Origin of the sequence: Mesorhizobium wenxiniae, assembly GCF_002284535.1 — a bacterium.
GTDB lineage: Bacteria > Pseudomonadota > Alphaproteobacteria > Rhizobiales > Rhizobiaceae > Mesorhizobium > Mesorhizobium wenxiniae.
In genome coordinates this window covers 227,754-283,562 of the sequence record NZ_NPKH01000011.1, presented here as the reverse complement: position 1 = coordinate 283,562, position 55,809 = coordinate 227,754, and the positions used below count along the sequence as shown (strand labels likewise).

The 55,809-nt window shown below is 62.2% G+C and carries 56 protein-coding genes and 1 pseudogene (2 of these 57 running past the window's edge); 24 read left to right on the top strand and 33 right to left on the bottom strand.

The window, feature by feature from the left end; genetic code table 11:
- The 3 genes from secDF to CIT31_RS03695 all read right to left on the bottom strand — a co-directional run.
- Positions 1–2,365: the 5' portion of a protein translocase subunit SecDF gene (secDF, locus tag CIT31_RS03710; RefSeq protein ID WP_095517480.1), read on the bottom strand. 188 nt of this gene lie to the left of the window's left edge; 2,365 of the gene's 2,553 nt are visible here — the first part of the coding sequence; the start codon lies at positions 2,363–2,365; its stop codon lies beyond the left edge, outside the window.
- Between the two features lie 142 nt (positions 2,366–2,507).
- On the bottom strand, positions 2,508–2,870 hold the full coding sequence (locus CIT31_RS03705; protein ID WP_036266914.1) for a hypothetical protein: 363 nt from the start codon (positions 2,868–2,870) through the stop codon (positions 2,508–2,510).
- Positions 2,871–3,923: 1,053 nt separating this feature from the next.
- The gene (locus CIT31_RS03695) at positions 3,924–4,880 is read right to left on the bottom strand and encodes an NAD(P)-dependent oxidoreductase (RefSeq protein ID WP_245316099.1); all 957 of its coding nucleotides are present in this window, start codon (positions 4,878–4,880) and stop codon (positions 3,924–3,926) included.
- Between CIT31_RS03695 and CIT31_RS35675 the strand changes: the two genes are divergently transcribed.
- Complete coding sequence (locus CIT31_RS35675) at positions 4,879–5,175, top strand: winged helix-turn-helix transcriptional regulator (protein WP_095517478.1); 297 nt, start codon at positions 4,879–4,881, stop codon at positions 5,173–5,175. The genes CIT31_RS03695 and CIT31_RS35675 overlap by 2 nt on opposite strands.
- 58 nt (positions 5,176–5,233) lie before the next feature.
- Here CIT31_RS35675 and CIT31_RS03685 read toward each other — a convergent pair whose 3' ends face one another.
- Both CIT31_RS03685 and CIT31_RS03680 read right to left on the bottom strand, forming a co-directional pair.
- On the bottom strand, positions 5,234–6,166 hold the full coding sequence (locus CIT31_RS03685; RefSeq protein WP_095517477.1) for a polysaccharide deacetylase family protein: 933 nt from the start codon (positions 6,164–6,166) through the stop codon (positions 5,234–5,236).
- Between the two features lie 281 nt (positions 6,167–6,447).
- Positions 6,448–7,587, bottom strand: coding sequence for a LacI family DNA-binding transcriptional regulator (locus CIT31_RS03680; RefSeq protein WP_165778337.1), 1,140 nt, complete (start codon positions 7,585–7,587; stop codon positions 6,448–6,450).
- A 604-nt stretch (positions 7,588–8,191) separates the two neighbouring features.
- On the opposite strand from CIT31_RS03680, the gene CIT31_RS03675 reads away from it, so the two are divergent.
- The 3 genes from CIT31_RS03675 to CIT31_RS03665 all read left to right on the top strand — a co-directional run bounded on the left by CIT31_RS03675 (position 8,192) and on the right by CIT31_RS03665 (position 11,901).
- A complete protein-coding gene (locus tag CIT31_RS03675; protein WP_029347363.1) occupies positions 8,192–9,154 on the top strand; it encodes a sugar-binding protein in 963 nt (320 codons plus the stop codon).
- Between the two features lie 122 nt (positions 9,155–9,276).
- Positions 9,277–10,821: a sugar ABC transporter ATP-binding protein gene (locus CIT31_RS03670; RefSeq protein WP_095517476.1), complete on the top strand. Its 1,545-nt coding sequence runs from the start codon at positions 9,277–9,279 to the stop codon at positions 10,819–10,821.
- Between the two features lie 84 nt (positions 10,822–10,905).
- A complete protein-coding gene (locus CIT31_RS03665) occupies positions 10,906–11,901 on the top strand; it encodes an ABC transporter permease (RefSeq protein WP_095517475.1) in 996 nt (331 codons plus the stop codon).
- Between the two features lie 50 nt (positions 11,902–11,951).
- Here CIT31_RS03665 and phnN read toward each other — a convergent pair whose 3' ends face one another.
- From phnN to CIT31_RS03620, 9 genes are all read right to left on the bottom strand, one after another.
- On the bottom strand, positions 11,952–12,581 hold the full coding sequence (gene phnN / locus CIT31_RS03660) for a phosphonate metabolism protein/1,5-bisphosphokinase (PRPP-forming) PhnN (RefSeq protein ID WP_206073322.1): 630 nt from the start codon (positions 12,579–12,581) through the stop codon (positions 11,952–11,954).
- The gene (locus CIT31_RS03655) at positions 12,578–13,717 is read right to left on the bottom strand and encodes an alpha-D-ribose 1-methylphosphonate 5-triphosphate diphosphatase (protein ID WP_095517473.1); all 1,140 of its coding nucleotides are present in this window, start codon (positions 13,715–13,717) and stop codon (positions 12,578–12,580) included. Before CIT31_RS03655 ends, phnN begins: the two co-directional genes overlap by 4 nt.
- Positions 13,718–13,798: 81 nt before the next feature.
- Entirely contained in the window at positions 13,799–14,506 is a 708-nt protein-coding gene (locus tag CIT31_RS03650; protein ID WP_095517472.1) for a DUF1045 domain-containing protein, read from the bottom strand.
- Between the two features lie 150 nt (positions 14,507–14,656).
- Positions 14,657–15,469, bottom strand: a complete 813-nt coding sequence (gene iolB / locus CIT31_RS03645) for a 5-deoxy-glucuronate isomerase (RefSeq protein WP_095517471.1) — start codon at positions 15,467–15,469, stop codon at positions 14,657–14,659.
- A gap of 6 nt (positions 15,470–15,475) precedes the next feature.
- The gene (locus CIT31_RS03640) at positions 15,476–15,694 is read right to left on the bottom strand and encodes a DUF3329 domain-containing protein (protein WP_029347375.1); all 219 of its coding nucleotides are present in this window, start codon (positions 15,692–15,694) and stop codon (positions 15,476–15,478) included.
- Positions 15,695–15,741: 47 nt separating this feature from the next.
- Positions 15,742–16,659: a myo-inosose-2 dehydratase gene (gene iolE, locus CIT31_RS03635; RefSeq protein ID WP_095517470.1), complete on the bottom strand. Its 918-nt coding sequence runs from the start codon at positions 16,657–16,659 to the stop codon at positions 15,742–15,744.
- Positions 16,660–16,809: 150 nt separating this feature from the next.
- Positions 16,810–18,660 carry a 3D-(3,5/4)-trihydroxycyclohexane-1,2-dione acylhydrolase (decyclizing) gene (iolD, locus tag CIT31_RS03630; protein ID WP_095517469.1) on the bottom strand — a complete coding sequence of 617 codons (1,851 nt, stop codon included), beginning with the start codon at positions 18,658–18,660 and terminating at the stop codon, positions 16,810–16,812.
- Positions 18,661–18,695: 35 nt separating this feature from the next.
- Positions 18,696–20,630 carry a bifunctional 5-dehydro-2-deoxygluconokinase/5-dehydro-2-deoxyphosphogluconate aldolase gene (locus tag CIT31_RS03625; RefSeq protein WP_095517468.1) on the bottom strand — a complete coding sequence of 645 codons (1,935 nt, stop codon included), beginning with the start codon at positions 20,628–20,630 and terminating at the stop codon, positions 18,696–18,698.
- Positions 20,631–20,760: 130 nt separating this feature from the next.
- A complete protein-coding gene (locus CIT31_RS03620; RefSeq protein WP_165778348.1) occupies positions 20,761–21,606 on the bottom strand; it encodes a MurR/RpiR family transcriptional regulator in 846 nt (281 codons plus the stop codon).
- Positions 21,607–21,760: 154 nt separating this feature from the next.
- On the opposite strand from CIT31_RS03620, the gene CIT31_RS03615 reads away from it, so the two are divergent.
- Positions 21,761–22,870 carry a Gfo/Idh/MocA family protein gene (locus tag CIT31_RS03615; RefSeq protein ID WP_095517467.1) on the top strand — a complete coding sequence of 370 codons (1,110 nt, stop codon included), beginning with the start codon at positions 21,761–21,763 and terminating at the stop codon, positions 22,868–22,870.
- Between the two features lie 24 nt (positions 22,871–22,894).
- Here the strand turns inward: CIT31_RS03615 and CIT31_RS03610 are convergent, their stop codons facing one another.
- Positions 22,895–23,596: a helix-turn-helix transcriptional regulator gene (locus CIT31_RS03610; RefSeq protein ID WP_095517714.1), complete on the bottom strand. Its 702-nt coding sequence runs from the start codon at positions 23,594–23,596 to the stop codon at positions 22,895–22,897.
- Positions 23,597–23,721: 125 nt separating this feature from the next.
- Between CIT31_RS03610 and CIT31_RS03605 the strand changes: the two genes are divergently transcribed.
- Complete coding sequence (locus CIT31_RS03605) at positions 23,722–24,357, top strand: LysE family translocator (protein ID WP_095517466.1); 636 nt, start codon at positions 23,722–23,724, stop codon at positions 24,355–24,357.
- Between the two features lie 56 nt (positions 24,358–24,413).
- Here the strand turns inward: CIT31_RS03605 and CIT31_RS03600 are convergent, their stop codons facing one another.
- The 7 genes from CIT31_RS03600 to CIT31_RS03570 form a co-directional block, all read right to left on the bottom strand.
- Positions 24,414–25,505, bottom strand: coding sequence for a 3-deoxy-7-phosphoheptulonate synthase (locus CIT31_RS03600; RefSeq protein ID WP_095517465.1), 1,092 nt, complete (start codon positions 25,503–25,505; stop codon positions 24,414–24,416).
- A gap of 210 nt (positions 25,506–25,715) precedes the next feature.
- Complete coding sequence (locus CIT31_RS03595) at positions 25,716–26,510, bottom strand: SDR family oxidoreductase (protein ID WP_095517464.1); 795 nt, start codon at positions 26,508–26,510, stop codon at positions 25,716–25,718.
- 27 nt (positions 26,511–26,537) lie between these two features.
- A complete protein-coding gene (gene iolG / locus CIT31_RS03590) occupies positions 26,538–27,539 on the bottom strand; it encodes an inositol 2-dehydrogenase (protein WP_095517463.1) in 1,002 nt (333 codons plus the stop codon).
- A gap of 129 nt (positions 27,540–27,668) precedes the next feature.
- Entirely contained in the window at positions 27,669–28,436 is a 768-nt protein-coding gene (locus CIT31_RS03585; protein WP_029347391.1) for an ATP-binding cassette domain-containing protein, read from the bottom strand.
- A 2-nt stretch (positions 28,437–28,438) separates the two neighbouring features.
- On the bottom strand, positions 28,439–29,515 hold the full coding sequence (locus CIT31_RS03580) for an ABC transporter permease (RefSeq protein WP_065011676.1): 1,077 nt from the start codon (positions 29,513–29,515) through the stop codon (positions 28,439–28,441).
- Positions 29,516–29,669: 154 nt separating this feature from the next.
- Positions 29,670–30,611, bottom strand: a complete 942-nt coding sequence (locus CIT31_RS03575; RefSeq protein WP_095517462.1) for a sugar ABC transporter substrate-binding protein — start codon at positions 30,609–30,611, stop codon at positions 29,670–29,672.
- Between the two features lie 381 nt (positions 30,612–30,992).
- A complete protein-coding gene (locus CIT31_RS03570) occupies positions 30,993–32,024 on the bottom strand; it encodes a LacI family DNA-binding transcriptional regulator (protein WP_095517461.1) in 1,032 nt (343 codons plus the stop codon).
- Positions 32,025–32,197: 173 nt separating this feature from the next.
- Here CIT31_RS03570 and CIT31_RS03565 point away from each other — a divergent pair, with 173 nt between their 5' ends.
- The 3 genes from CIT31_RS03565 to CIT31_RS03555 all read left to right on the top strand — a co-directional run bounded on the left by CIT31_RS03565 (position 32,198) and on the right by CIT31_RS03555 (position 34,951).
- Entirely contained in the window at positions 32,198–33,337 is a 1,140-nt protein-coding gene (locus CIT31_RS03565; protein ID WP_095517460.1) for a fatty acid desaturase family protein, read from the top strand.
- 64 nt (positions 33,338–33,401) lie between these two features.
- Positions 33,402–33,716, top strand: a complete 315-nt coding sequence (locus CIT31_RS03560; RefSeq protein WP_095517459.1) for a Rieske (2Fe-2S) protein — start codon at positions 33,402–33,404, stop codon at positions 33,714–33,716.
- A gap of 5 nt (positions 33,717–33,721) precedes the next feature.
- Entirely contained in the window at positions 33,722–34,951 is a 1,230-nt protein-coding gene (locus tag CIT31_RS03555; protein ID WP_095517713.1) for an NAD(P)/FAD-dependent oxidoreductase, read from the top strand.
- A 72-nt stretch (positions 34,952–35,023) separates the two neighbouring features.
- On the opposite strand, the gene CIT31_RS03550 is transcribed toward CIT31_RS03555, so the two are convergent.
- Together CIT31_RS03550 and CIT31_RS03545 are read right to left on the bottom strand one after the other, a co-directional pair.
- Complete coding sequence (locus CIT31_RS03550; protein ID WP_095517458.1) at positions 35,024–35,743, bottom strand: SDR family oxidoreductase; 720 nt, start codon at positions 35,741–35,743, stop codon at positions 35,024–35,026.
- 12 nt (positions 35,744–35,755) lie between these two features.
- Positions 35,756–36,190 (bottom strand): DUF4437 domain-containing protein, encoded by a 435-nt coding sequence (locus tag CIT31_RS03545; protein WP_425350556.1) that lies wholly within the window; start codon positions 36,188–36,190, stop codon positions 35,756–35,758.
- Between CIT31_RS03545 and CIT31_RS03540 the strand changes: the two genes are divergently transcribed.
- Complete coding sequence (locus CIT31_RS03540; protein WP_133116112.1) at positions 36,178–37,272, top strand: AraC family transcriptional regulator; 1,095 nt, start codon at positions 36,178–36,180, stop codon at positions 37,270–37,272. The two genes, CIT31_RS03545 and CIT31_RS03540, sit on opposite strands and share 13 nt — an antisense overlap.
- A gap of 155 nt (positions 37,273–37,427) precedes the next feature.
- Here the strand turns inward: CIT31_RS03540 and CIT31_RS03535 are convergent, their stop codons facing one another.
- The 5 genes from CIT31_RS03535 to hslV form a co-directional block, all read right to left on the bottom strand.
- Positions 37,428–38,387, bottom strand: a complete 960-nt coding sequence (locus CIT31_RS03535; protein WP_095517455.1) for a DUF1402 family protein — start codon at positions 38,385–38,387, stop codon at positions 37,428–37,430.
- Positions 38,388–38,641: 254 nt separating this feature from the next.
- Positions 38,642–39,955: an ATP-dependent protease ATPase subunit HslU gene (gene hslU, locus CIT31_RS03530; protein ID WP_095517454.1), complete on the bottom strand. Its 1,314-nt coding sequence runs from the start codon at positions 39,953–39,955 to the stop codon at positions 38,642–38,644.
- Between the two features lie 4 nt (positions 39,956–39,959).
- Positions 39,960–40,559, bottom strand: a complete 600-nt coding sequence (locus tag CIT31_RS03525; RefSeq protein WP_095517453.1) for a DUF2585 domain-containing protein — start codon at positions 40,557–40,559, stop codon at positions 39,960–39,962.
- Between the two features lie 38 nt (positions 40,560–40,597).
- The gene (locus CIT31_RS03520; RefSeq protein WP_095517712.1) at positions 40,598–41,113 is read right to left on the bottom strand and encodes a GNAT family N-acetyltransferase; all 516 of its coding nucleotides are present in this window, start codon (positions 41,111–41,113) and stop codon (positions 40,598–40,600) included.
- 73 nt (positions 41,114–41,186) lie between these two features.
- Complete coding sequence (gene hslV / locus CIT31_RS03515; protein ID WP_095517452.1) at positions 41,187–41,738, bottom strand: ATP-dependent protease subunit HslV; 552 nt, start codon at positions 41,736–41,738, stop codon at positions 41,187–41,189.
- A gap of 224 nt (positions 41,739–41,962) precedes the next feature.
- Here hslV and hisB point away from each other — a divergent pair, with 224 nt between their 5' ends.
- The 10 genes from hisB (at position 41,963) to CIT31_RS03465 (ending at position 48,338) form a co-directional block, all read left to right on the top strand.
- Positions 41,963–42,562 (top strand): imidazoleglycerol-phosphate dehydratase HisB, encoded by a 600-nt coding sequence (gene hisB, locus CIT31_RS03510; RefSeq protein ID WP_095517451.1) that lies wholly within the window; start codon positions 41,963–41,965, stop codon positions 42,560–42,562.
- Positions 42,563–42,565: 3 nt separating this feature from the next.
- Complete coding sequence (locus CIT31_RS03505; protein ID WP_095517450.1) at positions 42,566–43,039, top strand: DUF2628 domain-containing protein; 474 nt, start codon at positions 42,566–42,568, stop codon at positions 43,037–43,039.
- A gap of 1 nt (position 43,040) precedes the next feature.
- Positions 43,041–43,691: an imidazole glycerol phosphate synthase subunit HisH gene (gene hisH, locus CIT31_RS03500; protein WP_065011533.1), complete on the top strand. Its 651-nt coding sequence runs from the start codon at positions 43,041–43,043 to the stop codon at positions 43,689–43,691.
- A gap of 4 nt (positions 43,692–43,695) precedes the next feature.
- Positions 43,696–43,986 carry a DUF1330 domain-containing protein gene (locus CIT31_RS03495; RefSeq protein ID WP_095517449.1) on the top strand — a complete coding sequence of 97 codons (291 nt, stop codon included), beginning with the start codon at positions 43,696–43,698 and terminating at the stop codon, positions 43,984–43,986.
- A 2-nt stretch (positions 43,987–43,988) separates the two neighbouring features.
- Positions 43,989–44,738 (top strand): 1-(5-phosphoribosyl)-5-[(5-phosphoribosylamino)methylideneamino]imidazole-4-carboxamide isomerase, encoded by a 750-nt coding sequence (gene hisA, locus CIT31_RS03490; protein ID WP_095517448.1) that lies wholly within the window; start codon positions 43,989–43,991, stop codon positions 44,736–44,738.
- Positions 44,735–45,571, top strand: coding sequence for an arginase family protein (locus CIT31_RS03485; RefSeq protein WP_095517447.1), 837 nt, complete (start codon positions 44,735–44,737; stop codon positions 45,569–45,571). Before hisA ends, CIT31_RS03485 begins: the two co-directional genes overlap by 4 nt.
- Positions 45,571–46,362, top strand: a complete 792-nt coding sequence (gene hisF / locus CIT31_RS03480) for an imidazole glycerol phosphate synthase subunit HisF (RefSeq protein WP_065011530.1) — start codon at positions 45,571–45,573, stop codon at positions 46,360–46,362. The genes CIT31_RS03485 and hisF overlap by 1 nt, the downstream gene beginning before the upstream one ends.
- A gap of 91 nt (positions 46,363–46,453) precedes the next feature.
- Positions 46,454–46,780, top strand: coding sequence for a phosphoribosyl-ATP diphosphatase (locus CIT31_RS03475; protein WP_095517446.1), 327 nt, complete (start codon positions 46,454–46,456; stop codon positions 46,778–46,780).
- A gap of 24 nt (positions 46,781–46,804) precedes the next feature.
- Complete coding sequence (gene coaA, locus CIT31_RS03470; protein ID WP_029347431.1) at positions 46,805–47,764, top strand: type I pantothenate kinase; 960 nt, start codon at positions 46,805–46,807, stop codon at positions 47,762–47,764.
- Between the two features lie 85 nt (positions 47,765–47,849).
- Entirely contained in the window at positions 47,850–48,338 is a 489-nt protein-coding gene (locus tag CIT31_RS03465) for a GtrA family protein (RefSeq protein ID WP_051695669.1), read from the top strand.
- Positions 48,339–48,384: 46 nt separating this feature from the next.
- On the opposite strand, the gene CIT31_RS03460 is transcribed toward CIT31_RS03465, so the two are convergent.
- From CIT31_RS03460 to CIT31_RS03445, 4 genes and pseudogenes are all read right to left on the bottom strand, one after another.
- Entirely contained in the window at positions 48,385–49,002 is a 618-nt protein-coding gene (locus CIT31_RS03460; RefSeq protein WP_095517445.1) for an alpha-ketoglutarate-dependent dioxygenase AlkB family protein, read from the bottom strand.
- Between the two features lie 145 nt (positions 49,003–49,147).
- A pseudogene (gene lysM, locus CIT31_RS03455) lies at positions 49,148–49,623 on the bottom strand (peptidoglycan-binding protein LysM).
- A gap of 186 nt (positions 49,624–49,809) precedes the next feature.
- Positions 49,810–50,247, bottom strand: coding sequence for an alternative ribosome rescue aminoacyl-tRNA hydrolase ArfB (arfB, locus tag CIT31_RS03450; RefSeq protein WP_095517444.1), 438 nt, complete (start codon positions 50,245–50,247; stop codon positions 49,810–49,812).
- A 106-nt stretch (positions 50,248–50,353) separates the two neighbouring features.
- Positions 50,354–51,964: a phosphoenolpyruvate carboxykinase gene (locus tag CIT31_RS03445; RefSeq protein ID WP_095517443.1), complete on the bottom strand. Its 1,611-nt coding sequence runs from the start codon at positions 51,962–51,964 to the stop codon at positions 50,354–50,356.
- A gap of 344 nt (positions 51,965–52,308) precedes the next feature.
- On the opposite strand from CIT31_RS03445, the gene CIT31_RS03440 reads away from it, so the two are divergent.
- The 4 genes from CIT31_RS03440 to CIT31_RS03425 all read left to right on the top strand — a co-directional run.
- Positions 52,309–53,010, top strand: a complete 702-nt coding sequence (locus CIT31_RS03440) for a response regulator transcription factor (RefSeq protein WP_065011523.1) — start codon at positions 52,309–52,311, stop codon at positions 53,008–53,010.
- Positions 53,011–53,094: 84 nt separating this feature from the next.
- Positions 53,095–54,876 (top strand): sensor histidine kinase, encoded by a 1,782-nt coding sequence (locus tag CIT31_RS03435; protein WP_095517442.1) that lies wholly within the window; start codon positions 53,095–53,097, stop codon positions 54,874–54,876.
- A gap of 89 nt (positions 54,877–54,965) precedes the next feature.
- The gene (locus CIT31_RS03430; protein ID WP_095517711.1) at positions 54,966–55,427 is read left to right on the top strand and encodes an HPr kinase/phosphorylase; all 462 of its coding nucleotides are present in this window, start codon (positions 54,966–54,968) and stop codon (positions 55,425–55,427) included.
- A 164-nt stretch (positions 55,428–55,591) separates the two neighbouring features.
- Positions 55,592–55,809 carry the 5' portion of a PTS sugar transporter subunit IIA gene (locus tag CIT31_RS03425; protein WP_029347440.1) on the top strand. The gene runs 184 nt beyond the window's last position, so only the first 218 of its 402 coding nucleotides appear in the window; its start codon is at positions 55,592–55,594; the stop codon falls past the right edge of the window.

The following is a 55,809-nucleotide window of genomic DNA, read 5'->3' as shown; positions in this document are numbered from 1 at the left end:
CCGCCAGCGCAAACAGCGTGGTCACGCCGGTCAGGACCGTTCGCGCCAGCGTCTGGTTCATCGACAGGTCGAGCAGCTCGGCAATCGGCATCCTTTTATAGCGGCGCAGGTTCTCGCGGACCCGGTCATAGACAACAACCGTATCGTTGATGGAGTAGCCGACAATGGTCAGGATCGCGGCTATCGAGGTCAAATTGAACTCTATGCCGGCGACGACATAGAAGCCGATCATCAGGATCACGTCGTGGAACGTCGAAATGATGGCGCCGAGCCCGAACTGCCACTCGAACCTGATCCAGATGTAGACGAGCATCGCCAGCAGTGAGGCGAGCACGCCCATTGTGCCGTTGAACGCGAGTTCGGAGGACACCGTCGGACCGACAACCTCGATGCGGCGGAACTCGTACTCGGTTTCGAGCGCGCTTCTCACTTTCGCAACCGCGGACTGTTCGGCAATATCACCGCCTCCCTGGGTGCCGATGCGGATCAGCACGTCGCGGGTCGAGCCGAACTCCTGCACCTGCACCTCACCCATTTCGAGGCCCGTCAGCCGCTGACGGATGTCGCCGATGTCGGCCTGCTGGCCCTTCGCCTGCACCTCGATGCTCGAACCGCCGCGGAAGTCGATGCCGTAGTTCATGCCGACCGTGAAGAACAGCACGGCCGAAGCGATCGACAACAGCAAGGACAGCGTGAAGGCGTATTTTCGGAACGCCATGAACGGCACGCGCGTGTCGTCGGGCACCAGCCGCATGACACCGTTGGGCATCGTTTTCGGCCGCTGCCGGCGCAGCCAGAACGCGACCAGCCAGCGCGTCAGCGTGAAGGCCGTGAACACGGTGGTGACGATGCCGATGGCGAGGGTGACGGCGAACCCCTTGATCGGCCCCGAGCCAAGGAAGAACAGGATGACGGCCGCAATCAGTGTCGTCACATTGGCGTCGACGACGGTCGCCAGCGCCTGTCTGAACCCGGAATCCATCGACTGCACGATCGAGCGCCCTTGGCGGTTCTCTTCGCGGACGCGCTCGAAGATGATGACGTTGGAATCGACCGCCATGCCCATGGTCAGCACGATGCCGGCGATGCCAGGCAGCGTCAGCGTTGCCCCGAGCACGGACAGGACGGCGATGATCAGTGCGACGTTGGCCAGGAGCGCGATATTCGCGATCAGTCCCAGTCGCCCATAGGCGAACAGCATGAAGCCGACGACGAGGAACAAGGCGATGATCGACGCGAACTGGCCCGCCTCGATCGAATCGCTGCCAAGGCTCGGACCGACGGTGCGTTCCTCGACGATGGTGAGGTCGGCAGGCAGTGCGCCGGCGCGCAGCAGGACCGCAAGGTCGTTCGCGCTCTCCACCGTGAAACTGCCGGATATCTGCCCAGTGCCGCCCAGGATTGGTTCGCGGATCTGAGGCGCGGAGATCACCTCGTTGTCGAGGATGATGGCGAACAGGCGCCCGACATTGGCCTGAGTAGCCTGACCGAAGCGGGTGGCGCCGCGACTGTCGAAGCGAAACGAGACCACCGGCTCGTTGGTGCGCTGGTCGAAGGTTGCCTGCGCGTCGACGAGGTTTTCGCCGGAGACGATGATCCGGTTCTCGATCAGATGCGGAACCCGCGGCTCGTCCGTCGAATACAACACCGTCGAGCCCGCCGGCGGGCGGGCGGAGATCGCCTCCTCGACCGGAATCGACTGGTCCACCATCTGGAAGGTCAGCTTCGCCGTCTGTCCGAGGATATCCTTCAGCCGCTGCGGATCCTGCAGGCCCGGCACCTGGACCATGATGCGGTCCGATCCCTGGCGCTGGATGATCGGCTCGGTTGTGCCGAGCTCGTTGACGCGCCGACCCACCACCTCGATCGATTGTGTCAGCGCCGCGGCGATCCGGTAGTCGACCCCGGCTTCGGTCAGCGTAAAGCGCAGCAGGCCCGGTTCCGGCTCGGCCATCTCCATCTCGGTCACCGAGCCGCTCATGAAAAGGCCGGTCGAGATCGGCTGCGTCAATCTTTCGAGCGCGGCCTTCGCAGCTTCGATCTGGCCTTGGTCGCGAATGCGGACCTGGATGGAATTGGCGGTGCCGGTAAGCCCGGTATAGCCGATCTGGGCATCGCGCAGCGATGTGCGGACCTCGTCGCGTGCCGCTTCGAGGCGTTCGTTGGCGAGGTCCTGCCGATCGATCTGGAGCAGGATGTGCGAGCCGCCCTGCAGGTCGAGGCCCAGCGTCAGCTGCCGCTTTGGCAGCCAATTCGGCAGCGATGCCAGGGTGGAGGCGGGAACCAGGTTTGGAGCTGCGTACAGGATACCGGCCAGGACCGTCAGCCAGATGAGAATGGTCTTCCAGCGCGAAAAATGCAGCATGTTCTTGTCCGTTCAGCCCATATCGGGCGGAAACCGCCTCCGACAAGAGCTTTGGCGTTCCGATCGGCGAGCAACTCGACGAGAGCCCGGGAACGCGATGTGAAAGTTTTGGGAGTCGGCGGCCGCGGTCGCGCGGCCAGGATCATGCCGGGAGGAACGGAGGCGCGCGCGCATCAAAGGCGCGGATCGGCGACAGTTTCGCCCGGTCCTCAGACCCGATACCAATCGGTGCGGCTGACGCGGTTTCGAACGGCAGGCGCAAATCCGGGATAATGCAAAAGGGCTTGCCGTTTCCCGCAATGGCAGGCGTTCCCGTCTTGAAACGGGAAGTCTCAGCTGCAACACGGCGCGCAATGTCGCGGACAAGGATGGTCGCGACCGGTTTGGACGCAGCGAGCCTCATTTGCTCTTTAGCTACATCATGTCCGACCTGGTCGGCTGTTGCCGCAGGAATGGTCCAGACCAAAAAGAGCAACGACGCGAGCAGCCGCAGACCAGCGCTCACGCTGAGCAGAACGCCGGGCCTAGCCCGTCTTCGGCCGCTTCGTCTCATCTCATCGGTATGGCTCTCATACACTGCGATTGATACGCTTTCGCCTTCTTTGCCTCAGTAAGCGGCAGGCCGCACTCTTTGTCTAACTACAGCACTTGCATTGCGAATTGAAGCGCACCTTTCACGGACTCAAAGGTCAAGTGTTGGCCGATGCGCTTCCTTTTCGACGAGGAGCACAAAAGAGGCGGCCGCTCCAGAACACCACCTTTCTCGATGTAGCTTGATGCCTTGAACAGGGCTCATGTGCCTAGTTCCCTGGCTTTGTCGGGGAACGTTCAGGCTGCGCGCCGGGACGCGGCCTAACGTGCCCACCTCCGACAATCCAGCCAGACCATTTTGGAGACGCTCATGGCCGACACCTGGTGGCGCACGGGCTGGAACGCGCCGGTCGATCGGCTTGATGGCGAAGGCTTATGACACCGAGGATCTCACCAACGGCCCAAAAAAGCCGATGATACGTGTTATCCGCTTCTGACCAGCGTCGAGGAAGGCTATGTCCAAACCCTCAGGGAAGGACGATCCATCAGGCATCGCAAACTTCCACGCAAAGCGTGCGATCCCATGATGAACATCCACGTCACTTGTCCGTAAGATGCGGGCACCGGGATGCTTGGCCAGAACTGTTGCGATGTGCGCGAGCAGTTCTTCCGCGCCAGTCGCATGGACTGCAGGATCCGTGTATGTCGCGCCATCGCTCCAGATCGGTAACAGCAACGCCCGCCGTCGCTCGGCGCTCCCATCGGACCAAGCAGCACAATACGAATCGATGAGAAGCGTCAAAGGCATTCTATTCCCCATTGTAGATCACGGGTCTGACTCGGCTCACACTCGCCTTCTTCGTTGCCGCAACCAGCTCATCGTTAAAGGCCCGCGGGCTGACGACAAGGCGCCTAAGGCCGAAAACTGCATAATGAAAATCCGCTCAGCCAGTCACCCTTCCCGCAATCCAGGTCGGAGAGATCTCATCTGGATTTTCCCAGAAATTGCGATAACGCTGCAAAATCATCATGTAGGTGGCCAGCTGCAATCGCCCGTTGGAAGATCGCGTCGTAACCGTCCACCACAGAGCGGTCGATCCTGCGCGCCTCCATCAGCTCCAGGAGATGCTGGAATGCGCCGTAATGCGGAGATCGACGAGAGCGTCTCGTCGTCGCTCGCAAACCGGCCAGCATCCGTTCGCTTGATCAGGTCGGCGACAAGCCCGTCAATAACAGGCGCTATTGCGGTCCACTGCCGTCCCAACTCGCCGAGGTCGATCTCTTCGGCCTGACACACGGCGATCGCATGCAGCGTTCCAAACAGCGCGCCCCACATGAGCGCAAGCAGCGCGCTATCAAGTGCGTTCGCACGTCCCGGCTCTTCCCCGATATGCTGGACTTTGCCGCCCAAGGCACGAAACATCTCCTCGTTCGCGTCGAAAGCCTGCCTTGGCCCCGAGATCAGTATCGTCCCGGCATCTGTCCCGATGAAATCCGGCGTGGCCATGATCGCGCCATCGAGATAGCTGGCTCCGTGCGCAGCAAACCATTCAGCGGCTTCGCATGCGCCATGCGGCGTTCCCGAAGTGAGTTCCACGATCAACTTGCCGCGAATGGCTGAAGCTACAGCATCGTCGCGCAGAACTGCGCTTGCCTGGTAGTCGCTTACATTCACGATGATAATCTCAGCCGCATTGACGGCTTCCAGGACGGACCCCGCGACAGTGGCGCCGAGCGCGGCCAGCGGTTCGGCCTTTTGTTTTGTCCTGTTCCAGACCGTCGTTCGATATCCCAACCGGAGCAGGGCGCGGGCGAGCGCCGATCCCATACGACCCGTCCCCACAACGCTGATTGAAAGCTTCATTACAACACTCCATACCAATAGGTGCCAATTTTCGTCACGGGCAGAGGTATGTTGGAGTGAGTGGCGCGCACAATACGCACCTGGAGGTAAGTGGTTACCCACCGGTAAGGAGAATATCATGAATGAGCCGACGGGCAATTGCGGCTTCGCAACCGCGATCAAGGCGATCGAAGGGAAGTGGAAAGTGGATATTCTTTGTGAGCTTGGAACGGCGTCTCGCAGGTTCGGCCGATTGAGGCAGTCCATTCCGGCGATCAGCGAAAAGATGCTGACGCAGCAATTACGCGAACTGGAGGCTGACGGGCTTGTGAACCGAGAAGTCTATCCGGGATCGCCGACCAAGGTCGTCTATTCGCTGACAGAAAGCGGAGCGGCGCTCAATGCTGGGAGCAGAGGCGTTATGCCGTTGGGGTGAGCAATTCCTTCCCGTATCGATGCTTAAGGATGCCGTTCCATGCGAGTTGGACGTTGGCTCATGGCGCTTCGCCCTCGGCCGGAAACAGCGACAGCCAATAACGGGCGATGTCGTTGCGGCGCATGAAGGCGGCCTCCGGCCTGGACAGAACCGTCTCGATTATGCCTTCCAATGCCGCGGCCCGGTTGGGCTGGCCGGTCCATCGCGCATGGACGGCTATCGTCATCATGCGCCCGCCATCTTCCCTGGCTTCCCTGATCAGGAAGTCCAGATAGGCCTCGACGTTGTCGACGAAGTCCTTGGGCGTCACATAGCCGGGGCTTACCAGATAGCGGCTGTCGTTCAAGGTCTTGGAATAGGGAATGATCAGAAGGCGCCCGTTCTGTGCCGGCACGAAATAGGGCAGGTCGTCGTTGCACGGATCTGAATCATACAGGAAGCCGCCTTCCTCGATCAGGATGTCGCGCGTGTTGACGCTGGGAAAGGAACGGCTGTTCCAGCCGATCGGCCGCTCGCCGAGCAGCTCGATGAACAGCGCGACGGCACGCTGCAGATGGTCGCGCTCCTCGTCACGGCTCAGGGTCCATTGTTCGGTCCAGCGCAGGCCATGGCCGAGCAGATCGTGACCCGATTGGCGCAGCCATGCCGTCACCTCCGGGTTGCGCCGCAGCGCCTCGGCACAGCTCGAGATCGTGGCGTGGACGCCGTGTCGCTCGAGCAGTCTGGCGATGCGCCAGATACCGACGCGGCTGCCATACTCGAAATGCGTTTCGGTGCCGAGATCCCGGATGCCGGCCGGCGCCGACAACGGATATTCGCCCCAGCCATCGCTATGGTCGTCGCCCTCGAACAGCGAATATTCCGACCCTTCCTCGTAGCAGACCACGAGATTGACTGCGACCAGACGTCCGTCCGGCCAGATGATCTGCGGCGGCCGCCGGCCGTAACCGACGAAATCGCGCGGCGGGCCATGGCGATGCTGGAGCTTCATGGCAGTATAACTCCTGGCGGGTTGCCGATCCGGGTCAGCGAGGAAATCGGGCTCGAAGGCCGGCGCGGAACGGCGAACCAGATCAGATTTACCCTTGGATCCAGGATTTCGCCACAACCAGACTGCAGCAAACCTCATGTCAATCCGCAGAACTCGGGATACAAGAATCCCGATCCACCATGCCAGGCGACAATGTCGGGGCCATCGCCCTTTGCGGGGGCGCCTGTCTAGTTTGGAGCTGCATCAGTACGGCGTTTGCGTTGACGGAAGACTGGAGGTGCTCAGCTGGCTGTCAGTCCGTGTGTGCGCCCAGGCGCCACAGCACTGACCGATTCCCGCTCGACCAGCGGGCATTCAAGCTTGGTAATGGGGTAGCGGCCGCGGCCGGGCGGTGCAGGGACTTCCAATTGCTCGATCGCCCATTGCCCCATCGCCATATGCGGCAGGATCGACGTCGTCAAAGGCGGGAACAGATGCCGGGCGATTTCCTCGTCGTCATAGCCGATCACCGAAATATCCCCAGGGATGTGCAAGCCGGCTTCCTTCAACGCTTCGTAGCAGCCGATCGCGGTGCGGTCGTTCTGGCAGAAGATTGCGGTCGGCCGATCCTTGAGTGCCAGAAGCTTGACTGTCGCGGCGTAGCCGGCGCTCGCCGACCAGTCGCCCTCGACCACCAGCTTCATATCGAACGGGATGTCGGCCGTCGCCAGTGCCCGGCGGTAGCCCTTCAGCCGATCCTGCGCCGCCTGCATCCATGGCTCGCCGGTGATGGTTCCGATGCGGCGGTGGCCATGGCTGATCAAGTGGCGGGTGGAACTCTGCCCGCCGGCGATTTCGCTCGGCACCACGGCGGGAAAGGCGTAGTCGGCGGTATAGCAATTGAGCAGGATGACCGGGATATCGAGGCCGTAGAGATAGTCGGGCGCGGTGATCTCGCGCGTAAAGATGGTCATGTAGATCAGCGCCGAAATACCCCGCTTGGTCAGTGCCGCAATCGCGCGCGGCTCCATGACGGTATCACCCAAAGTCTGCGCGACCAGCACGACATTGCCGGCATTCCACGAGGCCTGGCGCGCTCCTTCGATGGCGACGACCGCTTCGGGACTGGTCGCCAGTTGATCGACCGCGAAGCCGATCACCCCGTCCAGCCCCTCGAACGAGGCGATAGGGCTGCGAAGAGCAGAGAAGGCTGGTGGCGCATAGCCGAGGCCCCGCGCGACCCCGATCACCCGTTCGCGGGTCTGTTGCGAGAGCCTTATGCCCGGCGTGTTGTTGAGGACGAACGAAACCGTTGCCTGCGAGCAGCCGGCGGCCCTGGCGATATCGGTCATGGTAACGCGACCCTTGGGGTTCTTGGCCGATGGCTTTCGGCGCCGGGCGGCTTCAAGGGGAGGATCGCGCAGATCCGTCGGTTCGCTCATGGCATTGTGTTCCAAATTCCCGGCTTGCCTAACCAGAGGTCGTCCTGGACTTCATAAAGACGGCAGGACGTCCGACGACGTTTCGCGTTTATAAACGAGCACTCGATTAATCATTATTATCATTCTGGTAGCCGAATGGCTAGCAGTGCGGGGGAGCAATACGCGGTTCTGAAAGATCGATTTCTCGGAATTGGGCCCATCCCAAGGCCTTTGGACGGCTTAACGGAGCCTCCCTTCTCACACGGCAGGCAGCCATTCGCCGGCGGCACCAGAGGTTTCCCAACCAGAGACTAATACTATTTACTAATAGGCGTGAGCATTCTAATGTCAATTTGTCATGCCCGGCTCGGGACCGAACGGGCCATGGCGGCAAGCAAGCGTGCTGCGCGGTATCGGTGGCACTCAGGCGCAGAGCAACGCCGCGCAATTACTGAAATGTCAGACAAATCCGACTATTTACGAACTGCCAATGAGTCTCTAGAGTTCAAATCGCGGCTGGAATGGTGCCGTTCTTTCGCTGCCATCACCCCTTGAGGAGGGGCGTCCAAGCCGCATTCGACAAGTTCAGATCAGCGAAAATGACTGAATCAATGGGAGGTTGAACATGAAATCTGCGATACGAAATGCGTCCATCGCCGCCGCGGCCTTGGCGCTCGGTCTGTCCATCACTGCAATTGCCCGTGCCCAGGATAAACCGACGCTGGCCTTCGTCGTCAACGGCGCCTCCGATTTCTGGAAGGCGGCCGAAGCCGGTGTCAAGAAGGCGCAGGCCGAACTGCCCGGCTACAATCTGGAGCTCAAATATCCGGAGCAGTCGTCGGTTGCCATTCAGCAGCGGCTGATGGACGATCTGGTGACGGCCGGCGTCAAGGCCATCATGGTATCGGCCGTCGATCCCAAGACCTCGACCGACGGGCTCAACAAGATCGCCTCGGAGACGGCGCTGTTCACCACCGACAGCGACGCGCCGCAGACCAAGCGTATCGCCTATATTGGCTCATCCAACATCGATGCCGGCAAACAGGCGGCCGAGATCGCCAAGAAGGCGATGCCCGACGGCGGCAAATGCCTCGGCTTCGTCGGCTTGCTCGGCGCCGATAATGCCAAGGAGCGCATCGAGGGCATGAAGGAAGGGCTCGCCGGCACCAAGATAGAGCTTATCGACGTGCGTGGCGACGACATCGACCAGGCCCGCGCCAAGAAGAACGTCGAGGACGCGCTGGTCGCCAGCCCCGACGTCACCTGCATGGTCGGCTTCTATTCCTACAACACGCCGCGCATCTATGAAGCGCTGCGCGACGCCGGCAAGCTCGGCCAGATCACGGTCGTCGGCTTCGACGATGATCCGATCACGCTGGGCGGCGTCAAGGAAGGCACCGTTGCCGCCACCGTGGTGCAGCAGCCCTTCGAATGGGCCTACCAGGGCATGAAGCTGATGGCCGCCTATCTCGAGGGCGACAAATCGGGCATTCCGGAGAACGGCCTGATCATCATCCCGACCAAGATCATCGGCAAGGACGACGTCGACGCCTATGCCGCCAATCTGAAGGCAATGTCCGGCAATTAGGACGAAAGCAGTTGCGCCGGCTCGAGGTTCGCTTCGGGTCGGCGGCTCGCATTGACGAACCCTGCGAGGGTCGTCAGTCTGCAGATGTGGCTAGAACGGCCCACCAGCTGCTGTCAGGCGTGATGAATTATTCCGACGCATCCATCGGCGTATCCACGACTGCCCCGTTCCTCAGTCTCGAGGGCGTGCGCAAGACCTATCCCGGCGTGGTCGCGCTGGATGGATTTTCGATGGAGGTCAGGCCTGGCGAGGTCATCGGCCTCGTCGGCGAAAACGGCGCCGGCAAGTCGACGCTGATGAAGATCCTCGGCGGCGTGACCACCCCCGACACCGGCACGATCACTGTCGACGGCGTCGCCCATGATAGGCTGACCGTCGAAGCCAGCATCGGTTCCGGCATTGCCTTCGTTCATCAGGAACTCAACCTGTTCGAAAACCTGGACGTTGCCGCCAACATCTTTTTCGGCCGCGAGCCGTTGCGCGCCGGTCCGCTCAGGCTGGTCGACCGCGCCAGGCTGCGCACGCTGGCGGCGCCGCTGCTCAAACGCGTGGGCGCCAATTTCTCGGCCGATACGCCGGTATCGACGCTGTCGCTTGCCCAGCAGCAGATGGTCGAAATCGCCAAGGCGCTGTCGATCGAGGCAAGGCTGGTGATCCTCGACGAACCGACATCGAGCCTGCCCCTTGCCGAAACCGACAAACTGCTCGATGTCATCAGAGCGCTGAAGGCTGAGGGGATCAGCGTCATCTTCATCTCGCACCGTCTTCACGAGGTCGAGCGGGTCGCCGATCGCGTCGTCGTGCTGAGGGACGGCAAGCTTGCCGGCACGCTGCCGAAGAGCGCCGTCAACCACGACCAGATGGTGAAGCTGATGATCGGCCGCATGCTGAAGCAGCGGGAGAAGGCCGCAGAATCGGCGCGCCCGCCCGGCACTGTCGCCCTGTCGGCCAAGGCCATTCGCACCAGCGCCTATCCAGACCGGCCGGTCGATCTCGGCGTCAGGCAAGGCGAAATCCTAGGGCTGGCGGGCTTAGTCGGCTCTGGCCGCACCGAGCTGGCGCGCGTGTTTTTCGGCATTGAGACGAGCCTTGGCGGCGCGCTCCAGCTTGATGGAAAAGACCTGGTTCTCGGTTCGGCCGCCGACGCTGTGGCCAACGGGATCTTCCTCGTCCCGGAAGACCGCAAGTTGACCGGCATCCTGCTCGATCTGTCGATTGCCCAGAATATTTCGCTTCCCAATCTGCCGGCGCATGCCCGGCGGTTCCTGGTTTCTGCCGGCGCCGAAGCCGTCACCGCCGAGAAGCAGAAACGCAATCTCGGCATCAAGGCACCGTCGGTGGCGACGCGCACCGGCACGCTCTCAGGCGGCAACCAGCAAAAGGTCGTGCTGGCCAAGTGGCTTGCGATGAACCCCAAGGTGATGATCCTCGACGAGCCGACCCGCGGCATCGACATCGGCGCCAAGGCCGAGATCTACGGGCTGATGCGCGCACTGGCCGATGCCGGTGTCGCCGTGCTGATGATCTCCAGCGACATGGAGGAGGTGATTGGCGTCTCTGACCGCATCGCTGTCATGCATGAGGGCCAGATCTCAGGCATTCTCGACAAGGAACAGTTCAGCCAGGAAAACGTGCTGCTGCTGGCCGTGGGCAAGCAGCCGAGATAGATTTTTGTTTTGGTGCAGGTTCTGGTCGCAAAACCGTAGAACACTTTTGCGGAGCCTGCCTAGGCAGGGATTGGGGAGAAGACGATGAGCAAGAAAGATCTCGGCCTGCTGATCCTGATCCTTGTGGTGGGAGCGGTGGTGGCGATCATCAATCCGCGCTTTCTGCTGCCGATCAACCTCGCCAACACGGCGAACCTGATCGGCCTGTTCGGCATCCTGGCTATCGGCCAGGCCTTCGTCATCATCACCGGCGGCATCGAATTGTCGGTCGGCTCCGTGGTTGCGCTGCTCGGCGTCCTGTTCGTCGATTTCATCGCCACGCGCGACATGGCATGGCCGGTCGCGCTGCCGCTGATCCTCGTGCTTGGCGGCATGATCGGGCTGGCACATGGCTGGCTGATCACGCGGCTCAAATTGCAGCCTTTCGTGGTGACGCTGTGCGGCCTCTTGATCTATCGCGGCGTCGCGCGGTTCTACACAGCCGACGGCACGGCGGGTTTTGCTTTCGGACAGAACTTTCCGGAGCTCGAGTTCCTGACCGCGGGGCGATCCTATGGCGTGCCGAACAGCTTCATAGCGCTGATCGTCATCGCCATCGTGATGTGGGTGGTGCTGCATCGTTCGGTGTTCGGCCGCTATCTCTACGCCATCGGCAAGAATGAGGAGGCGGCGAAATATTCCGGGATACGCACCGGCCGCGTTGTCATGGCGGCCTATGTCATCTGCGGTGTGCTGACGGCGCTGTCGGCGATCTACTTCGCCATGTACACGCGCTCGATCTCGCCGGCGAGCCACGGTCAGTTCTACGAACTCTATGCCATTGCCGCGGCAGTGCTCGGCGGCTTCTCGCTGCGCGGCGGCGAGGGCTCGCTGATCGGCGTCATCCTCGGCACGGTTCTGCTGCAGGAACTCCAAAACCTCGTCAACCTGCTCGGCATCCCATCCTCGCTAAACTTCGCGGTGATGGGCGGGGTGATCCTCATCGGCGTGCTGGTCGATCAGCAATGGGGCGTGTACCGGGAGCGGCGGCTGATGCTCGAAGCGACCCGCAAGGGCATGGCTGGTGCGTCCGCGGAATAGCGGCTCCGCCTCTCCCTTCTCCCCACAAGGGAAGAGGGGAAGACGCAGCCTTAAATTAAGCCCGACATGTCGGAGAATGCCATGGCCTTGCGCAGCACATCGGCAAAGCGCTCGCCGGCCGCCTCACGCGGGCCGCTATTGTCGATCGAGGTGACGCCCGGCCCGGACAACGCCACATTGGCGCTGCGCGCCAGGCGCGCCAGCACTTCGCCGCGCGACTCCCGGCCGCGCATCGCCAGTCGCTCGGCCAGGATTTCCGGCGATGCGGTGATCTCGACGACAGCCAGATTGGCATAGCGATCGCGCAGCGCCGGGATGATGGCGCGGGAGACATTGGCAATTGCGACGCGGCCATTGGCCACCGACCAGTCGACTTCAGCCGGGATGCCGTAACGCAGGCCATGCGCCTCCCAGGAGATGGCGAAGGCGCCGTCCGCTTCCGCCTCGACAAAGGCCGCGTCGGCGAGCGTGTCGTGATCCTCGCTCGTCGTGTCGCTCGGCCGGGTGATGACCCGGCGCACGAACTCCAGCCGGTTCTCGTCGGCAAACAGTGCCCGGGCATAGCCGATCACCGTATCCTTGCCGGCGCCGCTCGGCCCCACGACGGCGACGAAGACGCCGTCGCGGATCGGAAACGCAGCGGCGGACAATTCACGCTCGATCGACGCCGACACCATCACGCGACCCGCCGTCCCTGCCGCCAGACCGTGCGGACCACCGGGACATGGTCGTCGAGACGGACGCGAACCAGGTCGGCGCGCCGGCCCTGCTCGATGACGCCACGGTCGGCGAGGCCGACCGCCTCGGCCGGGTTCTTCGAAACCATGGCCACCGCCTGAGGCAGGGAAATGCCGCCGACTACGTCGCCGAGAAAAAAGGCCGACTGGATCAGGCTGAAGGGAATGTAGTCGGACGACAATATGTCGAGCAAGCCTTCGCCGGCGAGCGTGCGGGCCGAAACATTACCCGAATGCGAAGCACCGCGCATGACGTTCGGCGCGCCCATCAGCACCCCGAGCCCTGCCCTCTTCGAAGCTTTTGCGGCCTCCTTGGTGGTCGGGAACTCGGCGACGCGGACACCCTGTTCGATCGCCTCGTCGACATGGCCTGTCGTGGCGTCGTCATGGCTGGCCAGCACGATGCCGCGCTGATGGCAGGCGGCAGCGATGAAGGCGCGGTTCGGCCCCGAATTCGTCGCCGACTCCGCCATCCGCTTCTCGCAAAATTGCTGGAATTCGCGATCCGTCAGCTTCAGCTTGCGCTGGTAGTAGTAGGCATAGGTTTCCAAGTCGACGAACTGGCGCTGTCCCGGCGCATGGTCCATCAGCGACGCCAGCTTGATCCTGTCATCGCCATCGAAGTGGGCGAAGGCGGCGAGGCAATCCGGCGCCGAAACCTCGCAGCGCAGATGGATGAAATGGTCGGCCCGCAGCCGGTCCTGCTGGACGCTGTCCTCGATCGCATCGGCCAGCTTGCGCATGTCGGCCGAATTCATGTCGGCGTCGTCGTCCATGCCGACGCGCAAGGCGTCGAGCACGGTGGTGATGCCGGCGGTCGCCACCTGCGCGTCATGGGCGAGAACGGCGGCGATCGGGTTCCAGCGCACCTTCGGCCGGGGCGCGTAGTGGCCTTCGAGGTGGTCGGTATGAAGCTCGACCAGCCCGGGAATGATGAAATCGCCGTCCATGTCTTCGCCGGTCCGGCCGGCGCCGGCATCGATCCCGGTGATCAAGCCGTCGCGCAGCACGATCGAGCCTTCGACGATCTCGTCGGCAAGCACGATGCGGGCATTGTTGAGAACGGTCTCGGCGGTCATTTCAGGCAATCCCTGGAGCATTTTTGCAGCCAATTGAAACCGATTGGCGTCGCAAAAAGGCGGTTAAAACAAATAGTCATCTCAGGCAGTTCTTCTGGCCGGGCGGCGCCCGAGCGCGTGATGGGAAAGCATCATGAACGGGGCGCCAGGTTCAGTTTCGACAAACAGGGTCAGTGCGTCCACCGGCACCGGCCGTTGCAGGACCTGCGCAAACAGGCTGTCGATTGCTGCGCGAAGACGGGGGCTTTCCTGTAACGAGGCACGGCCGGATAGCGTCATATGGAACCGGAAGGTCTCGAAGACATAGGGGTAGCCCCACTGGCAGAGATTGCGGAATTCATCCGGCTTCAGCGAATCAGGGCTGCGCCGTTCGATCTCAGCCTCGGTCAGCGGCGCGCGAAAACGGTCGAAGTCGCGCACAACGTCGTCGGCGAAGCGGTTGAGCGCCGGCAGCGGTCCTTCCGGCACCAGCGCGAAGAAGCCGTCGATCTGGCTGACGACCAGCCGTGGGATGGTTACCACCGGCGTCGCCAAGGCAAAATCGTCGAGCGCCGCGCGAAGCGCGGCTTCCGTTTCGCTCGAAGCCAGCCGGAAGGGCGCCTTCAGCGTCGCATGAAAACCGTAGCGGCGCGCCGAAGCGGTGTGGAAGGCGACTTCCGCCGCTGACAGCTCGCCCACCGCCTCGACCGGCCTCGTGGCGGCGCCGAACGGGTCGCGGCCGAGCCAATTGGCGGCGATCCGCGCCAGCGGTTCGTCCTGCCGGGGAGTGAAATAGATGGCGTAGCGCATCGAAAGTCCTCGTCAACTCCCGCTGCCATAGGCGATTTGCATGACGAAATGACGAAGCTGATGATCGCCCTGATAACAAAGTTGTTCAGGCGGGTCATTAGCCGACGATTTTTTCGCCTTGGGCCAGTTGCCGACCGGAAGGGAGCGCGATCAGGCCTTCATCAGCCATTCGTGCTCGGGCGCGTTGTGAAATTTCCACGTCCGCTTCGGCCCCGCCATGACGTTGAGGTAGTAGAGGTCATAGCCATGGCAGGCGGCGCAAGGATGATAGCCCTTGGGCACCAGCACGACATCGCCGTCCTCGATCGCCATCGTCTCATCGAGCGATCGAGCGCCAGTCCAGTCGGCATCGGTGTAGACGCGCTGAAAGGCAAAGCCCTGCGGCGGGTTGAGGCGGTGGTAGTAGGTCTCCTCGAGATAGGACTCGGCCGGCAGATTGTCCTGGTCATGCTTGTGCGGCGGATAGCTCGATGTGTGGCCGCCCGGCGTGATGACCTCGACCACCAGCAATGAGTCGGCCGGCTTGCCCTCCGGCAGGATGTTGGTGACATAGCGCGTGTTGGTGCCCTTGCCGCGAACCTCCTGGCCGAGATCCTTCGGCGCAATGACGCGGACCGGCAGGCCGCCGCCAAGCCCCGGCGCCGAGCAGACCGCAAGTTCGAGATCGGTGTCTGATGTCACCGACCAGTCAGAGTCCTGCGGCACATAGACCGACCACGGCTTGCCTTCGAAGGGCGACATGCGTTCGCCGAGCAGGCCGAGATCCTTGCCGCCGGCCGTCGCCTTGCCCTTGCCGGTGACGAACACCAGGCAGACTTCACGGTTAGCGGTTTGCCCGGAGGCTGTTCCGCCTGGCCGCAATCGATGCAGATCGAAACCGACATAAGTCCAGCCGGCGTTTTGCGGCGTCACATGGGCGACGCGGCCATGGCCCTTATCGGCCTTAACCAGCAGTTTCGACATCGCGCTTCATTCCTTTGGTTCGGTATCGGCCGAAGCCTTGCCGCCGTCGGCCGGCTTATAGAGATAGAAGAACTGCCAGACGGCATAGCCGGCGAAGCCGAGCGCGATCATGCCCCAGAACGGCGCGCCGGTGGCAAACTCGACCACGGCCCAGCCCAGGCAGACCGCGACGATGGCAACGCGCCGCCACAAGGGCCGGAAGAACGGATGCTCGGAGTCCTTCATCGGATCAGCCCCCGCATCGGATCAGCCCTTCGCCGGGAATACTGCATTCAAGCATTGGGGAAGCCCTGTGTTTCAACGGTGTAACCGGCAGCCGTCATCACCCGCATCAATTCCTTGTAGCCGACTTGCGCCATCTTGAACGGCGGATTCGTCTTCGGGTCCTGCTCGGCCTCGACGACGAACCAGCCTTCATAGCCGTAGTTCGCCAGCCTTTCCACGATGACGCCAAAATCCAGCGAACCGTCTCCCGGCACCGTGAAGGCGCCGAGCGCCACGGCGTCTAGGAAGGATTGCTTCTGGCGGTCGAGTTTCTCGATCACCTCCATGCGTATGTCTTTCACATGCACATGGTTGATGCGCCGGTGATGCTTGTCGATGGCGCGCAGCACGTTACCGCCGGCAAAGGCCAGGTGACCGGCATCGAGCAGCAAGGGGATGCCTTCTCCCGAAAAGCGCATGAAGGCATCAAGCTCCGGCTCCGTCTCGACCACCGCTGCCATATGATGGTGGTAGGAGAGCGGCATGCCCTGCTCGGCGCACCATTCCCCGAACTGCGTGAGGCGCTTCGCATAGGCTTTCATCTCGTCGTCCGAAAGCCTGGGCTTGGTGGCGAGCGGCTTCGAGCGGTCGCCCTGGATGGAGCGGCCGACCTCGCCGTAGACGATGCAAGGCGCGTTCACCGCCTTGAACAGATCGATCATCGGCTGGATGCGATCCTTATTCCCCGCCATGTCTTCGTCGACCAGCGTACCGGAGAACCAGCCACCGCAAAGCGTGACGTCGGCCTCTTTCAGGATCGGCAGCATGATCTCCGGGTCACTGGGAAAACGGCGGCCCATTTCCATGCCGGTGAAACCTGCCGAACGCGACTGGCGCAAGCACTCCTCCAGCGAGACGTCATCGCTGAGTTCCGCAAGATCGTCGTTCCACCATGCAATGGGGGACATGCCCAGTTTGGCTTTCAAGTCGTCACTCCAATGTCAGTTCGTGTCCACCCTCGCCCTTGTGGGGAGGGTCGCTGCGAAGCAGCGGGTGGGGTGCGGCGCCCGACCCCCACCCGGACCTTCGGTCCGACCTCCCCACAAGGCGGAGATAGGGGCTTGGCAGCGCCGACATCAATCTCCAATCTTCTGCATCTGCCGCTTTTCATCATAGGCTCTGCGCGCCGCATTCACTTGCGGCCGTGTCGAGACTTCCGGCACGGCAACGTCCCACCAGCTTCCACCGGCTTCGGTCGAAACCAGCGGATCGGTGTCGATGACCAGCACTGTGGTCCTTGTATTCTTCTTCGCTTGCGCCAGCGCCGTTTCCAGCCCGGCGACCGAGGAAACCTTCTCAGCGATGGCGCCGAGGCTTACCGCATGCGCCGCGAAGTCGATGTCGGGCAATATCTCATGGCGTGCGTCCTTCAGCAGATTGTTGAAGTTGGCGCCGCCGGTCGCCATCTGCAGCCGGTTGATGCAGCCATAGCCTCTGTTATCGAGCAGCACGATGGTCAGCTTGAGGCCGAGCATGACCGAGGTCGCGATCTCGGAATTGAGCATCAGATAGGAGCCGTCGCCGATCATCACGACGACCTCCTCGTCGGGCTTCGCCATTTTGGCGCCGAGCCCGCCAGCGATCTCGTAGCCCATGGTCGAGAAGCCGTATTCGGCGTGGTAGGAGCCGGGCGCGCCCGCCTGCCAGAGCTTGTGTAACTCGCCGGGCAGGCCGCCGGCGGCATGAAGCAATATCACGCCGGAGCCCATGGCGCGCTGCACGGCGCCGATCACTTGCGCGTCGGACGGGTAGGCGGCATTGGTCGACGCCGTCACCTTGTCTGCATTGGCCTGCCAGTCCTTCTTGCCCCTGGCCGCATTGTCGGTCCAGGCAGCCGGCGCCTTCCAGCCGTTCAGCGCCGCGTCAAGCTCGGCGAGCCCTTCTGCCGCATCGGCGACCAGCGGCAGCGCCTGGTGTTTTCCCGCATCGAAAGGCTGGACGTTCAGCCCGATGATGGTCTTGCCGGAATTCTTGAACAGCGCCCACGAGCCGGTGGTGAAATCCTGCAGCCTGGTGCCGACGGCAAGCACGACGTCGGCTTCTTCAGCCAGCCGGTTGGCCGCCGAAGTGCCGGTGACGCCGACCGCCGCCATGTTGAGCGGATGATCGTCCGGCAGCGAGGATTTACCGCCCTGCGTCTCGCAGACCGGGATGCCGGCGCCTTGCACCAGCTTCGCCAATTCGTCGGAAGCCTGCGAATAAAGCACGCCGCCGCCGGCAATCACTAACGGCTTTCTTGCCGCCTTCAGCGCCGCCACCGCGGCCGCCAATTCCCTACGGTCCGGACGCGGCCGGCGCTGGTTCCAGACCCGTTCGGCAAAGAAGCTCTCGGGGTAGTCATAGGCTTCGGCCTGCACGTCCTGGCAGAGCGCCAGCGTCACCGGTCCGCATTCGGCCGGATCGGTCAGCACCTGCATGGCGCGATTGAGCGCCGGGATGATCTGCTCGGGCCGGGTGATGCGGTCGAAATAGCGCGACACGGGCTTAAAGCAGTCATTGACCGTCGCCGTGCCGTCGGAGAAATCCTCGGCCTGCTGCAGGACAGGGTCGGGGATGCGATTGGCGAAGACGTCGCCGGGCAGAAACAGGACAGGCAACCTGTTTACATGCGCAAGTGCTGCCGCCGTCACCATGTTGAGCGCGCCGGGGCCGATCGAACTTGTTGTGGCCATGAAGCGGCGACGGAAATTGGCCTTGGCGTAGGCGATCGCCGCATGCGCCATCGCCTGTTCGTTGTGGGCGCGGAAGGTCGGCAATTCGTCACGCACCTGGTAGAGCGCCTCGCCGACACCGGCGACATTGCCATGGCCGAAGATCGCCCAGACGCCGCCGAAGATCGGCATTTTTTTGCCGTCGATCTCGGTCATCTGGCTGGCAAGAAAGCGGGTCAGCGCCTGCGCCATCGTCAGGCGGATTGTCTTGGTCATGTTGTTTTCCTCCGCAGTCCTAATGCCGCGCCTTCTTATGCTGCTTTGCGGCCGCGCGCGGCAAGCCATGCCTCGGTTAGTCTCTCGAAGCGCGACGCCATGTCGGCCACTGCCTCGTCGTCCGACATCTTGCCCGCAAGCCACTGTTCGGCCGCGTTGATGAAGATGGTGCGTCCGACGGCGAAGCCCTTGACGATGGGCGCTTTGGCGGTGGCAGCGAAGGCCGCTTCCAGCTCGTCCTGCGGCGCTTCTAGGCCGAGCAGCACAACCCCACGGCACCACGGATCGTTCTTCAGGATCACGGCCTCGATCTTTGCCCAAGCCCCGGCCGAAGCCTGCGGTTCGAGCTTCCACCAGTCGGGCTTGATATCGAGCGCATAGAGTTCCTCCAGCGCGCGCGAGATCGTCGTGTCGTTGAGCTCGCCGTGCTTGCCGGCGATGATCTCGATGAGAAGTTCTCTTCCCACTTTCCGCGCGGCCTCGAACAGGCTTTTGAGCTTCTGCTGCTGCTCGGTCTTCAGCGGCTCCGGGTCGTCGGGGTGATAGAAGCACAGGCACTTGATGCAATGGTCGACCGGCCACTCGATCAATTGCGAGCCGATGTCCTGCGAGAATTCAAAACGAAGCGGCCGCGATCCCGGCAGCTCGACCGGCCGGCCGAGCCAGGCGAAGGAATGGCGGGCAAATTCGAACATCGCCTCGCGGCCGTATTTCTCGTCGAGCAGCATGCCGTAACCGGCGCGGCCGGCGGCGACCTTTGCCGCCGCCTTGACCGTCAGCACCTTGAAATCATGGATGCGCGACGGATCGGCGCCGGCTTTCGCGGCGACATCGTCAAGCTGGATACGGTGGTCGCAGGCCAGCGCCATCAGCGAGGGAATGACGCGCCGGCGCGTCGTCGCCCAATGGATATGGTTGATCGCCTCGTCCTTGCGCAACGCCAGATGCCTGCTGCCGTTCTTCAGGAAGAACTGCAATTCCTCGAAGGTCGGGTATTCCGGCGCGCAGAGCAGCCGCGACACGGCGAAGGCGCCGCAGGCATTGGCCCAGGTCGCCGCCGTCGCTAGGCTCTCCTCGCCGAGCCAGCCGCGCAGGAAGCCCGACATGAAGGCATCGCCGGCGCCGAGAACATTATAGACCTCGATCGGAAAACCCTTGCCGACAATGCCGTCTTCGAGATCGTCGCTGATCGGTCCGTCATAGACGATGCAGCCCATGGCGCCGCGCTTCAGCACGATAGTGGCCTTGGACAGCGAACGGATCGTCTTCAACGCGCTGAGGCAATCGTCAGTGCCGGAGGCGATCATGATCTCTTCTTCGGTGCCGACGATCAGGTCGCAGTCGGGCAGCACCGTCTTCAGCCGGGCGGAGACCCGGTCGGATTTCACGTAGCGCTCGAACCCTTCGGCATGGCCGGCAAGGCCCCAGAGATTGGGGCGGTAGTCGATGTCGAACACCACCTTGCCGCCATTGGCCTTGATGGCGCGGATCGCCTTGCGCTGGGCGGCATCGCTGTTGGGCCGCGAAAAATGCGTGCCGGTGACGACGATGGCGCGCGCCGAGGCGATGAACGCTTCGTCGATGTCCTCCTCCGCCAGCGCCATGTCGGCGCAGTCGCTGCGATAGAAGATCATCGGCGAGACGCCTTCGTCCTCGACCGACAGCAGCACCAGCGCGGTCAGCCGGTCCGGGTCGGTCTTGAGGCCGTCGACCGAAACCCCTTCGCGCGTCAGCTGCTCGCGGATGAAGCGGCCCATCTGCTCGTCGCCGACGCGGGTGAGCAGCGCCGAGCGCAGGCCGAGCCTCGCCGTGCCGACCGAAATGTTGGCCGGACAGCCGCCGACCGACTTGGCAAAGGAGGTGATGTCCTCCAAGCGCGAGCCGATCTGCTGGCCATAGAGATCGACCGAGGCGCGGCCAATGGTGATGACGTCGAGCGGCGCATGTTTCGCGTCCATGGCTTCGCCCATTCGAACCTCCCATCAGCCTTGTTGTCTTGGGGTACACGCGCGAGCGGCAGCGTGGCGCCGGTAATATGAAATAATAATTCCAATCCATAGTCAATATGGAACGCGCATTCCTTTGCTGAAAAGTAGCCTGTCAGGCCTTGCGCTTGCGGCCAGCGTCGCGCCGCTTCTCGCCAACCGCAACGGTCAGCGCCATGGCCAGCGCCATCGTCGCTGACAACGAGCGGAAGCCGGCGAAATCGGCCTCGGCGACTTCGAACCAGACCTTGGCGAACTGGGCGAGCGGCGAAAAGGAACTGTCTGTGATCGCCACGATCGGAACGCCTTGCTCGGAAATGACGCGCGCCTCGTCGATGGCCGCCGGGGCATAGGGTGAGAAACTGATGGCGATGACGGCATCCCTGGGCGAGGCAAAGCTGATCATCTCGGCGTTGAGGCCGGCGGCCGATTCGATCAGCTGGTTGCGGATCTTGAGCTTGCCCAGCGCATAGGCGATGTAGGAGGCGACCGGATACGAGCGGCGCTTGGCCAGCACATAGATGGTCTCCGCCTTTGCCAGCAAGGCGATCGCATCTTCGAAATGGTCTTCGTTCAACCTGCCTGAAATATCGTTGAGCGAGGTGCCGGCCGCGGCGACGAAGCCGTCGAAGATCGCCCGGTGACCGGCGCCTTCCTCGGCCTTGGCGCGCAATGCCGCCAGTCGTTCGTCATAGGACGAATTGCGCTCACGCAGGCGCTCGCGAAACACCAGCTGCAGACTGGTGAAGCCGTCGAAGCCGAGCTGCTGGGCGAAGCGGATCAAGGTCGAAGGCTGGACGCCGGCCGAAGCGGCGATGCTGGCGGCCGTGCCGAAGGCAATGTCGTCAGGATTGTCGAGCGCATAGGCGGCGATCTGCGCGATACGCTTGGGCAGGCTATGGCGCCGTTCCAGGATCGTCGTCCGCAGCGTCTCGAAATCGCGGGGCACCCGTTCGTCCATCGTCGCTCCGCCCAGGCTCATCAGTCGATGCCGTGTGTGCCCCATCATAGCGAGCCTGTGCAAGAAGGCCATAAAAAATGAGGCATGCGTTCCATTTCTGGATAAAATGGACTAATTCATCCACACAATCTTTCTGGCGACGGAGACAAGGGAAATGGTCGGAGTCGGTCTTATCGGCACGGGGTTCATGGGCAAGTGTCACGCCATCGCCTGGAACGCGGTCGGCACCGTCTTTCCCGACGTGGCCAAGCCAAGGCTGGTCCATCTCGGCGAGGTCAATGAGGATCTTGCCAAACGTCGTGCCAGCGAATTCGGCTTCGCCAGGGCCTCCGGCGACTGGCGTGCCGTCGTCGATGATCCGGATGTCGATATCGTCTCGCTGACCACGCCCAACCAGTTCCACCCGGAAATGGCCATCGCCATCCTCGAAGCCGGCAAGCATCTGTGGTGCGAAAAGCCGATGGCGCCGAGTTTTGCCGAGGCGCAAGCCATGGCGGCGGCGGCGCAAAAGTCCGGCAAGGTGGCCGCTCTCGGCTACAACTACATCCAGAACCCGGCCATCCGCCACATCGGTGCGCTGCTCGACGAGAAAATCATCGGCGAGGTCAACCATCTGCGCGTCGAGATGGATGAGGATTTCATGGCCGACCCGGAGGCGCTATTCTTCTGGAAGCACGAGGCGGCGTCCGGTTACGGCGCGCTCGACGATTTCGCCGTGCATCCGCTGTCGCTGGTCGCCGTGCTGTTCGGCCGCGTCGCCCGCGTGATGTGCGATATGGCAAAACCCTATGCCGATCGCCGCGTTGCGTCGGGCGGGCGCCGCGCGGTCGAGACCTACGACATCGCCAACGTGCTGATGCATCTCGAAAACGGCATTGCCGGCACGCTGCTGGTCAATCGTTCGGCCTGGGGCCGCAAGGGCCGGATCGCCATCCAGATCTTCGGCTCGAAGGGCTCGATCCAGTACGACCAGGAGCGGATGAACGAGTTCCAGCTCTACCTCACATCAGACCGGCCGACCGAGCAAGGCTATCGCACTATCCTGGTGGCGCCGCATCACAAGCCCTACGACGCCTTCCTGCCGGCACCCGGCCACGGTCTCGGCTTCAACGACCTCAAGATCATCGAATGCCGGGAACTTTTGGCGCGGCTTGCCGGCAAGCCGGCGCGCATCATCGATTTCGACGAAGGACTCGAAATCGAGCGCACCGTGCATGCCATGGCGCGCTCGTTCGAGGAAAAGCGCTGGGTGGATGTTAGATAGCTCAACCTGGAAGCCGGCGACGCATCAGTTGCCGGCGGTTGTGGCGTTGATCTCCCACCCGTCCACCCAGAGCTGCCGCAGATCATCGCCTTCGCCCTTGAACCATAGGCCTGTCGGCTGGCAGTCATCGATGCGGTCGCTGCGGAAATTGCGGATGGCCTGGCGGAGTTCGCACCAGGCGACGATGTTGGCGGTTTCGGCATAGTAGATGAGGGCGATCGGGCGGATGATGCGTTCGGTCGCCCGGCCCGCTTCATCGCAATAGGAGAGGTCGAGCTTTTCCTCGTCGCGGATGACGCGGCGAACCAGCGCCAGATCGACCGCCGAGGCCGAAGGTGCTGCGAATCCCCAGGCATTCAGGGCATTGGCATCGAGCGTCTGGCGCAAAGGCGGCGGCACCGCGCCGGCGATCTTGGCGCTAACGCGCTTGGCCGCCTGCTTCAGCTCGCTGTCGCCGGTGCGCTCCAGCAACGCCAGCGACAACACGATCGCCTCCATCTCCTCGATCGAAAACATCAGCGGCGGCAGGTCGAAGCCGGGGCGCAGGATATAGCCAATGCCGCGGCCGCCTTGGATCGGCACACGCATCGCCTGCAAAGCGGCAATATCGCGATAGACCGAGCGCATCGTCACTTCCAGACGCTCGGCAATCATTGCCGCGGTCACCGGCTCTCTGGCTAGCCGCAGGATCTGGATGATCTCGAACAGACGCGACGCCTTGCGCAATTCATTCAACCTCGAAGGCAACTGACAACACCCCGTCAGTTGGGATCACCTATAGGGCGGCCTATCGGTTTGAAAATCAACAGGTTCAGCTGCGGCTTTGCGGCGCCAGACGGCAGGCAACTGACATGAGCTACACGGAAAACCTCTGGCTGTTCTTCATTCTCCTGTTCGGCATCATCGCCGTGCCGGGCATGGACATGCTGTTCGTGCTTGCCAATGCGCTGACCGGCGGACGCGACAGAGGATTGGCGGCGACCGGCGGCATCATGCTGGGCGGCATGGTGCATACGCTGAACGGCGCGGTCGGCGTCGGCCTGCTGATGCATTTCGTGCCGATCCTGTTCAAGCCGCTCCTGATCGCCGGCGCCGCCTATATGGCCTTCATCGGCATTACTCTGATGCGCAGCTCCATCACCGTCGGCGATAACGCGCCCGCCGGCAGCCGCACTGCCTGGAAGGCGTTTCGCCAAGGGCTGATGACCTGCCTGATCAATCCGAAGGCCTATCTTTTCGTCCTTGCCGTCTATCCGCAGTTCTTGAAGCCCGCCTACGGTCCGATCTGGATGCAGGCAACCGTCATGGGGTTGCTGACGGTCCTCACCCAGGCCGCCATCTATGGCGGGCTTGCGATCACCGCCGGCCGCAGCCGTAACCTGCTGGTCGCCAATCCGCAGGCGACCGCTCTTGCCGGCCGGGCGGCCGGGCTGTTGCTGTTCGCCGTCTCGGTGTTCACTGTCTGGGAAGGACTCAGCGCGGCGTGATCCGCCGGGGGCGCCGCGCTGCCGAGTTTCAGCACCCTTGCAACAAGAGGAGCGCGTCAGGCGGCTCCCGGACGGCTTGATATCATTGCGCGTCGCGCTGACCGGCGCCGCTCGACGGCGTCGGCAAGGCCGTGCAGCACCGTCTCGGTGGTTGCCCAGTCGATGCAGCCATCGGTGATGCTCTGGCCATAGACCAGCGGCTTGTTGGGCATGACCTCCTGCCGGCCGGCGACGAAGTTGCTCTCGATCATGACGCCGATGATGCGCGCGTCGCCTGCTGCGACCTGGCCCGCCACGTCAGCCGCCACCGTCGGCTGGTTCTCAGGCTTCTTGTTGCTGTTGGCGTGGCTGACATCGATCATCAGCCGAGGTGCTACCCCGACCCGACCGAGCTCCGCGCAGGCGGCAGCTATGCTCGTTGCGTCATAGTTCGGCATAATGCCGCCGCGCAGGATGACGTGGCAGTCCTCGTTGCCGGTGGTCGTCGCGATGGCGCTGCGCCCGCCCTTCGTCACCGCCATGAAATGATGCGGCTGGGCGGCGGATTTCACCGCCTCGGCGGCGATCCGCAAATTGCCGTCGGTGCCGTTCTTGAAGCCGACAGGGCAGGACAGGCCGGATGCGAGTTCCCGATGGATCTGGCTCTCTGTCGTGCGCGCGCCGATCGCCCCCCAGGCGACGAGATCGGCAATGTATTGGGGGGTGGCCATGTCGAGGAATTCGGTCGCCGCCGGAAGGCCGAGATTGTTGACGGCGGAGAGCACGTTGCGGGCCAGCCTCAGCCCCTTGTCGATGTTGAAGCTGCCGTCCAGGTCGGGATCGTTGATCAGGCCCTTCCAGCCGACCGTTGTGCGCGGCTTCTCGAAATACACGCGCATCACGATCTCCAGCCGGTCCGACAGGCTCTCGCGCAGCGTCGCCAGACGGCTGGCATAGTCTACGGCAGCGGCCGGGTCGTGGATCGAACAGGGGCCGACGACGACGATCAGCCGATCATCGGCGCCGGTCAGCACGGCGTGGATCGCGTTGCGTGACGCGGTAACGGTCCGCGTCGCCGTCAGCGTGCGCGGTATCTCCCGCATCACCTGGTCCGGCGTACTCAATTCCCTTATTTCCTTGACCCGAAGATCGTCGGTGGTGGTCAACACGGCTTTCTGCTCCTGATTGGGAGACCTGCCGGCTGAAACAAAAAAGCCGCCAGGTCTGGCGGCTGTTCGGATTTTGATGCTGCAATCTTCAGATCGAGCGCAATCCTCCCGCCGCCAGCGAGCTGCCGTAGCTAAAGTACCAGAACGAGGCGGTCAGGTGGATCATGCCAGCCCTATAGCCGAAGCCGGGGCGCTTGTCACGCCCTGATGCTACTCTGCGCCCGCTCCGGCAACGTTCTGGTCGTAATCGACCAGCGATCCGGTCATGACGCCCGACTGCGGGCTGACCATATAGCTGATCAGCCGGGCAAGCTGGTCCGGCTTCACCAACTGGCCCATCGGCTGCGCGGCCTCGGCCTTTTCCAGCCAGTCGTCGGGTGCCGCGTGCCATTTCTTCTGCACGATGTCCTCGCCCTCGGTGTCCATCCAGCCAGGCAGCACCGCGTTGCAGCGGATGCGATTGCTGCGATAGGCGTTGGCGACATTCTTGGTCAGCGTCATGAGAGCGCCCTTGCTCGACGAATAGGGCGTCAGGAACGACTGGCCGCAATGCGCCGACATCGACAGCACGTTGACAATCGAGCCAGGCGCCTTGCGGTCGAGCAGGTGCGCCACCAGACCCTGCATCAGGAAGAAGGGGCCGCGCACATTGGTCTGGAAGATCTGGTCGAATGTTTCCTCGGAGGTCTCGACCAGTGATCCGCGGGCCGAGGTGGCGGCGGCGTTGACCAGCGCGTTGACGGTGCCGAAATGAGCGATCGCCGTTTCGACGGCCTGCTTGCAGTCGGCCACTTGGGCGACATCGGCGCTGATGAAAATCGCGTCGACGCCCGACTTCTTGAGGGTGGCGACGGCCTTGTCGCCCTTCTCCTGCGAGCGTCCGATTAGCGCCAACGCCCGGCAGCCCTCATCGGCCAGCGCCTCGGCGACGGCGAAGCCGATGCCTTGCGCGCCGCCGGTGACGATGGCGCGTGTTTCGGAATTGCGACCGGCGGAACCGTTCATCGCCTTGCTCCTGTACTTGGTGTTGCTTCAGATGGTTTTGTCGAGGCGGACGGTCTTGCCGTCCCTGGCCGATTTTAGCGCCGCGTCCGCCAGCCGCAGCGCGACGAGCCCATCCTTGCCGCTCGGTGCGGCCTTGTTGCCTGATGTCGCCGCCGCGATGAAGGCGGCGATCTCGTTGGCATAGGCGTCGAGGTAGCGGGTCATGAAGAAGTCGTGCAGCGGCGGGCGCGTATAGCCTTTCTCATTGGCCAGTTCGATCGACACCGGCCGCTGGTTCTCGGCCGCGACCATGCCTTTCGAGCCATGCACCTCGATGCGCTGGTCGTAGCCATAGGTGGCGCGCCGCGAATTGGAGATGATGCACTGCTTGCCGGAGGCGGTTTCGAGGATGACGCTGACGCTGTCGAAATCGCCGGCCTCGCCGATTTGTCTGTCGACCAGCACCGAGGCATGGGCGCTGACCGCCACCGGCTCCTCGCCGAGCAGGAAGCGCGCCATGTCGAAATCATGGATGGTCATGTCGCGGAAGATCCCGCCCGAGCGGCCGATATAGTCGAGCGGCGGCGGGCCGGGATCGCGCGACGTGATGGTCACCATCTCGACGGTGCCGATGGCACCGTCGTCGATCGCCTTGCGCACGGCGGCGAAATGCGGATCGAAGCGGCGGTTGAAGCCGACCATCAAAGTGGCGCCGGCCTTGTCGACCACGGCCAGGCATTCTTCCACTCTGCCGGCGTCGAGGTCGATCGGCTTCTCGCAGAAGATCGCCTTGCCGGCCTTGGCGAACTGCTCAATCAGATCGGCATGGGTGTCGGTCGGCGTGCAGATGATGACCGCATCGATATCCCCGGCTTTTTCGATTGCCTCGATAGTGCGTACTTCCGCGCCATAGGCCGACGCCAGCTCCGTCGCTGCCTTCTCGAAGGCATCGGCAACTGCGACCAGTCTGGCCTGCGGATTGGAACCGATGGCACGGGCGTGGACCTTGCCGATGCGGCCTGCACCAAGAAGAGCGAAGCGGAGAGACATGGGATTTCCTTTGAGGATTGTTCGAAATGGAAGTGCGTCTTTACTGCACCGTTCACGGCAAGGCGCAGTAGATTTTCTTATTGCAGTTGCTCGGCGACGGGCCGATGACCCGCCGCGCCGGCATTCGCCTTAGGCCGCAAGTTCTGCCTCCCCGGTCTTGGCGCCGGTGATGTATGAGACGACGTCGTTGCCGTCGGTGTCCTGCTTGCGCAGATTGGCGACGATGCGGCCGCGTCGGAAGACGACGATGCGGTCGACCAGATCAAACACCTGGCGCATGTTGTGACTGATCAGGATCAGCGGCTCGCCATTGGCTTTCAGCGTGCGGATGATGTTTTCGACCTGCATCGTCTCCTGCACACCAAGTGCTGCCGTCGGCTCGTCCATGATGATGAGCTTGGACGCAAAAGTCGCGGTTCTGGCGATTGCCACGCACTGGCGCTGGCCGCCCGACATGTGGCGAATGGTGTTGGAAAGGTTGGGAATCTTGACCGCCGTGCGGATCAGCGCTGCCTCGGTCGCCTTACGCATGAACTTGCGATCGAGGATCGAGAACGGCCCGAGATTGAAAAGCACCTTTTCGCGGCCGAGAAACAGGTTCGACGGCACGTCGAGATCGTCGGCGAGCGCAAGGTTCTGGAACACCGTTTCGATGCCCGCCTCGCGCGCGGCGATCGGGCCGGCGAAGTTCACTTCCTTGCCGTCGAACCAGACCTTGCCGCTGGTGCGCTGCTCGACGGCCGTGATCTGGCGCACGAAGGTCGATTTGCCGGCGCCGTTGTCGCCCATGATGGCGACATGCTCGCCCTTGCGCAGTTCGAAGTTCGCGCCTTCGAGCGCATGCACGCCGCCATAGTATTTGGTCAGGTTTTCGGTCTTCAGGACGATGTCTGACATGATCAAGCCCTCATTGCCCGCAGGCGCTGGCGCCACTGATCGAGAACGACTGCGCCGATGATGATCACACCCTTGACCATCTCCTGGTAGTAGGCGTCGAGGCGCAGGAAGGTGAAGCCGGAGATGATGACGCCGAAGATCAGCGCACCGATCACCGTTCCGATGATCGAGCCGCGGCCGCCAGACAGCGAGACGCCGCCGATGACCGCCATGGCGATCGCGTCCAGTTCGTACATCACGCCCATGCCGGCCTGAGCGGTGAGATTCTTGGAGCTCAGCACCACGGCAGCAAGCGAGGCGAGGATGCCGGCAATGACGAAGACGAGGATCTTGTGGTTCTGGACATTTATGCCGGACATGCGGGCGGCGTCCTCGTTGGAGCCGATGGCATAACAGTGCTTGCCGTACCTGGTGTATGACAGGATCAGCTGGAACAAAATCGCCAGCGATATGAAGATGATGACCGGCATCAGCCCCTTGCCGATGGCGGCGAAACTTTCGGTGGGAAACGAGATCGGCTGCCCCTTGGACCACCATTTGGCGACGCCGCGCGCGGTGACCATCATGCCAAGCGTGGCGATGAACGGCGGAATGCGGGTGTAGGCGACCAGCGTGCCGTTGATCAGGCCCGCCAGCAGCCCGCAGCCGATCGCGACAAGCACCGGCACGATCACCGGCAGGTCGGTCCAGCCCTGCTCGATGAACATCGCCTTGGGGTTAGGGTTGCCGTTGACCGTCGCCACCTGGGCGAAGCTCATGGCGATCATCGCCGTGGCGCCGACGACCGAACCAGAGGAAAGATCGATGCCGCCGGAAATGATCACTTGCGTCACTCCGATGGCGATGATGCCGACGATCGATACCTGCAGGATGATGATCTGCAGGCGCGCCTCGTTAAAGATCGTATCGACATTGGCGCGGGTGTTGAACAGGAAGCTGTCGCCAAGAAAGACGCGGCCTATCAGCTCGAAGGCGCCGACGAGGATGATGAGCGCCAGGAAAACGTTGAATTCGGCAGGCCATGTGCGCTTCTTCGCATCATAGCTGAGTCCGCCGACGCCATGGGTTGTCTGTGCCAAATCTTGATCCTCCATCAGCCGTAGTCGCCCTCCCGCCGGCTGTTTCGGCGATAAGGGAAAGGAGGAGCGGCGCTTTTTTGTTTTTCGACATCGGATTCTCAAACCGGTCCGATGCTCTGCCGCGCCGCTCCCTATCGAAAAACGGTCCTCTGCCTCAGTTCTTCTGCAGGAACTTGTCGATGTTTGCCGGCGTGACCAGCTGGAAGGGGATGTAGACCTTCTGTTCAACCGCCTCGCCCTTGGAAAGCTTGAGCGCCGCGTCCAGCGCCCCGGCACCCTGGCCGGCCGCATCCTGAAATACGGTGACGTCGAGATCGCCCGCCTGCATCGCGGCAAGCGCGTCCTGAGTGGCGTCCACGCCGCCGACGACAACCGACTTCATGTCGATGTTGGCAGCCTTCATGGCCTGGATCGCACCGATGGCGCTTTCGTCATTGTTGGCGATCACGCCGTCGAACGGCTTGCCGGTCGACAGCCAGTTGGTCATCAGGTTCTGCGCTTCCTCGCGTTTCCAGTTCGACGTCTGCTTGTCGATGATCTTGATGAAGCTGCATTCCGGAGTGGCGATCACATCGTCAATGTCCTTGGTGCGCTGCACCGCGGCCTGGTTCGACAGCTCGCCCATGATCACGTAGACATTGGCCTCGGTCTTGCCGGCTTCCTTGAACAGGCGGCAGACTTCCTGGGTCTCGAGAGTGCCTGACTCAACCTCGTTCGAGGCGACGAAGGCCTGGTTGTCCGGCAGCGTGTCGACATTGACCGGCTCGCGGTTGACATAGACCAGCGGAACATTGGCCGCAGCGGCGGCGTCCGACATTGCCTGGGTGGCCGAGGTGTCTACCGGATTGACGATGATCGCATCGACGCCCGAGGCGACGAAGTTCTTGATCTGGTCGAGCTGCTTGGCGACGTCGTTCTGCGCGTCCTCGACCTGCAGCTCCACGCCGTCCATGCCCTTGGCCTGCTCGATCATGCCGTTGCGCAGCACGGTGAGAAAATTGTCGTCGAACAGCGCCATTGACACGCCGATTTTGGCAGCGAGGGCGGACGAGCTCATCAGCGCCAAGAATGCGGCGCCCAACAGCAGTTTCTTCATTTTATCTCTCCTCCACAGAATTGGTGTCCGGCTGCACCGATCTACCCGGAATCCCCGATCTCCCAGGGGATCTCTCCCGATTGCTATCTCCGTTCCCGATGGCGATTTCCGCGCTGGCTGGAACGCCAAGCCCTCTGCTTGAAACAGATGTTCCGGAACGAAAGAACCAAAATACCTATCTGGTGAAATATTTATTCCATTCCGACTGCGGGCGTCAAGGAGATTCCGAAATCGGATGGCGGATTTTCGGACAACGTGGCTGAGGGCCGGCAAATCTTCTGCAAGAATCTATCAGGCTGATGGTTCACATCATTGCCGATGCATCGTGATACCCGATCTGAACCTGGATGCATTGGCTGAGCCTAGATGTTTAGCCTGAATCTAGATGTTTTCCGGCAGATAGATGTCGAAGGGCAGGAAGGTCTGGCCCGGCGCGTTGGCAGCGCCTGCCTCGATGGCATGCGCCATCAGATCGACAAGCTCGCGGCATAGTGCTGCCAGCGGCGTCGAAATCACCATGGTCAGGATGTTGTCGGCGAGCGCCGCGCGCGACTCGGCGTTGATCTCATTGCAAACCACCACCGGCATATTTACGGGCCTCGCTGCCCTGAGCGCGGAAACCGCGCCTTCCATGCCGCCGCCGGCGACGTAGCAGCCGGCAAGATCCGGGTACCGCGCTAGAAGATCGATCATCGCATCATGGGTCACCTGGTTGGCTTCCAGGTTGACCAACGTCTCCATCACCGTGAATTCCGGCGCATGCTCGCGAAAAAATGATCTGAAGCCGATCTCGCGTAGCTCATGGCCATGGAAGCGATGGCTGCCGACAAAAAGCGCTACCTTGCCAGGCTTCCTCGCCGCCCTGGCGATTATCCAGGCCGCGGTACGACCGACCTTGCGGTTGTCGAGGCCGACATAGCCCTCGCGGATGCCGGCGGCAAAGTCGGATAGCAGGGAGAAGACGGGTTGCCCCCTTGCCTTCAGGGTCTCGACGGCTGCCGTCAGCGTCGGATGGTCCGGACCGACAAGGGCGACCGCCCTGGATTTCGCCGCCAGCTTGCGCATCTGGGCAGTGATCTCGTCGGGGGCCAGCGAACTGGCGAAATCGATGGATGCGACGCCGCGGAAGCGCTGCGATTGCGACACCGCCAGTTCGAGTTCCCGCGCGAAATCACTGTAGAAAACATCATTGCCCCTCAGCAGCAGAAAGCCGAGCCGATATTCCGGCAGTTCCTGGCGCATCCGCTGCTTGATCAGCCCGGCGGCGTGGTAGCCGATGCTGGTGGCGGCCTCATAGACGCGGCGCGCGGTTTCCTCGCGCACCGGCAGGCGGTTGTTCAGCACCCGGTCGACGGTGGCGACGCTGACGCCGGAGGTGCGCGCCAGATCGGTGATGGTCGGCCGTTTTGCCATGGCTATCTCTCCGCTTGCCAAATTGGTTTACATCATTCTGATGGAAAATGATAGAAACCATCTTTGTGATATTGAGCCTATCATGGCTTGGCGTTACTTCTAGGCTTCGAGGCCTGCAACCACGGCCTGGTCATTGACCGGGCGGATTGCAGGACGCTGGTGGAGGCATTCTCATGGACGCAATGTTGGACGCAGCACCGTCCCGGCGCGACTACAGCCTGATCGGCCGCGACGCCAAGCTCGCCGTCGAGACCGGGCTGGCGGCGGCCGAATGGTATCATACCGATATCCCGCGCAAGCAGATGAAGGAGCTAATGCAGCGCTCCGACGGCCCGGCGATCCGCGACACCATCATCTGGCTCGCCGTCCTGATCCTTAGCGGCGCAGGCGGCGCCTGGTTCTGGGGCACCTGGTGGTGCGTGCCGTTCTTCTTCGTCTATGGCGTCGTTTACGGCTCTTCCACCGATTCCCGCTGGCACGAATGCGGTCACGGCACCGCGTTCAGGACGCAGTGGATGAACGACGTGATCTATCAGCTCGCCTGCTTCATGATCATGCGCAATCCGGTGACCTGGCGCTGGAGCCATACCCGGCATCACACCGATACGATCATCGTCGGCCGCGATCCAGAAATCGCGGTGATGCGCCCACCGGACCTGTTGCGCGTCGTGCTCAATTTCTTCGGCATTGTCGATGCCTCGCATGCCATGAGCGACATGGTGCGCAATGCGGCCGGCATCATCAGCCCGGCGGAAAAGACCTTCATTCCCGAGCAGGAGCAGCCAAAGGCGATCCGCATTGCCCGCATCTGGACCGCGATCTATGCCGCGACCATCGTGCTGGCAATTTATAGCGGGTCGTTCCTGCCCTTGATGCTGGTCGGTCTGCCCCGGCTTTACGGCGCCTGGCATCATGTCTTGACCGGCCTGCTGCAGCATGGCGGCCTCGCCGAAAATGTCGTCGACCATCGCCTCAACAGCCGCACCGTCTACATGAACCCGATCAGCCGCTTCATCTACTGGAACATGAACTACCATGTCGAGCACCATATGTTCCCGATGGTGCCCTACCACGCGCTGCCCAGGCTGCACGAGATGATCAAGCACGACCTGCCAGCGCCGACGCAGTCGATCCTGGCCGGCTATCGCGAGATGGTGCCTGCCTTCCTGCGCCAGCTGCGCAATGAAGACTATTTCCTCAAGCGCGAACTGCCGCCGACCGCGAAGCCCTATCGCGAGGAATTTCACACCGCGAAGCCCTATCGCGAGGAATTTCACAACGACAACGATGCTGTCGCGGCAGCAGCGGAATGATATGCGCCCATGCCAAGCAACATGCCGGGCAAGCTGACCAAGCAAAATTCTGCCGGGAGGACTGATGAGCGACTGGGTCGAGGCCTGTGACGCCGAAGACATCGACGAAGAGGACGTGATGCGGTTCGACCATGGCGGACGCACCTTCGCCATCTATCGCAGCCCCGACGACGAATATTTCGCGACGGACGGTTTGTGCACGCATGAGAAGGTGCATCTGGCTGACGGGCTGGTGATGGACGACATCATTGAATGCCCGAAGCACAATGGCCGCTTCAGCTACAAGACCGGTGCGGCCAGGGGCGCGCCGGTCTGCGTCAATCTCAGGACTTATCCGGTCAAGCTCGACGCCGGCAAAGTCCTGGTGCAGATAGGGTGACGGTGATGACGAAGGGGATGGTCATCATCGGTGCCGGCGAATGCGGCGGGCGGGCTGCCTTGGCGTTGCGCGATCTCGGCTATGACGGGCCGGTGACGCTGATCGGTGACGAGCCGCATCTGCCCTATGAGCGGCCGCCGCTGTCGAAAGAAGCGATGGCTAGCGATACGCCCGAGATCAAGGCGATCGCCAGCGATGAAATACTGTCCGAGAGGTCGATCCGGCATATCCATTCGGTTCAGGCGATGGCGATCGACTGCGCGGCGCACGTCGTGCACCTGTCGGACGGTTCGGTCCTGCCTTACGACAAACTCTTGCTGGCGACCGGCTCAACCCCGCGTAAGCTGCCGATGCCGGGGCTTGGCGCGCGCTGCGTCTACCTCCGGACCTTCAATGACGCGCTGGCCATTCGCGCGCATCTCAGCGCCGGAAACCGAATCGCCATCGTCGGCGGCGGCTTCATCGGTCTTGAGCTCGCCGCCGCGGCACGCAGGCTGGGGGCCACGGTCACCGTCATCGAGGCGCAGCCGCGGATCCTGATGCGCGGCGTGCCGGCCGAGATCGCCAAAATCATCCACGAGGCGCATGAAGCCGAAGGCGTCAAAATCCTGTGCGGCGACGGCATCGCGGCGATCGCCGACGACGGCGCCGGGGTGCGCATCGCGCTTGCGGGCGGAAAGGACATCGTCGCCGACCTGGCAGTGATCGGCATCGGCGCCGTGCCGGTGACCGGACTTGCCGCGGAAGCGGGGCTGACGATCGACAACGGCATAGCTGTCGATGCCGAGCTTCGCACCAGCGATCCGGACATCTTCGCCGCCGGCGATTGCTGCTCGTTTCCGCTTGCCGTCTATGGCGGCCGGCGCGTGCGGCTGGAAGCCTGGCGGAACGCGCAGGAGCATGGCGCGCTTGCGGCCAGGAACATGCTTGGCGCCGGTGAAAGCCACGCGGCGGTGCCATGGTTCTGGTCGGATCAATACGGCCTGACCTTGCAGATATCAGGCCTGTCGGACGAGGGCAGCAAGGTTGTGCGCCGCGACCTCGACGATGGCGCCTTCATCTTGTTCCACCTCGCCGAGGACGGCAGGCTGGTCGCGGCGAGCGGCATCGGCCCAGGCAATTCGGTCGGCCGCGACATAAGGCTGGCCGAGATGCTGATCGCCAAGAGGGCAAAGCCGGCGCCTGAGGCGCTGGGCTCGCAAACGATCAAGCTGAAGTCGCTGCTGGCGGCGTGAGCCGCGGCGGGTTCCCCGAACTATTGGAAGAACTGACGGAACGCGCCCAGACGAAGGCAAGCTCTGTCTTTGTCAGGCAATCAGCAGGCCTCCATCCACAACCAGAATTCCACCTGTCGTATATGGATTGTGCATTGCGAAGATAATCGCATCCGCCAAATCTTCCGGCTGTCCAAAGCGGCGAGCGGGCAGCGAGGTTTCAGCCCACGTGGCACTTTGCTCACGGCGTGCGCTGTTTATAGGCGTATCCACCAGCCCTGCCATGACCACGGTCACGCGAACGGGTGAAAGCTCCCTGGCAAGCGCCTTGCCGAAACCCGGAATGGAAGCACCTTCAGCGGCAAGAAGGGAGAACCCCATAGCGGGAGGGCGGACCGCCGCCGCGCCGCACATCATCACGATCGAGCCAGTGGGCGAAAGGCGATGCGCTGCAGCCTGCACGACTGTGAAGTAACCTCGCATCTTGTCGAAGCTGCGTTCGACATCCTCATCCGTCAGATCGGCGAGCGGCTTTGCCCGCGCCAGTTCGTCGGCGACTGCAGTGAGGACCAGATGGTCAATTGTGTCGTAATCGGCAAGGGCATTGGCGACGCCAACCGCATCGCGCATATCGGCTGCACGAAGCCGCACATGTCCCGGCATGCCTTCTGATGCGCGTTGGAGCTTCTCCATGGAGCGGGACATCATAACGACCTCCGCGCCGCGGGCCGCCACCTCCCAAGCCACGGTATGCCCGATTCCCGAGCTCGCGCCGACGACAACCACCCTCTGTCCTTCCAGGTCACGCTCCATGTTGATGTCGAGCTATCGGCTCTTGAAAAGAGTGGAATAAGGTTCGGTGTTGATAAGAAGGATCACGCACTGCTTTTCCGACATACAGGCATCGGCATGCATCTGGTCTGCCTTCTGGGTCCAATATGATCCGGGCTGCAGCTCGATGTTTCGGCCCTCACCCGTTTCCGGCACCCAGTGGCTCCAGGTGCCCTCAATGACAATGCCCTGATAGTCTGCCGTATGTGCATGTATCGGTGCTTGCCATCCCCCCGGGACTTTCAGCAGCGTTCCAGCCGGACCCACATCGCGCTTGCCCCATAAGGGGCCCAGCCGGTGGGGCTGGTCAGGCATTTCCTCATAATACGGCACCTTCTCAACTGGCAGGTATGTATTCTCCAGGGCATAAGTCTGAGACGGCAGGATAATAACCGCGGCTACCGCCGCCACGAGCTTTGGAAAAGACACTGACATCTCCCTCAATGTTGCCACGTTGCCACGAATCTACTGGCAGCAGAGAAGAGCCTATTGTGGAATGCCGGACGAACAATGATACTGCGTCCGAGATGTATGCTCGATCATCCAATTCTGCCGATCCTGTCGTCCATCTTCTTGGACAGTTCCTGCGTGATCTCAGGCCAGCGGAAGCGAGTTACTGCCGGGCAGAGGTAACGCGGCCTTGGGGCATCGGCCTGCAATTCCAAAAGGGAATTCGCTTCCATTTCGTCGCCGAAGGCAGCTGTTGGGTGCTTATCGAGGGGTCTGAACCAGAGCGGCTGGACCAGGGCGATGTCGTGCTCCTGCCACATGGCACCAAACATGTCATCGCCGACGATCCTGAGAGCGCGGTGACCGATCTCACCCTCTTGGGGCCAAGACAGATATCCGGCACAAGCTATTCCCTCAACACCGGCGGCGGGGGTGCCCGATCCCTCATTTTCTGCTGCACCGTGGATTTCGAGGAACCGCTGGCCGATCGATTGATTGGGACCATGCCCGCAAAACTTGTGCTTCGCGAGGGACCGAACCGCACCCGATCTCTCGGCATGCTGCTGGAGGTAATGGCGGCCGAGATGGCGGAAGAAAGCGTCGGCTCGGCCACAATAATGGCCCGTCTGGCCGATGCGGCCATCAGCATCATTGTTCGCGATTGGGCCAGGGATAGCGATGATCATCGCCGAGGCTGGCTCGCTGCGCTGCGCGATCGAGGACTTGGCCCCGCCCTGCTCGGCATCCATACGAGACCGGGGGAAAACTGGTCTCTGGCCCGATTGGCGAGAACTGCGGCCATGTCGCGGTCGACCTTCGCCGAACGTTTTTCACATGTGCTTGGGGTATCGCCGGCCCGCTATGTGCTCGAATTCCGAATGCGCGAAGCAAAACGCCTGCTCCTTGACCCGAGCCTGACGATCCCAGCCATCGCCGCGCGCCTGGGATATGCTTCCGAAGCCGCTTTCAGCCGTGCCTTCAAGCGGACCACAGGAAACCCTCCTGGGCAACTTAGGCGCTTACGAACGGCTTCCGAAGTGAGGCGCGAACCCCGAGCCTAAGTGCGGATGAAGGGCATTGCATCAAGGGCAATGAGCTCCTTGGCCGAGTGCCTCATCCGCTTATTGGCGCATTTGCGCTCTTGTATCGGCTCTCACCAACAGGGGCTCCACCCCGGGGCGGCTGTGGTCGTCAGGTACCAAGCGTGATTTAACAACTAAAACAGCGCCTTCAGCTCCGGCAATTTGTCGTTGACCAGCCAGCCATAGTAATTTTCCTCGGGCAGCTTCTCCGGTTCGCCCGCGTCGCGGCGCCTGTCGTTCTCGGCCTTCAGCGCATGGGCACGCTGTTCCGGATTGCCGACATTGTAGAGCGTCGATGTGATGCCGGGATTGCCCGATATGTCGAAGCCGGCAATGCTCTGGTAGGCATCGATCGATTTCCGGATCGTCGCTGCGACATAATCCAATGTCAGGTCCGGATCCATGATGGTCTTGTAGACCGCATTCGGATCGCCGACGTCGAGCTTCGGCAGGCCGGAAACCTGGTGCACGAGATCGCTCATCTGCAACGCCGTCAGCGGATTGAGCTGACCGAGGCCAAAAGTCTGGCCGGCATAATAGGGCTGGAAGAAAGTGGCGCCGAAGCGGTCGTCGGGGAAGCTCTCACCGCCGACAGTCTTGCCGCGAAAGGACTGGTTCCACACCTGCTCGCGGCATTCCCAGAGCGCGTAACTGTCCGGTTTGCCGGCGCATTCCTGGAATTGCGGCCGCTGCACGAAATCGGTGATGTCCTCGCCTTCATAGGCGAAGGACAGCTTGCTCGACAGATAAGAGATCGCCTTGACGTAGTAGGTCTGCAGCCGGTCGTAGGCGTCGACATTGTAGGTGTGCTCGCCGACTATGGCGCCGACGATATGCATCGGGTCGATGCCATAGGTCGCCGCCGCCTGGCTGATCTTGCCGCGAAGACCGGCGTCGTGCTGCAGCAGCGCATAGACCTTGCGGTATTTTGCCTGGAAGGTGGTGTTGGTGGCTTGGGTGCGCCGGCTCGAGGCGCCCGGTATGTTGGGCTGCTCGGCATGACTGTTGCCCGGCGGCACCATCGTCGCCGCTTCGGCGGCGAACATGGCTGTCGCCAGCGTCAGCCCGAGAATGACGAGGATCAGTTTTTTCATGCGCCGCCGCCTGCAACAGCGCATGACCCCGGAATCGATTTTCGGGGTCATGCGCAAAACCAACTGTATAGCGCCCTTTGCACGCCCAACTGATGCGCGGCGCTGTAGTTGCCGGGCAAACTAGGTAAAGCTGGAAGTGGAGTCGAGGGCCCCTGCGCCGGGCAAGACAAAAGCTGGCCAGATGCTTCCATTTGGCCACACGTTTCAGAACTTGCCGGCTCCCCCGGCCCAATTCTTGTGGGATGGATTGCCTGCTACAGGATGAAACGCGACAAATCCGTGTTTCTGGACAGGTCGCCGACATGCTTTTGCACATAGGCTGCGTCGATGGTCACCGCCGTGCCGTGCCGGTCCGGCGCGTCATAGGAGATCTCGTCCAGCACCCGCTCCATGACCGTCTGCAGCCGCCTGGCGCCGATGTTCTCGACGCTGGCGTTGAGATCGACCGCAATGCCGGCCAGCGAATCGATGGCGTCGTCGGTGAAGACAAGATCGACGCCCTCGGTCTTCATCAGCGCGATGTACTGCTTGATCAGGCTGGCCTCGGTCTCGGTCAGGATGCGGACGAAATCGTCCTTCTCGAGTGCACGCAGCTCGACGCGGATCGGCAGTCGGCCCTGCAGTTCCGGCAGCAGGTCCGACGGCTTGGCGACGTGAAACGCACCCGATGCGATGAACAGGATGTGGTCGGTCTTCACCGGTCCGTATTTGGTCGCCACCGTGGTGCCCTCGACAAGCGGCAGCAGGTCGCGCTGCACGCCTTCGCGGGAAACACCGGCGCCCATGCCGCCTTCCCGCGAGGCGATCTTGTCGATCTCGTCGAGGAAGACGATGCCGTCGTTTTCGGTCGATTCCAGCGCCCTGCGCACGACCTCGTCCTGGTCGAGCAGCTTGTCGGACTCGTCGCCGACCAGCACCGCGTAGGACTCCTTCACCGTCGTCTTGCGCGTCTTGGTCTTCTGGCCGCCCATCGCTTTCGACAGCATGTCGTTGATGTTCAACACGCCGATATTGGCGCCCGGCATGCCGGGAATCTCGAAGCCGGGCATGCCGCCAGTGCCGGTGTCGCTTACTTCGATCTCGATCTCCTTGTTGTCGAGCTCGCCGTCGCGCAGCTTCTTGCGGAAATTGTCACGTGTGCCCGGGCTCGCCGTCTTGCCGACGAGCGCTTCCAGCACACGTTCCTCGGCATTGATATGGGCGCGCGCTTTGACATCCTCGCGCATCTTCTCGCGCACCAGGCCGATGGCGATCTCGACCAGGTCGCGGATGATTTGCTCGACGTCGCGGCCGACATAGCCGACTTCGGTGAACTTGGTCGCCTCGACCTTGACAAACGGCGCACCGGCAAGGCGTGCCAGGCGGCGCGAGATCTCGGTCTTGCCGACGCCGGTCGGGCCGATCATCAGGATGTTCTTCGGCATCACCTCTTCACGCATCTGGCCTTCGAGCTGCTGGCGGCGCCAGCGGTTGCGCAGGGCGATGGCCACGGCGCGCTTGGCGTCCTTCTGGCCGATGATGAAGCGATCGAGTTCCGAAACGATTTCACGGGGCGAGAATGTGCTCATATTCCTAAATTCCACTTTGCCACTGCCGGATGGACTCGAACGGATGCAGCAGCATGATCACGTTGAGCGTCAGATTGTCCCGGATGAGGTAGCCGACACCGAATTCGAAGATGACGGCCAGGGTCACGATCACCCATATAGGAAGCCTGCGCGCCATCACAAATCCCAGCACCATCGCCAGCGTGTCCGCCACCGAATTGATGATGCTGTCGCCATAGTAGTCGAGGGAGATCGTGCCGGCGCGATAGCGCTCGATGATCAACGGGCTGTTCTCGAGAAGTTCCCAACCGCCCTCAATGACGACCGCAAATGCCAGCCTGAGCCCGATCGGCGAGCGCGGGAACAGAGCCCACGCCAGCGCATAGAACAGGAAGCCGTGGATGAGGTGCGAGAATGTGTACCAGTCGGAAATATGCTGGGAATTCTCCGAACTCTGCACGATACCGTGCCACAGCTTGACATAGCCGCATGTGCAGATCGGGGTTCGGCCCATGCCGTAAAGGACTCCGGCCTGGAATATGATCAGGCCGAGGACCAGCAGAAGTCCCATCCGCCAGCTGTCTTCATAGGCCGAGACGGGTTTGTCGGCGCCGGTTGTGCTCATGTTGTTACTGCCCCTCTTCGGCTTTATTCGGCGTCGCCTTATTCGATATCGTCCTCTTCGGCGTCGATTGCCATCAGCACGGCGTCGCCATATTCCGATTGCCTTCGATCGATAGCTCTGAAACCGGCCTTTTCATAGGCGCGGATCGCTCGCCCGTTGGATGGATCCGGGTCGATGATGACACGCGGCGCCCCTTCCTCGAACAGCTGTTCCACGAACTGCCGGACAATTGCCGAGCCGTGGCCGCGTCCGATAAGCTCAGGCCTGCCGATCGACAAATCTATGCCGAGCGTACCGAACGGCTGGTCGCTATAGGGATGGCCGTCCTCCAGATGTGGGTCGTAGCTCTGCATGTAGCCGATCGGCTCGCCATCGAGCTCGATGATCAGCGGTTCGACGGAAATGCTGTCGATGTGTTGGCGGATCTGGGCGATCTCCCTCTCGGGATCATCCCACCACTCCGCGACATGCGGCTCGGCCAGCCATGCCGCAATCATCGGCAGGTCCGACTCCGTCACCGGCCGAAAATCGTATCTATTTTCTTGTTTGGCCATGATCTTCTCCGAACCGAAGGTCAGCGGAGCAAAAACCGGTTTCCACTTTTCGGGATCATGGCGAGCGGGCGGCTCAGCCGGCATCGAGCGTTTCGATGACGAAGTTGTTGTTGGTGTAGACGCAAATGTCGGATGCGATCTGCATCGCCTTGCGCGCGATCTCCTCGGCATCTTTGTCGGTGTCGATCAGTGCGCGCGCCGCGGCTAGCGCGTAATTGCCGCCCGAACCGATGGCCATGACGCCATGTTCGGGTTCGAGCACGTCGCCGGTGCCGGTCAGCGCCAGCGAAACCGATTTGTCGGCAACCAGCATCATCGCTTCAAGCCGGCGCAGATAGCGGTCGGTGCGCCAGTCCTTGGCGAGTTCGACGCAGGCCCGCGTCAATTGCTCCGGATATTGTTCGAGCTTGGCTTCCAGCCGCTCCAGAAGGGTGAAGGCGTCAGCGGTGGCGCCGGCGAAACCGGCAATGACATTGCCGCTTTTGCCGATGCGGCGCACCTTCTTGGCATTGCCCTTCATGATGGTCTGGCCGAGACTGACCTGGCCGTCGCCGGCAATCACCACCTTGCCGCCCTTGCGCACCGTCACGATGGTCGTGGCGTGCATGGTCAGTTCATTCGACATCTTCTGCTCCGATCAGCACCGGTCCCGAAAAGGCGATTGGCGCGTTACGAGTGACTTGATCGACCATATGTATGCATAGGTCCGATGAATGCAAACCAGCCACCCGCCAGGCTCGATATCCCCTGGCATGGCAACTGGCAATCGCCGGATCATGCTGCTAGAAGGCTCTCGTTTTCAAGCACGTGGACGCTTGGAACGTCTGAACTCTGGACAAGGATGAGGTCATGCCGCCCCGTTCCGCCAACGCCAGCCGCAAGACTGGGGAGACCGACATCTCCGTGTCGGTCCAGGTCGACGGCTCGGGAAAATCCGATATTTCGACGGGCGTCGGTTTCTTCGACCACATGCTGGACCAACTGTCGCGCCATTCGCTGATCGACATGACAGTCAAGGCCAAGGGCGATCTGCACATAGACGACCACCACACGGTCGAGGACACCGGCATCGCGCTCGGCCAGGCGCTGGCCAAGGCGTTGGGCGAGCGGCGCGGCATCATGCGCTATGCCTCGATCGATCTCGCCATGGACGAGACGCTGACGCGCGCGGCGATCGACGTTTCCGGCCGTCCTTTCCTTGTCTGGAACGTTGCGTTCTCGTCGCCGAAGATCGGCACGTTCGACACCGAACTGGTGCGCGAATTCTTCCAGGCCCTGGCGCAGAATGCCGGCATCACGCTGCATGTCGCCAACCACTACGGCGCAAACAATCATCACATCGCCGAGACCTGCTTCAAGGCGGTGGCGCGCGCGCTGCGTTTCGCGCTTGAAAGCGACCCGCGCCAGCCGGATGCGGTTCCGTCCACCAAGGGATCTCTGAAGGGATAGGCCATGGCCGTCTATGTCGTGATGGAACCGCCAGGCCGCGGCGAAAAGCCTGATGTAACCTTTGTCCGGGATGGGTTTTCCTGGCTCGGCTTCCTCGTGTCGCCGCTGTGGTTGCTCTGGCACCGGTTGTGGATCGAGGCAGCACTGGCGTTTGTCGCCATGGCTCTCCTTTCGATGCTTGCCGAAGGGCTGAGTCTTGGGCTGGCCGGCCCGCTGCTGTCGCTGCTTGTATCGCTCTATGTCGGGCTGGAGGGTCAGGCCTTGCGGATCGCCGCACTGCGCCGTCGTGGCTGGCATGAATGGGGCGTCGTCGAGGCCAACAGGCTCGACGATGCCGATACGCGCTATGTGCTGGAAGCCGAAGCGCAAGCGGACGAGCAAGCGCCAGTGCCGCGCATCGTTCCGGACGCCGCCCATGCCCGGCCGACGCATATGGGCATCGCGTTAGGGTTGAACCACACTCCCGGAAGACCCTGACGTGCGGGCCGCGATCATCGACTACGGCTCGGGCAACCTGCGCTCGGCCACCAAGGCCTTCGAGCGCGCCGCGCATGAAGCCGGTATCGCCGCAGCGATCGACCTGACCGCCGATGCCGAGCGTGTCAGGACCGCCGATCGCATCGTCCTGCCCGGCGTCGGCGCATATGCCGATTGCGCGGCCGGGCTGCGCGCTGTGGCCGGCATGTGGGAAGCGGTCGAGGAGGTCGCGATCGTCAAGGGGCGGCCATTCCTCGGCATCTGCGTCGGCATGCAGCTGATGTCGGAGCGGGGCCTGGAAAAGACCGTTACAAAAGGTTTTGGCTGGATCGCCGGCGACGTCAAGGAGATCACCCCGGCCGATCCTGCGCTGAAGATCCCGCAGATCGGCTGGAACACGATCGAGCTCACGCGCAAGCATCCGCTGTTTTCCGGCATTCCGACCGGCGCCAAGGGACTGCACGCCTATTTCGTTCATTCCTACCATCTCGACGCGCAGAAGCCGGAGGAGGTGCTGGCGATTGCCGACTACGGTGGTCCGGTGACGGCCGCTGTCGTCAGCGGCAATCTCGCCGGCACGCAGTTTCATCCCGAAAAGAGCCAGGCGCTTGGCCTGGCGCTCATCACCAATTTTCTGCGCTGGAGACCCTAGGATCATGAGTAAGAAAGGCTACTGGGTGGTCATGCTCACGGTGACTGACCCCGACGGTTATCAGCGCTACCGTGACGCCATCGGTGACGCCATTTCGCGCTATGACGGCCGCTATCTCGTGCGCGGCGGACAGGTCACAAACCCAGAAGGATCGGAATTTGACAGGCATGTTGTGGTCGAGTTCGACTCTTATCAGACAGCGCTGAACTGTTACCAGTCGCCGGCCTATCAGACCGCACTACGGAATCGACTGGCGGCTTCGACCGGCCATTTCGCGATCATCGAGGGCGCCTGAAAGTGATCCTGTTCCCGGCCATCGACCTCAAGGACGGCAAGTGCGTGCGCCTGAAGCACGGCGATATGGCGACCGCGACGATCTACAATGACGACCCGGCCGCGCAGGCCAGGGCCTTCGAGCAACAGGGCTTTGAATGGCTGCATGTCGTTGACCTCAACGGCGCCTTCAAGGGCCAGAGCGTCAACAGCGCGGCGGTCGGCGCTATCCTCAAGGCGACGAAAAACCCGGTGCAGCTCGGCGGCGGCATTCGCACCCTGGCGCAGGTCGAGGACTGGCTCGATCGCGGGCTGGCGCGGATCATTCTCGGCACGGTGGCCGTGCGCGATCCGGATCTGGTCAGGCAGGCCTGCAAGGCGTTCCCGGGCAAGATCGCCGTCGGCATCGACGCCAAGGGCGGCAAGGTGGCGGTCGAGGGCTGGGCCGAGGCCTCGAGCCTCGGCGTCATCGAACTGGCGAGGAAGTTCGAGGGCGCCGGCGTCGCCGCCATCATCTACACCGACATCGACCGCGACGGTGTGCTGACCGGCATAAACTGGGATGCCACCATCGATCTCGCCGAAGCAGTTTCAATCCCGGTCATCGCCTCCGGGGGGCTTGCCTCGATCGCCGACATCGTGCGCATGACCATGCCCGATGCGCAAAAACTCGAAGGTGCCATCTCCGGCCGCGCGCTTTATGACGGGCGTATCGATCCGGCCGAGGCACTGGCGATCCTGGCGGCAGGACCGGAGAAGGCGAGGGCGCGATGAAACTCTCGGTCATCCTCGCACCCTATGACAGCGGCCTTTATCATGCCGGCTGTGGCCAGGGCCCCGACGCCATCATTGCCGGCGGCCTCGTCGATGAACTTGCCTTTCGCGGCCACCATGTCGTCGTCGAGGACATCGGCGAAGTCGGCGATGCCCAGAAACGCGAAATCGCGACAGGTTTCGCGGTTTGTCGGGCAGTCGCCACCAAGGTCGACATGGGGCGCGACGATGAGCGTTTTCCCATTGTGCTCACCGGAAATTGCCTGACCGCCGCCGGTGCGGTGGCTGGCGATACCGCTGATTCGATCATCTGGATCGATCAGCATGGCGATCTCAACACGCCCGAGACGTCCGCCTACGGCTTTCTCGACGGCATGGCGCTGGCGACGACGCTGGGGCTGTGCTGGCGCCCTATGACGTCAGCGATTCCCGGCTTCCAGGCGATCGACCCGTCGCGGTGCATGCTGGTCGATGCACGCGACCTCGATCCCGATGAAAGGCGGCTTCTGGCGACGTTGCCAATCATTCGCGCCCAATGGGCCGATGCACTCGACAATGTCGGAAAGCTCAAGGCGGCCGGCGCGGCCCAAGTGCATTTGCATCTGGATCTGGATGTTCACGATCCCGATGTGCTGCAAGTGAACCGCTATGCACGGCCGGGAGGTCCAAATCCGGAGCAACTGCGGCAACTGGTTTGCGGGCTGGCCAAGTCGATCCCGATCGTCGGCGTCACCCTGTCCGCCTACGATCCTGCCTTTGACGCCAAGGGCGAGGTTCCGCCTGTCGTTGGGCAATTGCTTGGCGATTTTCTTGCCGCGCTTGCGAGGATCTGATGCTGAAAGCCCGCGTCATCCCCTGTCTCGACGTCAAGAACGGCCGCGTCGTCAAGGGCGTCAACTTTGTCGACCTGGTCGATGCCGGCGATCCGGTCGAGGCGGCCAAGGCCTATGACGCCGCTGGCGCCGACGAACTCTGCTTCCTCGACATCACCGCTTCGTCCGAAAATCGCGAAACCATCTTCGACATCGTCGCCCGCACCGCCGAACAATGCTTCATGCCGCTGACCGTCGGCGGCGGCGTGCGACAGGTCGCCGACATAAGAAAGCTGCTTTTGGCCGGCGCCGACAAGGTGTCGATCAATACGGCGGCGGTGAAGAATCCCGATTTCGTCGCCGAGGCGGCTGACAAATTCGGCAACCAGTGCATCGTCATCGCCATCGATGCCAAGAAAGTATCGGGCGAAGGCGAGGCCGACCGCTGGGAGATTTTTACCCATGGCGGCCGCGAAAAGACCGGCATCGACGCGGTCGAATTCGCTCAGCAGATGGTCGATCGCGGCGCCGGCGAGATCCTGCTGACCTCGATGGACCGCGACGGCACCAAGGCCGGCTACGACATCGCGCTCACCCGCGCGGTAGCCGACGCCGTGCGTGCGCCGGTCATCGCCTCCGGCGGCGTCGGCACGCTCGATCACATGGTCGAGGGCATTCGCGACGGCCATGCCGGCGCGGTGCTGGCGGCATCGATCTTCCATTTCGGCACCTACAGCATTGCCGAAGCCAAGGCGCATATGGCCCGCGCCGGCCTGCCGATGCGACTGGACTCCCCCGGTGATCGGCTCTAAAGCATGATCCCGAACCGAAGGTCCGCGCCAGCGAAAAATGGCAACCGGTTTTCGGAAAAGATCGCGCTTAAACAAGCAGATAGATGGCGCCATGGCTGAGTTTTCGCTCTCCGATCTGGAGACAATCATCGGGGAACGCGCGCATTCCGGCGATCCGGATTCGTGGACGGCAAAGCTGTTCGCACGCGGCATGGACAAGGCGGCGCAGAAGCTCGGCGAAGAGGCGGTCGAAACGGTGATCGCGGCCGTTGGCGGTGACAGACAAGCCCTCGTTTCGGAAAGCGCCGATCTCATCTATCATTGGCTCGTCGTTCTGGGCGTCGCCGGCGTTCCGCTTGCCGATGTCCTGACCGAACTCGAACGCCGCACCGGTCGTTCGGGCATCGCCGAAAAGGCGTCTCGGCAGGACCGGGGCTGATCGCTGCGGAGGGTAGGAAACTCGATGGACCAGCTCGCCCCCACCGAGAAATATTCGCCCTTTCGTTTTTTCTCGGCAGAGCAATGGTCGCAGTTCCGCGCCGACACGCCGATGACGCTCGGCGAGGACGAGGTCCGTCGCCTGCGTTCGCTCAACGACCCGGTCGACCTCGAAGAGGTCAAGCGCATCTATCTTTCGCTGTCCCGGCTGTTGTCGGCACATGTCGAGGCGAGCCAACTTCTGTTCAGGCAGCGCCAGGCCTTCTTCAACGCGGTGGATGTCGTCAAGACGCCCTTCATCATCGGCATTGCCGGCTCTGTCGCGGTCGGCAAATCGACCACGGCGCGCGTGCTCAAGGAATTGCTGGCGCGCTGGCCGTCGAGCCCCAAGGTCGATCTGATCACCACAGACGGCTTCCTGCTTCCCAACGAAATCCTGCGCCGCAACAATCTGATGGAACGCAAGGGCTTTCCCGACAGCTATGACGTCGGCGCATTGCTGCGTTTCCTGTCGGGCATCAAATCGGCGCAGCGCAATGTCCGCGCGCCGGTCTATTCGCACCTGACCTACGACGTCGTTCCCGGCGAGTTCCAGACCATCGACCGGCCCGATATATTGATCTTCGAAGGCATCAACGTGCTGCAGCCGGGCAAGCTGCCGAAGGACGGCAAGATTGTGCCTTTCCTGTCGGATTTCTTCGACTTCGCCATCTATATCGATGCCGAAGAGGAGCTGATCCATCAATGGTACATCGCCCGCTTCATGCGGCTGCGCGAGACCGCCTTCCGCGATCCGGACTCCTTCTTCCACCGCTATTCGCAACTTTCTCAAGCAGCGGCCCGCGCCATCGCGGAAGGCCTGTGGGCCAACATCAATCTGAAGAATTTGCGCGAGAACATCCTGCCGACGCGAGCCCGCGCCGATCTCATCCTGCGCAAGGGCGCCAATCATCTGGTCGAGGAAGTGGCGCTCAGGAAGCTGTAACGAAGCGGTTAACGGCGCCTTAGGCAGTGCCCGCTATCGTTCGATTGCCAATTCCGGAGCATTTTGTGGGGAGCCGGTGATCAATATGCCTGCATTGCGCCGGCCTGACATTTCCGCCCGGCGCGGAACACTTGCTCCGCGCCGACTACTCAAATTCGCCTCGGTGGGGCTCGCGGCCACAGTGCTCTACGCGCTTTGTGCCAGCCTCTTCACCAGTGCCGGGTCAACATACCTGCCGCCGGCCACAGCCTCCGTCGCCGCCTATGCGGTCGCGGCAATATTCTCCTATCTCGGCCACAAGTTCTTCACCTTCATGTCGGCCGGCTCGCATCAATTCGAAGCGCCGCGTTTCGCCGTGCTGACCGGATCCGGCCTTGCCATCGCCTATCTTCTTCCGCTGCTCCTCGTCGGGCAGTTCGGCCTGCCGGTGGCGATTCCGATACTGCTCACCTGTATTCTCATTCCGGTGGTCAACTTTGTTGTTCTCGAACGCTGGATCTTTTCCGGCCGATCAGCGGCGGGCCTGGACGGTGATCCGAAGCGGGTGCCGGTCTTGGGGAAATCCGATACTTGAAAAAGAGAGAGAGCGGCGATACGCCTCGACTTGAAAGTTCGCCGCTCTAGCCAGGATAGGTCACCCGTCTCAGCGTCAGGTTGATCCGCCCGCCGTTCTTCAGCAATGCCGAGGTCGATGGATAGATGCGGTCGACGCCGTGAAAACAGAGGCGGCCTTCGCCGCCCAGCACGACGACATCGCCGCTTTTCAGCTTGAACGATTTGGTGCCGCCTTCGCGCGTGGTCTGGCCGACCCTGAACAGGCAATCGTCGCCCAGTGAAACGGAGACGACCGGCGCGGAGAAATCGATCTCGTCGCGGTCTTGATGGAGGCCCATCTTCGCGTCCGGCGAATAGAAATTGACCAGGCAAGCCTCCGGCGGATGGGAATAGGCGGACACGTCCCGCCACAGCTCCAGCAGCACGTCCGGGATCGGCGGCCAGGGCATTCCGGTCACCGGGTGCGTCGGTTGGTAGCGATAGCCGCCCTCCTTATCGGTGACCCAGCCGAGCGAACCGCAATTGGTCATGCGCACGCTCATCTCCTTGCCGGTGCGCGGCATGGCCGGCACAAACAAGGGAGCCTCCTGCACGACCCCTCTCACATCCTCGACCAGCGCTTCCTGCACCGCGCGGGACAGATAGCCGGGCATATGGCGGACGCCTTTGGGCAGAACGAGCATGGTTGCTTGATCCGTTGGTCTGCAAAGAACCAGAATGCCACCATCAAATGAAAACGGCGACCCGAAAGCCGCCGTTGTCGATTGGCCGTCGCCGATCTGGTCAGGCCCGATCTGGTCAGGCCCGATCTGGTCAGGCCCGATCTGGTCAGGCCTGGTCGAGATCCGGTATGCGCCGGACCTGCCCGGATAAATCTTGTCCGGATGGATCAGCATCCGCTTGTTGGCATCGAAAATGATCGTGTTCTTCGCACCTTTGCCCTTGCCGTAGCTCTTTCGGCGATCTTCCAGAGGTTGTCGCCTTTCTTGACCGTGTAGAAGGTCGGTTCCTTGGCCGGGGCAGCGGGTGTGCCGGATTCGGGTGCGGCGACTTGCAATTCATCCGCCTGCACCTTGGACACGCCAGCGTGTTGCCAATGGCGATGCCCCCTTTTTCGAAGATCGATTGATCCTTGACCACGCCTTTCAGACAGCCGTATCGCCTTTGACGACGACTTCGACATTATTTGTGCGGAGCGCGTGCGAATCGAGTCCCCTCTTGAGCGTATCGGCGGTCGGCTCCGGCTCATCGTCGCCGAAGCCGAGCTTCTTGCCGACGCCCTTGACGAAATCAAACATGCCCATCTGTGGTCTCCCTTGCTGTGGCGAATACCAAACTTGCCACCTGCAACCTTGAGTTGGAAACCGTCGACCAGCGATCGATGTCGCGCCTGCCGCATCGGCCCGAAAAGTGGAATCGATTTTCGAAAAGCACGATGTGGATACAAAATGTCAGGCGTATTTCGTGCGTCCAAGGGGACGCACGTCGCTCTAATCGTCGTCCACCCGGCCGCGCAATTTCTTGATTGTGCCGCGCCCAGCCTTGGTCTTCAGCCGCCTTTCGATCGCGCCTTTCGACGGCCTCGTCTTCTTGCGCGGTGGCGGCGGCGGTTCGGCGGCCGTGGCGACCAGTTCCGCAAGCCGCGCCCGGGCGTCCGCCCGGTTCTGCTCTTGCGTGCGGAAGCGTCCGGCCTCGATGACGATGACGCCATCCTTGGTGGCGCGCTGGCCGGCCAGCTTTATGGTTCGCTCGCGGACGCGCTCCGACAGGCCCGGCGCATTCGCCGCATCGAAGCGCAATTGCACCGCCGTCGCCACCTTGTTGACGTTTTGGCCGCCAGGGCCCGACGAGCGGATGAAGTCCTCGTGCAGGTCATCCGGATGGATGACCGCATCGTCGGCAATGATTATCTTGTCGTCGGCGTTCATGCCGCAGTCATGGCGCGGCAAACGAAAAAAGAAAAGGGCCGATCCCGGGGGTCGGGCCTTCCCGATCCCGGTCCCGGCCTTGAGGCACAGAGCACCCAGCAGGTAATTATTCCGCGGCTTCGCGCATGCGCGGCGCGGCGCCGAGCACAATGGCGTCGACATGAGGTTCGAATTTTTCGAAATTGATGGCGAACATGCCCACCAGCCTCGCCGCCTGCAGGTCATAGGCTGAGGTATCGGGCCATGTCGATCTAGGATCGAGAATGGCGCGGTCGACGCCCGCAACCGCCACCGGCACATCGAAGCCAAAATTCGCGTCGGTGCGGTAGTCGGCCGTCTTCAGCGAGCCGTCGAGTGCCGCGGCAAGCAGCGCTCGCGTCGCCTTGATCGGCATCCGCTTGCCGGTGCCGTACGCGCCGCCGGTCCAGCCGGTGTTGACCAGCCAGCAATCGACACCGTGATGGGCGATCAGTTCGCGCAGCAGATTGCCGTATTCCGACGGATGGCGCGGCATGAACGGTGCGCCGAAACAGGTCGAAAACGTCGCTTCGGGTTCGGTGACGCCCTTTTCGGTCCCAGCCACCTTGGCGGTGTAGCCGGAGAGGAAATGGTACATCGCCTGCGCCGGGGTCAGCCGTGCGATCGGCGGCATCACGCCGAATGCGTCGGCGGTCAGCATGATAATGTTTTTCGGGTGACCGGCGCGGCCCGTCTTGCTGGCGTTGGGGATGAAATGGAGCGGATAGGCGCAGCGCGTGTTTTCGGTGAGACTGCCGTCGTCGAAATCCGGCACGCGGCCCGCATCGAGCACCACATTCTCCAGCACCGTACCGAAGCGTTGGGTGGTGGCGAAGATCTCCGGCTCGGCTTCTGCCGAAAGCTTTATCGTCTTGGCATAGCAGCCGCCTTCGAAATTGAAGATGCCATGCTGACCCCAGCCGTGCTCGTCGTCGCCGACCAGCGTGCGCGACGGATCGGCCGACAGTGTCGTCTTGCCGGTTCCCGAGAGGCCGAAGAAGATGGCCGCATCTCCGCCGGCGCCTTCATTGGCCGAGCAATGCATCGGCATCACGCCCTTGGCCGGCAACAGATAGTTGAGCACGGTGAAGACCGACTTCTTCATTTCGCCAGCATAGGAGGTGCCGCCGATCAGCACGATCATGCGCGACAGATCGACGGCGATCACCGTTTCGGTGCGGGTGCCGTGGCGAACCGGATCGGCGCGGAACGACGGAAGGTCGATGATCGTCATGTCAGGCACAAAATGCTCGAGCTCGGCGGCTTCCGGGCGAATGAGCAGATTGCGGATGAACAAGGAGTGCCAGGCAAGCTCCGTGACAACCCTTGTCGTCAGCTTCAAGTCCTCATCGGCGCCGCCGACCAGGTCCTGCACATAAAGATCCTTGTCTGCTGCATGGGCGCGAAAATCGGCGAGCAGCGTTTCGAACTGGGCCGACGACATCGCCTTGTTGTTGTCCCACCATACATGCGGCCCGGTGGTCTCGTCGCGCACGACGAATTTGTCCTTGGGCGAGCGGCCGGTGTGCTGCCCGGTCTCGGCGACCAGTGCGCCATGCGCGGTGAGCCGGGCCTCGCCGCGGCGTACCGCTTCCTCGTAAAGGGCGGCTTCGCCGAAATTATAGCGCACCGCGGCCGTGGTCTTTAGGCCGATCCGATCGATCGCCCATGCGGGATTGCGTTTGCCGGCTTCCGACATGAGGGGTTCCTTCTTCGTTTTGCAGCATCCTGGCCGGCGAATTTCCGGAGCCCCCACCAAGGAGACTGTAACGGTGACAACCAGAAAAGCCAAATGATATCAAATAATTAATCGATTTAAATATTTTGAAAGTTGTTTAAATCGTTTATATGTGCAAAAAATCAGGCGGTTGCCCAAAGGATTGGCGGTCTTTAACAGTCCAATCCATGTTGAGGTGAAATTATGGCCGCCGGAGTGCCGCTCGTGACAGCGGACGAAGCCTGTGCCACATTTTGTACCTAATTTGTCCTGCAGAAGCCCCTTCTCGACCAAAGAAGGGACAGCTCATGAGGGAGCCACTTGAAATGGCAACAATCGCGCTTGTCGACGACGACCGCAACATTCTGACTTCGGTGTCGATCGCCCTCGAATCGGAGGGGTATCGCGTCGAAACTTACACGGATGGGGCGTCGGCACTGGAAGGTCTGGCGGCGCGCCCGCCGAATCTCGCCATCCTCGACATCAAGATGCCGCGCATGGACGGCATGGAGCTTCTGCGCCGGATGCGCCAGAAATCCGACCTGCCGGTGATCTTCCTGACGTCCAAGGACGACGAGATCGATGAGCTTTTCGGCCTCAAGATGGGCGCAGACGACTTCATCCGCAAACCCTTCTCGCAGCGTCTTCTGGTCGAGCGGGTTCGCGCCGTGCTGCGCCGTGCCAGCGCCCGCGAGGCGTCGGCCAAGACGCCCAGCCAGCAGGCCCGTTCGCTCGAGCGCGGCCAGCTTGTCATGGACCAGGAGCGTCACACCTGCACCTGGAAGGGCGAGCCGGTGACACTTACCGTCACCGAGTTCCTGATCCTGCATTCTCTGGCCCAGCGCCCCGGTGTGGTAAAAAGCCGTGATGCGCTGATGGATTCGGCCTATGATGAGCAGGTCTATGTCGATGACCGCACCATCGACAGTCATATCAAGCGGCTTCGCAAGAAGTTCAAGGCCGTCGATGATGACTTCGAGATGATCGAAACCCTTTACGGAGTCGGATATCGGTTCCGCGAAGCATGAATTGATGCATGTCGCCCAAAAGTGGTCCCGATTTTGGGACAACGACATGCTCAAAACTAAAGACTGAGCGGGGGCTGCTATTCGATGGCAGTGGACGTAGAGCGAGTGAGACGGACGGGCGCCCGGCGCCCGTCGCGGATTCTGCCGGCATTCCTGTCGAAAATCACGGTGCCAATGCGCCGTTTCCTCGGCCACCACATCTTTTCCAGCCTGACGCGGCGCATTCTCTTCCTCAACCTCGCCGGCCTGGCCGTCCTGGTCACCGGCATTCTCTACCTCAACACGTTTCGCGACGGGCTGATCGATGCCCGCGTCGAAAGCCTGATGACCCAGGGCGAGATCATCGCCGGCGCGATCGCGGCATCGGCGACGGTCGAGACCGATTCGATCAGCATCGATCCGGAAAAGCTGCTTGAACTGCAGGCCGGCGAAAGCCTCGGCCCCGGCTCCGATCAGCTCGACAATCTCGATTTTCCGATCAATCCGGAGCGCGTCGCGCCGGTGCTTAGGCGCTTGATTTCGCCGACACGGACGCGCGCCCGCATCTATGATCGCGACGCCAATCTGCTGCTCGATTCCCGTCATCTCTATTCGCGTGGCCAGATCCTTCGCTACGACCTGCCGCCGGTCGACGCGGAAGAGCCCGACCTTCTGGAACGTCTCCAGAAGTTCGTCTTCGACTTCTTCCGCAACACCGCGCTGCCGGTCTACCATGAACAGCCGGGCGGCAATGGCGCAGCATTTCCGGAGGTGGTCAAGGCGCTTACCGGCAGCCCGTCGACCATCGTGCGGATCTCCGAACAGGGCGAGCAGATTGTTTCGGTCGCCGTGCCGATCCAGCGCTTCCGCGCCGTCCTCGGCGTGCTGATGCTGTCGACGGAAGGCGGCGACATCGACAAGATCGTCGCGGCCGAGCGCAAGGCGATCCTGCGCGTCTTCGGCATCGCCGCCCTTGTCACCGCGATCCTGTCGATGCTGCTCGCCTCGACCATCGCCAACCCGCTGCGCCGGCTGTCGGCGGCGGCGGTCAGGGTCCGGCGCGGCGTTAAGAATCGCGAGGAAATCCCGGACTTCTCCGACCGGCAGGACGAGATCGGCAATCTGTCGATCGCCGTGCGCGACATGACCAATGCGCTCTACGCCCGCATAGAGGCGATCGAAAGTTTCGCGGCTGACGTCTCGCACGAATTGAAGAACCCGCTGACCTCGCTGCGCAGCGCGGTGGAGACCCTGCCGCTGGCCAAGAACGACACGTCGCGCGGCCGGCTGATGGAGATCATCCAGCACGACGTCAGGCGGCTGGACCGTCTCATCACCGACATTTCCGACGCCTCCCGTCTTGACGCCGAGCTCGCGCGGGAAGACGCAGGAACCGTGGATCTCAAGAAATTCATCACGGATCTGGTCGACGTTTCGCGCACGGCGACGCGCAACAAGAAGACGGTCGACATCGAATTCAAGGTCGCCAAACTGCCGCAGGGCGTCAAAGGCCATTTCGTCGCCGGCCATGATCTGAGGATCGGCCAGGTCATCACCAATCTGATCGAGAATGCCCGCTCCTTCGTTCCTGAAGAGCGCGGCCACATCGCTATATCTCTGGCGCGCGCCGGCAAGGTCAACATCATCACCGTCGACGACAATGGTCCCGGTATCAGGGCCGACAACATCGACCGCATCTTCGAACGCTTCTACACCGACCGGCCGGCCGGCGAGGCGTTCGGCCAGAACTCAGGCCTTGGCCTGTCGATCAGCAGGCAGATCGTCGAAGCCCATGGCGGCACGCTGACCGCCGAGAACATCCCGGGCACCAAACCCGGCGAGATCAAGGGCGCCCGCTTCGTCGTGACACTGCCGGCCGAAGGCTGACGCATGATCCCAAAAAGTGGTACCGGTTTTCGGACAAGATCATGCGTAAACCAAAAAGCATGACTCCGAACCGGGTTTCGGACAAGATCATGCCTGATCCGACTGTGCAGGCTGAGAACATTCACGGCACGGCGATCCTGATCGGCGAGCGTGGTGTCCTTATCACGGGACCGTCCGGCTCGGGCAAGACGACGCTGGCGCTCGCCCTCATCGATCATTGTCGCCAGCATGGATTGTTTTCGCGGCTGATCGGCGACGACAGGCTCCTCGCTGCCGATCACGCGGGGCGGCTGGTCTGTCGGGTGCCCGCTCCCATCGCCGGCCTCGCCGAGGTGCCCGGATTCGGTCCGCGGCCATTGTCGTTCGAGCCCGGCGGCGTGATCGATCTTCATGTCCGGCTGGTGCCGGCAACCGAGATGGCCCGCTTCCAGGAAGATTTCACCGAGCCTATAGCCGGCTGCCCGGTGCCGAGTATTGATCTTGCCGAACGCAATGTTCCGGCGGCCTCGCTGGCCGTGATGGCGCGGCTGCTGATTGCGCCTTTCGTATAATCCGATTTCGAATTGTTGCTGCAATGCGTCAAAATGGCCTGTGCCTGTGCAATTTTGGGCTTGTCAACGCGCCTCGCGTCGACAAGATAGCGCTCCCGCCGCCTGAGATGGGCCGGCGAGCATGAAACGCCTATCAAGCGGCGATGGACGGGAGCCACCAAAGAATGATCGGACTCGTGCTTGTAACGCACGGTCAACTGGCCGCCGAATTCCGCCATGCCGTGGAACATGTCGTCGGGCCACAAGACAGTTTCGAGACCGTGGCGATCGGCGCCGATGACGATATGGAGCAGCGCCGCAGCGATATCGTCGACGCCGTTGCCCGTGTCGACACGGGAGCCGGCGTCATCGTTTTGACGGACATGTTCGGCGGAACGCCCTC

What these genes read in the sequence shown, in the direction of transcription:
- iolB (WP_095517471.1), bottom strand. Translation starts at nt 15,469, where the DNA reads ATGTCGAAACTGCTGGTTAAGGCCGATAAGGGCCATGGCCGCGTCGCC.
- CIT31_RS03620 (WP_165778348.1), bottom strand. Translation starts at nt 21,606, where the DNA reads ATGGACGAACGGGTGCCCCGCGATTTCGAGACGCTGCGGACGACGATC.
- hslU (WP_095517454.1), bottom strand. Translation starts at nt 39,955, where the DNA reads ATGAGCACATTCTCGCCCCGTGAAATCGTTTCGGAACTCGATCGCTTC.
- CIT31_RS03695 (WP_245316099.1), bottom strand. Translation starts at nt 4,880, where the DNA reads ATGATATTCTCCTTACCGGTGGGTAACCACTTACCTCCAGGTGCGTAT.
- CIT31_RS03685 (WP_095517477.1), bottom strand. Translation starts at nt 6,166, where the DNA reads ATGAAGCTCCAGCATCGCCATGGCCCGCCGCGCGATTTCGTCGGTTAC.
- CIT31_RS03485 (WP_095517447.1), top strand. Translation starts at nt 44,735, where the DNA reads ATGAAACTCTCGGTCATCCTCGCACCCTATGACAGCGGCCTTTATCAT.
- CIT31_RS03670 (WP_095517476.1), top strand. Translation starts at nt 9,277, where the DNA reads ATGAATTATTCCGACGCATCCATCGGCGTATCCACGACTGCCCCGTTC.
- CIT31_RS03605 (WP_095517466.1), top strand. Translation starts at nt 23,722, where the DNA reads ATGAGCTACACGGAAAACCTCTGGCTGTTCTTCATTCTCCTGTTCGGC.
- CIT31_RS03535 (WP_095517455.1), bottom strand. Translation starts at nt 38,387, where the DNA reads ATGAAAAAACTGATCCTCGTCATTCTCGGGCTGACGCTGGCGACAGCC.
- iolG (WP_095517463.1), bottom strand. Translation starts at nt 27,539, where the DNA reads ATGTCTCTCCGCTTCGCTCTTCTTGGTGCAGGCCGCATCGGCAAGGTC.
- CIT31_RS03640 (WP_029347375.1), bottom strand. Translation starts at nt 15,694, where the DNA reads ATGAAGGACTCCGAGCATCCGTTCTTCCGGCCCTTGTGGCGGCGCGTT.
- CIT31_RS03675 (WP_029347363.1), top strand. Translation starts at nt 8,192, where the DNA reads ATGAAATCTGCGATACGAAATGCGTCCATCGCCGCCGCGGCCTTGGCG.
- CIT31_RS03435 (WP_095517442.1), top strand. Translation starts at nt 53,095, where the DNA reads ATGGCAGTGGACGTAGAGCGAGTGAGACGGACGGGCGCCCGGCGCCCG.
- CIT31_RS03460 (WP_095517445.1), bottom strand. Translation starts at nt 49,002, where the DNA reads ATGCTCGTTCTGCCCAAAGGCGTCCGCCATATGCCCGGCTATCTGTCC.
- CIT31_RS35675 (WP_095517478.1), top strand. Translation starts at nt 4,879, where the DNA reads ATGAATGAGCCGACGGGCAATTGCGGCTTCGCAACCGCGATCAAGGCG.
- CIT31_RS03430 (WP_095517711.1), top strand. Translation starts at nt 54,966, where the DNA reads ATGCCTGATCCGACTGTGCAGGCTGAGAACATTCACGGCACGGCGATC.
- hisF (WP_065011530.1), top strand. Translation starts at nt 45,571, where the DNA reads ATGCTGAAAGCCCGCGTCATCCCCTGTCTCGACGTCAAGAACGGCCGC.
- CIT31_RS03440 (WP_065011523.1), top strand. Translation starts at nt 52,309, where the DNA reads ATGGCAACAATCGCGCTTGTCGACGACGACCGCAACATTCTGACTTCG.
- iolD (WP_095517469.1), bottom strand. Translation starts at nt 18,660, where the DNA reads ATGACCAAGACAATCCGCCTGACGATGGCGCAGGCGCTGACCCGCTTT.
- hslV (WP_095517452.1), bottom strand. Translation starts at nt 41,738, where the DNA reads ATGTCGAATGAACTGACCATGCACGCCACGACCATCGTGACGGTGCGC.
- CIT31_RS03505 (WP_095517450.1), top strand. Translation starts at nt 42,566, where the DNA reads ATGGCCGTCTATGTCGTGATGGAACCGCCAGGCCGCGGCGAAAAGCCT.
- CIT31_RS03585 (WP_029347391.1), bottom strand. Translation starts at nt 28,436, where the DNA reads ATGTCAGACATCGTCCTGAAGACCGAAAACCTGACCAAATACTATGGC.
- CIT31_RS03465 (WP_051695669.1), top strand. Translation starts at nt 47,850, where the DNA reads ATGCCTGCATTGCGCCGGCCTGACATTTCCGCCCGGCGCGGAACACTT.
- hisB (WP_095517451.1), top strand. Translation starts at nt 41,963, where the DNA reads ATGCCGCCCCGTTCCGCCAACGCCAGCCGCAAGACTGGGGAGACCGAC.
- CIT31_RS03615 (WP_095517467.1), top strand. Translation starts at nt 21,761, where the DNA reads ATGGTCGGAGTCGGTCTTATCGGCACGGGGTTCATGGGCAAGTGTCAC.
- CIT31_RS03495 (WP_095517449.1), top strand. Translation starts at nt 43,696, where the DNA reads ATGAGTAAGAAAGGCTACTGGGTGGTCATGCTCACGGTGACTGACCCC.
- arfB (WP_095517444.1), bottom strand. Translation starts at nt 50,247, where the DNA reads ATGAACGCCGACGACAAGATAATCATTGCCGACGATGCGGTCATCCAT.
- CIT31_RS03550 (WP_095517458.1), bottom strand. Translation starts at nt 35,743, where the DNA reads ATGGAGCGTGACCTGGAAGGACAGAGGGTGGTTGTCGTCGGCGCGAGC.
- CIT31_RS03665 (WP_095517475.1), top strand. Translation starts at nt 10,906, where the DNA reads ATGAGCAAGAAAGATCTCGGCCTGCTGATCCTGATCCTTGTGGTGGGA.
- CIT31_RS03650 (WP_095517472.1), bottom strand. Translation starts at nt 14,506, where the DNA reads ATGCGCTACGCCATCTATTTCACTCCCCGGCAGGACGAACCGCTGGCG.
- CIT31_RS03445 (WP_095517443.1), bottom strand. Translation starts at nt 51,964, where the DNA reads ATGTCGGAAGCCGGCAAACGCAATCCCGCATGGGCGATCGATCGGATC.
- CIT31_RS03595 (WP_095517464.1), bottom strand. Translation starts at nt 26,510, where the DNA reads ATGAACGGTTCCGCCGGTCGCAATTCCGAAACACGCGCCATCGTCACC.
- CIT31_RS03475 (WP_095517446.1), top strand. Translation starts at nt 46,454, where the DNA reads ATGGCTGAGTTTTCGCTCTCCGATCTGGAGACAATCATCGGGGAACGC.
- CIT31_RS03570 (WP_095517461.1), bottom strand. Translation starts at nt 32,024, where the DNA reads ATGGCAAAACGGCCGACCATCACCGATCTGGCGCGCACCTCCGGCGTC.
- CIT31_RS03680 (WP_165778337.1), bottom strand. Translation starts at nt 7,587, where the DNA reads ATGAGCGAACCGACGGATCTGCGCGATCCTCCCCTTGAAGCCGCCCGG.
- CIT31_RS03575 (WP_095517462.1), bottom strand. Translation starts at nt 30,611, where the DNA reads ATGAAGAAACTGCTGTTGGGCGCCGCATTCTTGGCGCTGATGAGCTCG.
- CIT31_RS03565 (WP_095517460.1), top strand. Translation starts at nt 32,198, where the DNA reads ATGGACGCAATGTTGGACGCAGCACCGTCCCGGCGCGACTACAGCCTG.
- CIT31_RS03525 (WP_095517453.1), bottom strand. Translation starts at nt 40,559, where the DNA reads ATGAGCACAACCGGCGCCGACAAACCCGTCTCGGCCTATGAAGACAGC.
- CIT31_RS03625 (WP_095517468.1), bottom strand. Translation starts at nt 20,630, where the DNA reads ATGGGCGAAGCCATGGACGCGAAACATGCGCCGCTCGACGTCATCACC.
- CIT31_RS03555 (WP_095517713.1), top strand. Translation starts at nt 33,722, where the DNA reads ATGACGAAGGGGATGGTCATCATCGGTGCCGGCGAATGCGGCGGGCGG.
- CIT31_RS03560 (WP_095517459.1), top strand. Translation starts at nt 33,402, where the DNA reads ATGAGCGACTGGGTCGAGGCCTGTGACGCCGAAGACATCGACGAAGAG.
- CIT31_RS03520 (WP_095517712.1), bottom strand. Translation starts at nt 41,113, where the DNA reads ATGGCCAAACAAGAAAATAGATACGATTTTCGGCCGGTGACGGAGTCG.
- coaA (WP_029347431.1), top strand. Translation starts at nt 46,805, where the DNA reads ATGGACCAGCTCGCCCCCACCGAGAAATATTCGCCCTTTCGTTTTTTC.
- CIT31_RS03655 (WP_095517473.1), bottom strand. Translation starts at nt 13,717, where the DNA reads ATGACCGCCGAGACCGTTCTCAACAATGCCCGCATCGTGCTTGCCGAC.